Source organism: Pseudonocardia adelaidensis (assembly GCF_039543345.1).
Taxonomy (GTDB): Bacteria; Actinomycetota; Actinomycetes; order Mycobacteriales; family Pseudonocardiaceae; genus Pseudonocardia; species Pseudonocardia adelaidensis.
Genome location: NZ_BAABJO010000008.1, coordinates 56,200 through 112,865 on the forward strand (window position 1 = coordinate 56,200; position 56,666 = coordinate 112,865).

A 56,666-nucleotide genomic window follows, 5' to 3' on the forward strand; every position below is an offset into this window, starting at 1 on the left:
CGCCCGGGCGGCCCCTGGACGCCGCACCTGCTGCGGGCGGCGGACTTCACCGCGGCCGTGAAGGCCCTCGACCGGGTCGACGTGCTCTGCAGCCACGTGCCGCCCGCCGTCCCCGAGCTCGCGTTCGACGTCGTCACGCGCCGGGCCGAGGCGTCCTCGGCGGCGCTGCTGGACGTCGTGCACCGGGACCGCCCGAGGGCGGCGCTCTTCGGGCACGTCCACCAGCCGCTCGCCCCGCGGGTGCGCGTCGGGCGCACCGAGTGCGTCAACGTCGGGCACTTCCGCTCCACCGGCGCTCCGTACGTGCTCCGCTGGTGAACCCAGCTGTAACGTGCCCGCCATGGCCGACGCTACGACCTCCTCGATCACCATCACCGCGCCGCCGGAACGCGTGATGGCCGTGATCGCCGACTTCCCCGCCTACCCCGAGTGGGCCGAGCAGGTGAAGACGGTGGAGGTGCTGAGCAGCGACGGCGACGGGCGTGCCGAGCGGGTGCGCTTCACGATGGACGCCGGCCCGATCAAGGACTCCTACACCCTCGACTACACGTGGGCGCCCGACGGCCGTTCCGTGAGCTGGACGCTCGTGAAGGGGCAGATCCAGAAGGCGCAGAACGGCTCCTACACCCTGGCCGGCTCGGGCGGGGAGACCACGGTGACCTACTCGCTGGCCGTCGACCTGAACATCCCGATGATCGGCATGCTGCGCCGAAAGGCGGAGAAGGTGATCATCGATACGGCACTCAAGGGGCTGAAGCGGCGGGTCGAGAGCGCCCCGTGACGCGCACGCGCTGATCCCGCGATTACCCTTCCGCGTCGTGCGCGTCGTCCTGTTCACCGGCAAGGGAGGCGTCGGCAAGACCACCCTCGCCGCGGCCACCGCCGCCCTTCTCGCGCGCTCCGGCCGCAAGGTGCTCGTGGTCTCCACCGACCCCGCGCACTCGCTCGGCGACGCCTTCGAGGCCGAGCTGGGTGGCGACCCCACCGAGCTCGAGCCGGGCCTCTCCGCCGCGCACGTCGACACGCGGTCCCTGCTGGACGGCGCGTGGGCCCGGCTGCAGGAGCACCTCGGCACGCTGCTGGCGGGCGCGGGCGTCGACGAGCTGATGGCCGACGAGCTCACCGTGCTGCCCGGCGTCGAGGACCTGCTGGCCCTGGGCGAGGTGCGCCGCCTCGCCGAGAGCGGCCTGTGGGAGGTCGTGGTGGTCGACTGCGGGCCCACCGCGGAGACGCTGCGGCTGCTCGGCCTGCCCGAGGCGCTCTCGACGTACATCGAGCGGCTCTTCCCTCCCCACCGCAGGGCCGTCCGGGGCCTGATCAGCGGCCTCGCCGCAGGCCGGGAGGCGCAGCCCGCGTGGGACCGCGCCGTGAACGCGCTGGAGGCACTCGCCGCCGAGCTGCAGGGGCTGCGCCGGCTGCTCGCCGACCAGGACACCACGTCGATCCGGCTCGTGCTCACCCCGGAGCGGGTGGTGGCCGCCGAGACCCGCCGCACGCTCACCGCGCTGGCGCTGCACGGACTGCGCGTGGACGGGCTGGTCGCCAACCGGCTGGTGCCCGAGGCGCCGTCGTCGCTGCGCGGGCCTGCCGGGCGCTGGCTGCGCGAGCGGTACGCCGACCAGGGCGCCGTGCTCGCCGAGCTGAAGGCGCTGCCGGTGCCGCTGCGCGTCACGGAGCACACCGCGACCGAGCCGACCGGCCTGCCCGCGCTGCGGGAGCTCGCCCACGCCCTCTACGGCTCCGACGACCCCGCGGCTCCGCCGGACGCACCCGCCACCCCGCTGCTGCAGGTCAACCGCACGGCGGGGACCGGCACCGCACTGGACTCGGCGTTCGAGCTGGTCCTGCGGCTGCCCGGGGTCGCGGCCGGGCCGGTGGACCTCGTCCGCCTCGACGACGACCTCGCCGTCACCACCGGCGGCACCCGGCGGATGATCGCGCTGCCGTCCGTGCTGCGCCGGTGCGCCGTCACCGGCGCCTACGTGGCGGGTGACGACCTGCGCGTCGCGTTCGTCCCCGACCCCGCGGTCTGGCTCCGGTGACCGCGGCCGACGGCTGCGGCGCGCACGCGGGCATCGCGGAGGACCTGAAGGCGCTCCTGCGCACCGCGCTCGACCGGATCGACCCGGTGCTCGACCGGCTGCGTGAGGAGCAGGCCGCGGGCGGAGGGGACGCCGCGGAACCCCCCGCCGCACCGGACCCGTGCGCCTCGTGCCCGATCTGCGCTGTCATCGCCGCGCTGCGGGGGGAGCGGCCCGAGCTCGCCGTGCGGCTGGCCGAGCACGCCGCCGGGCTGGTAGCCGTGCTGCGGACCGCCCTCGACGACGGTGTGCCCGCACCCGCCCCGCCCCCGGACGTGGACGAGGACGCGGACCGGGACGGCCGGCCGCCCGCGCGCCGCGTGCAGCGGATCCCCGTGCAGCGGCGGACGCCATGACGGTGCTCACCATCGGTGTCGACGTCGGGGGGACCAGCGTCCGGGCCGGTGTCGTCGACGCCGAGGGGAACGTCCACGACACCGCGCGCACCCCGACCCCGCGCAGCGAGACCGCGCTGGAGGCCGCGCTGGCCGGCGTGATCGGGGAGCTCGCGGCGCGGCACCGCATCGGGGCGGTCGGGCTCGCGCTCGCCGGGTTCGTCACGCCCGACCGCCGGGGTGTCCGGTTCGCCCCGCACCTGTCCTGGCGGGACGCGCCGGTCGCGGACCGGATCGCGGACAAGATCGGCCTGCCGGTCGTCGTCGAGCACGACGCGAACGCCGCCGCGCTCGCCGAGCGGCACTTCGGCGCCGCGTCCGGGGCGGGCACCGTGGTGTTCGTCGCGCTCGGCACCGGCATCGGCTCGGCCCTGCTGATCGACGGCGAGCTCTACCGGGGCGCGTTCGGGGTGGCGCCCGAGCTGGGGCATCTGCGGGTCGTGCCGGACGGACGGCCGTGCCCGTGCGGGAAGAACGGGTGCTGGGAGCGCTACTGCAGCGGCACGGCCCTGGCCACCACGGCCGTCGAGCTGCTCGCCCGCGACCCGGGCCGCTCACCGCTGCTGCGCAGGCTCGTGGCGGGGGACCCGGGCCGCGTCACCGGGCAACGGGTGGCCGCCGCCGCCCGCGACGGCGACCCGGTGGCCTGCGCCGCCATGGACGATCTCGCCCGCTGGCTCGGCGAGGGGCTCGCGCTCGTCGCCGACGTGTTCGACCCGGAGCTGGTGGTGATCGGCGGGGGAGTGTCCGGGTCGGCACCGCTCTTCCTCGACGAGGCGCGCGAGCACTACGCCGCCACCGTGACGGGGGCGGGTCGCCGCCCGCTGGCCCGGATCCGCACCGCCCAGCTGGGTGAGGCGGCCGCCGTGGTGGGCGCAGCCCAGCTGGCGCGCGAGCTCGCGCACCGCGCCTGAGCGCCGTTCTCAGATCACCGCGCCGTCGTCGTCGCCGTCGTCGTCGCTGCGGTCCGGCGGGTCGGGCCACAGGCGCAGCACCAGCCACCCCAGGCCGGACGCGAGCCCGACCAGGCCGAGCGGGAGGCCGTAGGGGGAGGCGACGCCCAGCCACCCGGGCGCGACGACCAGCACGAGTCCCACGACGATCAGGGTGAGCCCGACGAGCGCGGGTGGCCCGAGCCGGGGCAGGGGCGGCGGCTCCGGCGGGATGAAGTGCTCGTCCTCCGGCAGCGGTGGGGGTGAGTAGGAGCGCGGTGGCATCGGGGGCGGGGGCTGCGCAGCGGGCGCCGGGTCGTCGAGGTCGGTGGGCGGGGCGGCTGCCTCCGGGGCGTCGTCGTCCGGCCACTCGGGAACGTCGCCCTCGTCGCGCCAGAGCGCCACGATCGCGTCGAACTCGTCGGGCGCCGCACCGTCGGGCTGCGGGCGCTCGTCGGGATCGCGGTCCACGCGGCCTCCTCCCTCGCTGCGCGACGGCTCGCCGGGAGCACCATCCTGACACGGCAGCACCCCGAAGAGGGAAGAGTTCGGCCGCCCGTTCTGCTCCGATACCGTCGTGCCCGTTGTCGGCGGCTCGCGCGGCTCCGTAGGCTGGCGCGGTCGAGCTGGAGGGGGCACGCCCAGGTGCTGTACTGGTGGTCCAAGTTCGTGCTCCTCGGCCCGTTGCTGCGGTTGTTCTTCCGGCCCTCGGTCGAGGGCCTCGAGCACGTGCCCACGAGTGGAGGGGCGATCCTGGCGAGCAACCACCTCGCCGTCGCCGACTCGTTCTTCCTGCCGTTGCTCGTTCCGCGGCGCATCACGTTCCTGGCCAAGCGCGAGTACTTCACCCAACCGGGCCTCGTCGGGTGGCTCAAGAAGATCTTCTTCACCGGGGTGGGCCAGGTGCCGATCGACCGCTCCGGGGGATCGGCGGCGCAGGCCGCGATGGACACCGCCGTCCGGTTGCTGCGCGAGGGCAACCTGCTCGGCATCTACCCCGAGGGCACCCGATCCCCGGACGGGCGGCTCTACAAGGGCAAGACCGGCGTGGCGCGCATGGCGCTCGAGGCGGACGTCCAGGTGGTCCCGGTCGCGATGATCGGCACCGACAAGGTCAACCCGATCGGGTCGCGGATCTGGCGGCCGCGCAAGGTGCGCGTCAAGATCGGCCCGCCCCTGGATTTCTCCCGCTACTCCGGCATGGCGGGCGACCGGTTCATCGAACGCTCGATGACCGACGAGATCATGTACGCCCTGATGGAGCTGTCCGGCCAGACCTACGTCGACCTCTACGCCGCCTCGGTCAAGGAGAAGGCGGCGCAGGCGGATGCATCCGCCGCCGCGGCCGGCCCGACGCCGATCCCCACCGAGGGCGAGGACGGGCGCGGCGCCAGCCGGGTCCCCGGCACGCGCGCCAGTTGAGGTGAGTAGGCCGCGCCACATCCGCGTCGCAGCGAGTAATACCGTGCTGGCGTGGCGCGATGGTCGGGTGTGGGAGAGCCGGACGACCCGTTGCGCGCCGACGACGCACTCGTCGGCGGCGAGCACGAGGACGTCCTCCTGGGTTCCGCCGCAGCGGACGAGGCCGAGCCGGACGTCCCGTACGCCGATTCCGCCCCCGCTGACGCCGACGAGTACCCGACGTCCGTCGCGGCCCTGGACGACCAGCCCACGATGGAGATGCCGGCCGTCGTGGTGGCCCCCGCACCCGAGCCGCGCGGCCGGTTCGCCGGGGTGGCCCCGTGGGCGGTGTTCGCGGTCGTCGCCGTGGTCGTGATCGCGGCGACGTCGACGTTGGCGTCGGTCCTGCAGGGCCCCACCGCCGAGCGCCAGAGCTTCACCGGGCTGCTCCAGGTACCGACCGCCACCGCCTCCGCGCCCCCGCCCGCACAGGCCGAGCCGCCGACGTCGGCCCCCGCGGCCGAGCCCACGCCGGAACCCGAACCGAAGCCGGAGCCCGCGGCCCGGCCCACGCAGCGGCCGCGGGCCACGCGCGCGCCGGCCGCGCCCCCGCCCGCCGCTGCCGTGAGGGCGCCCACCACGTCGGAGAAGAAGAAGGCGGAGCAGACCCCGCCGACGGCCGGGCCGGGCGCCGCCGCAGCAGCGGCGGAGAAGGGCGACGCCGCGGACGGTGCGGCCACCGGCAGCGCGGCCAAGACCAGCGCGAAGACCAGCGCGAAGAACACGGACGAGTCCGGCGACGACGGGGACTCCGGCGACTAGGCGCACGCCAGCCCGGCATCGTCAACTAACCTCTCGACGTGCGGTTCTTCTACGACTGCGAGTTCATCGAGGACGGGACGACGATCGACCTGGTGTCGATCGGCGTGGTCGGGGAGGACGGGCGCGAGTTCTACGCGGTGTCCACGGAGTTCGACCCCACCCGGGCCGGGCCGTGGGTGCGGGCCAACGTGCTGCCCAAGCTGCCGTCACCGGCCGACCCGGTGTGGCGGTCGCGTTCCCGGCTGCGCGCCGACCTGCTGGAGTTCCTGACCTCGGCGCCCGGTGACGTCGAGCTGTGGGCGTGGATCGCGGCGTACGACCACGTCGCGCTCTGCCAGCTGTGGGGGGCCATGCCGGCGCTGCCCCGCGCGCTGCCCCGCTTCACGCGGGAGCTGCGGCAGCGCTGGGAGGAGGCCGGACGGCCACCGCTGCCGCCGCCGACGCCCGACGCGCACGACGCGCTCGCCGACGCGAGGCTGAACCGCAGGCGGTGGGACGCGATCGAGGCGGCGGTGGCCGCCCGCTGAGCGGAGCGATCAGGCCGCGCTGAGCGGGCCGGGGCCACCGCCGCGATCGGTCACGGAACGGTCGGCCCTGGGACGTCAGACGTTGAAGATGCTCACGCCGCCGGGCCCCACCAGCAGGCCGACGATGATGAGCACGATGCCCCAGATCAGCTGTCGCCTGAGTATCGCGAAGATGCCGGCGACGACGAGGATCACTGCCAGGATCCACAACAGAGTAGCCATGACGCGTCTGTGCCCCGAACCGTGCTCCGGAATCGGGCCGAATGGGTGATCACGGCCACCTCCGGGTCCGTTTCGTCCCGTCGTGGCCCTGAGGCCTACTCTTGGACACCGTGAACTGGACGGTCGACGCACCGGTCGAGGTGCTGCCCGAGCTGCCCCCGCTCCCCTCCGACCTGCGGGCCCGGCTCGACGACGCACTGGGCCGCCCGGCCGCGCAGCAGCCGGAGTGGCCCGACGCCGACCACGTCGCCCACGTCCGCACCGTGCTCGAGAGCGTGCCGCCGGTCACCCTGCCACCGGAGGTGGACCGGCTGCGGGAGCGCCTCGCCGCGGTCGCCCGGGGCGAGGCGTTCCTGTTGCAGGGCGGCGACTGCGCGGAGACGTTCGTCGACAACACCGAGCCGCACATCCGGGCCACGATCCGCACGTTGCTGCAGATGGCAATCGTGCTGACGTACGGCGCATCGATGCCGGTCGTGAAGGTCGGGCGGATCGCCGGGCAGTACGCCAAGCCGCGCAGCGCTCCGGTCGACGCGCTGGGCCTGCCGTCCTACCGCGGCGACATCGTCAACTCGCTCGTGGCCACGCCGGAGGCCCGGGTGCCCGACCCGTCGCGGATGGTGCGCGCCTACGCCAACGCGGGCGCGGCGATGAACCTGGTGCGCGCGCTCACCGCCACCGGCATGGCCGACCTGACGATGGTGCACGACTGGAACAAGGACTTCGTGCGCAGCTCGCCCGCGGGGGAGCGGTTCGAGGACATCGCCACCGAGATCGAGCGCGCGGTGAACTTCATGCACGCCTGCGGGGTGGACGACCACAACCTGCACAGCGTGGAGTTCTACGCCAGCCACGAGGCGCTGCTCATCGACTACGAGCGCTCGCTGCTGCGCCTGGACACCACCCGCCCCGAGCCGCGGCTCTACGACCTCTCGGCGCACTTCCTGTGGATCGGGGAGCGCACCCGCCAACTCGACGGTGCCCACATCGCGTTCGCCGAGCTGCTGTCCAACCCGATCGGGCTCAAGATCGGCCCGACCACCACTCCCGAGCTGGCCGTCGAGTACGTCGAGCGGCTCGACCCGCACGGCACGCCCGGCCGGCTCACGCTCGTGAGCCGCATGGGCAACGGGCGCGTCCGCGACGTGCTGCCGGCGATCGTGGAGAAGGTCGAGGCGTCCGGGCACAAGGTCATCTGGCAGTGCGACCCGATGCACGGCAACACCCACGAGTCCACCACCGGCTACAAGACGCGCCACTTCGACCGCATCGTCGACGAGGTGCAGGGCTTCTTCGAGGTGCACCGCGCGCTGGGCAGCCACCCTGGCGGCATCCACGTCGAGGTCACCGGCGAGGACGTCACCGAGTGCCTCGGCGGCGCCCAGGAGATCTCCGACGCCGACCTGTCCGGCCGCTACGAGACCGCCTGCGACCCGCGGCTGAACACCCAGCAGTCCCTGGAGCTCGCCTTCCTCGTGGCGGAGATGCTGCGCGGCTGACGCCGAGCTGCGGTCAGACCGTGACGAGGGTGACCGTCGTGCCGCGCTCCACCGTCGTGCCCGGTGCCGGGCGCTGCTCCACCACCTGGCCGTCGCTGCGACCGAGGAACGGGATCGCACTGCGGCCCTCGGCGTCGAGGTCGAGCTCGCCGAGGATGTCGGAGGCGTCGTCGAAGTCCTTGCCGACGACGTCGGGCACCTCGACGGTGTCCGACTCACCGCTGCTCACCACGATCGTCACCGGCTCCCCGACCCGCAGCTCGGTGCCCGCCTCCGGGTCGGTCCGCAGCACGGCGCCCTCGGGCACGGAGTCGCTGTCGTCGGTGTCGCCCGCCTCGTGCACGGGAGTGAGGCCGGCGTCGCGCACCGCCCGCTCGGCGTCCGCGACCGGCGTGCCCGGCGCGATGTCCGGCACCGTCGGCCGTCCCGAGGACACCGTGATCCGCACGGTGCTGCCGCGCAGCAGCTCCACCTGCGGGGCCGGGTCGGTGGCGCTGACGAGGCCGTCGGCGACCTCGTCGTCGTAGGCCTCGGTGACGCGCGCGACGAGATCGGCGTCGGCGAGCAGCTGCTGCGCCGCCGTGGCCTCCAACCCCACGAGGCTCGGCACCGCCGTCCACCGCCCGCTGCCGAGCCACCAGGCAGCCACCCCGACGAGCAGCGCCAGCACGAGGACGATCACGGTGCCCACCACGAAGGTCCGGCGGCTGCGCCGGCGGGCGCGTACGTGCGGCGCCGGGCCGCCGTCGTCCGGGCGGGGGAGGGCGCGGGTGCCCCGCGGGCCAGGGCCGGGCAGGGCCGCGCTCATCGCCGTGCTCCCGGCGGCGGCCACCGCGGTGGCCGCGGTGGCGCCCGGGGCCATGCGCTGCGGTCCCGCCGGCACGGTGTCCTGCTCCTCGACGGGACGCGGGGGCGGCACCGGCGGTGGCACGCGTGGGACGTCCAGCCGCACGGCGACGCGGTGCAGCTCCGCGAGCATCGCCGCGGCGTCGGCGGGCCGGGCGGCCGGGTCGCGGCGGGTGGAGCGCAGCACGAGGTCGTCCAGCTCCGGCGGCACCTCGCCCGCGATCTCCGACGGGGGCGGCACGTCCGAGTTCACGTGCCGGTACGCCACCGAGATCGCGGAGTCGCCGCTGTACGGCGGCGCCCCGGTGAGCAGCTCGTAGAGCATGATCCCGGCCGCGTACACGTCGCTGCGGGCGTCGGCACTGCCGGTGGCGACCTGCTCGGGGGAGAGGTACGCGACCGTCCCCATGATCATGCCGGCCGTGCTGGCGCCCGCCTGCGCGCTCGCCGTGACCAGGCCGAAGTCGGCGACCTTGACCTCACCGGAGCGGCTGATCAGCACGTTCTCCGGCTTGACGTCGCGGTGCACGAGGCCGAGCCGGTGGGCCGCCGCGAGGCCGGAGAGCACCTGCTCCGCCACGGCGAACGCGGCAGGCACCCCGAGCGCGCCCCGCGCGCGCACGACGTCGCGCAGGGTGCCGCCCTCCACCAGCTCCATCACGAGGAACAGCAGCGGCCCATCACCACCCAGGCCGGTGCCGGCACCGCTGGGGACGGCGCCCTGGTCGTAGACGTCGACGACGTTCGGATGATCGATCCGCGCTGCCGAACGGGCCTCGCGCTCGATCCGGCCGCGGAACGCGGGGTCCCCGGCGAGCCGGGGATCCATCACCTTGATCGCGACCGGCCGGTCGAGCCGCGTGTCGGTGCCCCGGTACACGATGGACATCCCGCCACGGGCGAGCAGCGAGCCCACCCGGTAGCGCGCGTCGAGCAGCGCGGCAGGCGGGGCGTTCACGCGATGACGGTACCGTCGCGCCTTCCGCTTCTCCCACGCGGCGCGCCTGTGGCATCGTATCGCCCCGTGAACGAGGTTGTCGGGCTGTCGGCCGACATCGCGACCCTGCCCGTCGCGGAGGTCGCACAGCGGCTGGGCCAGCCCGTATCCCGGGTCCATCAGCTCGTACGGGACGGACACCTGCTGTCGTTCCGGCGCGAGGGAGACGTCGTCGTCCCGTCCGAGTTCATCGGTGACGACGGTGCGGTGATCAAGGGCCTGTCGGGCACGATCACCGTCCTGCGGGACGGGGGCTACGCAGACCCGGACATCCTGCGCTGGCTCTTCGCCGAGGACGACTCCCTGCCGGGCACGCCGGTCGCGTCCCTGCGCGCAGGCAGGCACCGGGAGGTCAAGCGCAGAGCGCAGGCGATGGCCTTCTGACGCGGGCCTGCCGGCTCACGCGCGGGTCGCGAGGGCGCGGAGCAGGCCGGGGACGGCCACGGCCACCCGTCTGCGGCGGGGCACCGAGACCCGCCGGTGCAGGATGTCGTAGTCGGCGGCCTCGATCTGGTCGAGGATCCCGCGGTAGAGGGTGAACGCGCACCCCACGCACGCGCGGGACACCGGCTCGAGCATCTCGATGCCCGGTGCGGCGCGCCGGTAGATCGCGCGGGTGTGCGCCACGAGGTGGGCCAGTGCCCGGCGCACGCGCGGGTCCGGCCGCCGGGTGCGCCGGCACCGGGCCAGCAGCTGCCGGTCCACACCGAACGCCGCGAGCTCCTCGGTGGGCAGGTAGAGGCGGCCGCGGTCGAGGTCCTCACCGACGTCGCGCAGGAAGTTGGTGAGCTGGAACGCCACACCGAGTGCCGCGGCCGGCTCCTCGGCCTCCTCCCGGGGGACGGTGGTGCCCAGGACGGGCAGCATCAGGAGGCCGATCACCGCGGCCGAGCCGTGCACGTACCGGCCGAGGTCGTCGAAGGTGGCGTACTCGGTGACCTCCGTGTCCATCCGCATCGACGCGAGGAAGTCGGCGAAGTGGGCGGGGTCGAGCTCGTACCGCCCGGCGGTGTCCGCCACGGCGGCCAGCACGGGGTGCTCGGACCCCGCGCCGGTCAGCGCGCGCTGCAGCTGCGCGCCGAGCCGGTCGAGCCGGGCCGCCTTCTCCGCGGCGGGGCGGGCGTCGCCGAGGTCGTCGACGATGTCGTCGGCGTACCGCGCGAACCCGTAGAGCGCGTGCACGGCGGGCCTGCGCGCGGCGGGGAGCAGCCGCGTGGCGAGGAAGTACGTCCGCCCGTGGTGGGCGTTGAGCTCCCGGCAGACGGTGTAGCCGGCCCGCAACGCCGGATCGGTGATCCCGGCGGCGTCGAGCTCAGCTCGTGCCGCGGTCGGCACCGTCGACGATGACCGAGCCCGCGGACGACGCTGCGGGGACGGGAGCCGGGGACGGTGTCCGGGCGCGCTGCAGGACGCGTGTGGACAGGCGCAGCGGGTCGGGCCGCACCAGCGACACGGCGGCGAGCACGGCGATCAGCCCCCACGCGATGAGGTAGGGCGGGTTGTAGAGCGCGTCCTCGCCGTTGGAGTAGTAGCAGATGGTGAGCATCACCGACACGAAGACGGTGATCTGCAGGCCGCGCACCGACCACGCGGCGGCCGCGACCAACGCCATGCCCCAGCTGACGTACCACGGGAGCATGGCGGGCGAGAGCACGGCGGTGGCCAGGAGCACCACGCCTGCCCGGCGCACGGCGTCCGGTCCGCCGTCGCGGGCCGCCCACCACTGCCGGACCGCGATGTAGACCAGCAGGATCCCGCCGAGCACCCGGGCGACGTTGACGAACGGCTGCTTGGGGACGTTGACGAGCGCGCTGAGCAGCGTGTGGGTGAACTCGCCCACCGCGGTGGGGATCGACATCCAGTTCACGATCATCGACGGGGCGCTCAGGGCGGGCAGCCAGCCGAGCCCGACGCCCGCGGCGACCGTGCAGGCGGCGAACACGACCACGAAGATCCCGCTGCCGGCCGCGATCGCCTTGGTGATGCGGGCCCGCTGCGAGCCGGACAGGTGCGCCGCCCAGACGAGCACGAGGAACGGCAGCGCGATCGCCGCGCTGGCCTTCACGGCCATGGCGCCCGTGACGAGCGCGATCCCGGCGATGTGGCCACCGCGCAGCGCGACCAGCGACCCCGCGGCGAGCAGCCCGACGACGAGCAGGTCGTTGTGGCCCCCGCCGACCAGGTGGATCACCATCACGGGGTTGGCGACGGCCACCCAGAGCGCCACCGGCACGCGGCCGCCGAGCCTGCGGGTGAGCTCGGGCAGCGCCCACACGAACAGCAGCAGGCCCGGCAGCAGCGCGAGCCGCATCAGCACGACACCGACGATGATCGTGTCGCCGGTGACCCACGCCACGGCCTTCGCGATGAGGATGAACAGCGGCCCGTACGGCGCGGGGGTGTCCTGCCAGAAGTAGTGGACGTTGTCGGTGAAGATCCCCGGCATCGCCTCGGGGCCCACCGCGTACGGGTCGAAGCCGTTCAGCGGCAGCGCGCCCTGGGCGAGGTAGCTGAACACGTCGCGGGTGAAGATCGGCGGCGCCAGCAGCAGGGGCGCCGTCCACACCGCGGCGGTCGTGAGCACCGCGCGGCCGCGCGCCCCGTTGGCGAGCACCTCGCGGCCGAGGCGGATCCAGGCCCACACCATCAGGCCCACGCCCGCGTACATCAGGGCGCCGGCGATGTCACGGCCGTGGCCGTACCGCCAGAAACCGATGGGCGAGTTCGTGAGCAGCGGGTCGTGGATCAGCACGCCGCCCGCGCCGAACCCGCCGACGAGGAGCATCAGCGAGGCGGCGAGGCCCAGCAGCAGCGGCCCGCGGGCCGGGTTGCCGAACCGATCGCGCCACGACCGCCGCACGGCGGGACCGGCTTCGACGGGGGGCGGCGCGTCGAGGATGTCGTGCGCGCCGTCCGGCGCGGCTGCGCGTTCCGCTGCCGTGTCGGGGAGCGTCGACCCGTCGACCGGTGATGGTGGCTTCATGACGCGATCCATGCTCGCACGACCCTTGTCAGCCCCCGGTGGGTACCCTGCGCGCCCGCGAGGATGGCCGGTGGACGGCACCCGTGATGCGCTGTGCGGCCAGCCGGCCGGAGATGAGCACCGGTGGGACGCCGACGCCCGGCGTGGTGCCGCAACCGGCGAGAACGGCGTTCTCCAGCCCGCGGACCAGGTTGCGCGGGCGGAACGGCCCGGTCTGCGCGAGCGTGTGGGCCGCCGAGAACGGGGTGCCTGCGGCATGCCCCGCCGCGGCCCAGTCGGCGGGCGTCACCAGCCGCGCCACGTCGAGGTCGCCCGCACCGTCGCGCGCCGCCAGGTCGATTCCGCGGCGGGCGAGCAACCCGAGCAGCTCGTCGCGGTAGGCGGGGCCGACGCGGGCCCAGTCGATCCGGCCCCGCGCGAGGTTGGGGCACGGCGCCAGCACGTACAGCAGGTCCGACCCGGCGGGCGCGAGCCCGGGATCGGTGGCGGTGGGCCGGGTGACCAGGAGCGACGGGTCGCTCATCAACCTGCCCTCGTCGATGACCTCCCGGAACGTCCGCTCCCACGCCGCCCCGAACGAGATCGTGTGGTGCGCGAGCTCCGGGTGGGTCCGGCGCAGGCCGGCGTGCAGCACGACGGCACTGGGTGACCAGCGCAGCGGCACCGGCCGACGCGGAGCGCGCCCGACGAGCCGGTGGACGGCGGGCAGGTCCGGGGTGAGCACCACGGCGTCGCACGCCAGCCGCTCCGCGTCGGCCCGCTCTCCACCGGTGCCGTCGCCGATGTGCCGGACCGCGGTGACCCGGCCGCCGCGCCGCTCCAGACCGGTAGCCGTGCGGCCGTAGTGGATCCGCGCGCCCGCCTCGACGGCGGCGTCGGCCAGCGCCTGGCCGACCCGCCGCATGCCGCCGCGGGGGAAGAACACCCCGGCCACCGTGTCCATGTACGCGATCACGCCGTACGCGCCGAGCGCGCGGTGCGGCGGTACGCCGGCGTACAGCGCCTGGAACGAGAAGATCCGCGCCAGCCGCTCGTCGGGCAGCATCCGGGCCACGCGCGGGCCGAGCCTGCCGAAGCCACCGAGCGCGGCGAGCCGGGCGAGGTCGGGGCCGAGCAGGCCCAGCGGGGAGTCGTGGTTCGCACCGATGAACCGGTCGATCTCCACCCGGTAGAGCCGGGTGAGCCACTCCCGCATCTGCTCGTACCCGGCGGCGGCCGCGGGGCCGCAGGTCGCGCGGACCTCCTCGGTCATCGCCGCGGCGTCGGTGTGCACGTCGATCGTGGAGCCGTCGGCGAAGCGCGCGCGGTAGGCGGGGGAGAGCGGCACGAGGTCGAGGCGCTCGTCGAGCTTCTCGCCGACGGCGGAGAACGCCTCCCCGAGCAGCTCGGGCATCGTGAGCACGGTCGGGCCCGTGTCGATGCGGTAGGTCCCGTGGCGCGAGCGCAGGTCGAGGCGCCCGGCCCGGCCGCCCGGGTGGCCGGAGCGCTCCAGCACCGTGACGCGCCTGCCCGCGCCGAGCAGGTGGAGCGCGGCCGAGAGTCCCGCGAGCCCGGCGCCGACGACCACGACGTGATCCGTGGGCCCCGGCACGCGCCTGCTCAACCTCGGGCCCTGCTCAACTGCGCCGCCGCGTGGCCGTGACCGCCAGCTCGGCGAGCTGCGACGCGGCCGGCTCGGTGACGTCCGCCGCCGACAGCGCGTCGAGCGCGGAGCCGGTGAGCGCGGCGATGCGCTGCTCGACCGCCTGCACGGCGCCGAGCTCGGTGAGCAGCCCGCGCACCCGCTCGACGCCGTCGTCGTCGAGCGCGGGGTCGCCGACGGCGTCCAGGATGGCCCGGCGGGCGTCGTGCTGCCCCCGCTGCTCGGCCCGCTCCACCGCGACGGCCACCAGCAGCGTGCGCTTGCCCTCGCGCAGGTCGTCACCGGCGGGCTTGCCCGTGACGTCGGGGTCGCCGAACACCCCGAGCAGGTCGTCGCGCAGCTGGAACGCGACGCCGATGTCGGCACCGAACCGGCGGTAGGCGCTCACGAGCTCGGGCGGCGCGTCGGCGATCGACGCGCCGAGGTGCAGCGGCCGCTCGACGGTGTACGCGGCGGTCTTGTAGCGGTCGATCTGCAGCGCGGCGCGCACGGACGTGTCGCCCGTGGACTGGTGCAGCACGTCGAGGTACTGCCCGCCGAGCACCTCGGTGCGCATCGCCCGCCACGCCGGCGCGGCGCGGCGCAGCGCGGCGGGCGACAGGCCCGCGGCGTGCAGCATGTCGTCGGCCCAGGCCAGGGCGAGGTCGCCGAGCAGGATCGCGGCGGCCGCGCCGAACCGGGCGGGCTGACCGCGCCAGCGCGCCGTGGCGTGCTTGCGCGCGAACTGGACGTGCACGGTCGGCCGGCCCCGCCGGGTGGCCGATGCGTCCATCAGGTCGTCGTGGATGAGCGCGCTGGCCTGGAGCAGCTCCAGCGCGCTGATGGCGCGCAGCACCGCGAGGGCCTCGGGCGCCTCGACGGGCCCTCCCGCACCCCGCCACCCCCACCACGCGAACGTCGGGCGGATCCGCTTGCCACCGCCCAGGACGAAGTCGGCGAGCGCCTCGGTGGCTTCCCCGAACACCGGGTCGATCGTGCCGGCATCGGCCGTGCGGCCGCGCAGGTAGGTGGTGAGCGCCGCCTCGATCGCGGCGGTGACCCCGGGGTCGTCGGGCTGCCTGCCGTCCCCGGGGTCGGACGGCGGGTGGTGCACGGCGCCCGCGCGGCTCACGGGGACCACCCCGCGGGTCGCGTTCGGGGGAGCCAGGATCGCATCGGGCGGGCCACGGGGGCGAGCGTAACCGCGGGTCACCGGGGCCGCGAGTCGTCGGATCCGCGGATGCCGGAGCGAAACGGCGGCGACGGGGCCGACGACTACGCTCCAGTGTGTGAAGGTCACCCAGCGGATCAGCGGCGACCGGCCCGTCTTCTCGGTGGAGTTCTTCCCGCCCAAGGACGAGCCGGGTGAGGCCGAGCTGTGGCGCGCCATCCGGCGCCTCGAGCCGCTGGACCCGGCGTTCGTGTCCGTCACCTACGGTGCCGGCGGCTCCAGCCGCGACCGCACGATCCGCACCACGGCGCGCATCGCCACCGACACCACGCTCGTGCCGATGGCGCATCTCACGGCGGTGTCGCACTCGGTGGCCGAGCTGCGGCAGGTGATCGGTGCGTACGCCGCGGCCGGCATCTCGAACGTGCTCGCGGTGCGCGGCGACCCGCCCGGCGACCCGCTCGGCGAGTGGGTGCCGCACCCGGAGGGCCTGACCTACGCCGACGACCTCGTGCGCCTGGTGCGCAGGCTCGGCGACTTCTGCGTGGGTGTGGCCGCGTTCCCGTACGGGCACCCGCGCTCCCCCGACCTCGACACCGACCTCGCCCGGCTCGTCGCCAAGGTGCGCGCGGGGGCCGACTTCGCGATCAGCCAGCTGTTCCTGGAGCCCGACGGCTTCCTGCGGCTGCGCGACCGGATGGCCGCAGCGGGCTGCGACGTCCCGCTCCTGCCCGGCATCATGCCGCTCACCACGGTGCGCACGCTGCGGCGCGGCCCGGAGCTGTCCGGGGCACCGCTGCCGTCCGCTCTCGTCGAGCGGATGGAGCGCTACGCCGACGACCCGGCCGGGTTCCGCGCCGAGGGCATGGACGTCACCGCGGAGATGTGCGCCCGCCTGCTCGCCGAGGGCGTGCGCGGGCTGCACTTCTACACGCTGAACCGCTCGCTCGCCACCGTGGAGCTGGTGCAGCGGCTGGGCCTCGGCGCGCGCCGCGCCGTTCCCGCGCTCACCTGATGCCCGCGTCGCTGCCGCTCCGCGCGGCGCGGCCGTCGACCGGTGGGTTGCGGGTGCGCCGGGCGACGAGCACCACCGTGGCCGACGCGAGCCCCACCATCGCCGCGAGGCCGAGCGTCCAGTTCACCGGCGACGGGGCCTGCGGGTCGGGGTAGGCCACCACGGCCGAGAAGTCGCCCACCTCGCCGGGCGTGAACGTCCACGCCACCTCGCTGGAGTCGGCGTCGCCGTTCGACTCGAGCACCTGGCCGGGGAAGTTCATCTTGAGCTGGAAGTCGGCGCGGTCGACCGCCACCGTCGTGAGGTCGACGGCCCCGCCCACCAGCACCCGGCTGCCCGCGCGGCGCATCTCGAACCGGACCTTGCTCCCCGCGGGCCCGACCGCCTGCGTGAGCTCCGCGGTCTGGGCGAACGTCAGCCCTTCGAACCTCAGCACGGAGCCCGCGTAGCCGTCCTGCCGGTACTCCGACACGTCGACGTCGGACGCCACGTCGGGCGGGAGCGCGATGGTCGGGCCGGGGTCGTCCGGCCCCTTCTCGGGAGTGGCCACGACGATCTGCCCGGTGACCGTGTCGTCGGGCTGCACCGCGAGCGCGGCCTGGACCCGCGCGCACCCGCTCAGCGCGAGCGCGGCGAGCAGCAGGCCCAGCAGCGGCAGGATCCGGGGGCGGGAGGAGGGCACGGGTGCATCGTGCCAAACCCGTGCCGCCGGGCCGAGGACCCCGCACCCGCACGACCGGGGCGTGTGTTCGGGCGCTCGCTCGGAGCAGTACGGATCCGTGGTGCGGGCCCGCGATCCGCGGGCGTGTGCTCAGCGGGGGAAGGGGAGGGTGCGTCCCAGCACCGCGAACGGGCGTGCGTCGCCGGTGAACCGGTGCCGGCGCAGGACGTCCTCGAAGCCGGCGCGCCGGTAGAGGCGCCACGCGCGGCCGGGGGCGTCGGTGCCGTACTCCGGCGTGGACAGCAGCACGCGCGCGTTCGGGACGTCGGCGAGCAGCGCGCGCAGCAACGACTCGCCGAGCCCGTGGCCCTGCGCGTCGGGGCGGACGTGCAGCTCGGTGAGCTCGAAGTAGTCCTCCAGCCAGCGCTGGGCCTCCGGGCCCGCGGTGGCGAGGCCGCGGCGCACCTCCTCGTACCACCACTGGCCCGGCCCGCCCGCGTAGCCGTAGCCGATGCCGAGCAGGGAACCCGCCGTGTCGAGCCAGCCGACCGCCCGCCACCCCGGCCTGCGGACGTGTTCGAGCCACAGCGTGCGCCGGTGGCGCGCGGTGCTCGGGGGATAGCCCATCGCGGAGACGTAGACGTGCAGCGCCTCGGTGAGCCGGTCGGCGAGGTCGTCCGGCCCGAGCCGCACGAGCTGGCGCGCCGGTGCCCTGGTCACCCGTCCATCACACCACGTCCGGGGTCACAGGCACACCACGGTGGCCCCGACTTGACGTGGAGGCCGCGGCGCGCTTCACTGGACATCGATCGAACATGTGTTCGATCTCGACGCCCCGGTGGGTGGGGTGGGGGAAGCGCCCCGCCGCCGGGTGCGGCGAACCGTGCCGGTCGGGAGGAGCGTATGCCGGTGAGTGAGGGTCTGCGATGAGTCCGTTGAGCCTGTTCGGATCGCGGCAGCCCACGCCGGTGCAGGTGCGGTGGCAGGACGGCGAGCCCGTCGAGTTCCAGCGCAGGCCGATGCGGCGCGGTCCCCGCTACCTGATCACCGACGTCCGCGAGCGGTGGATCGAAGAGTCGCCGTGGCCGTTCCCGTCGCCCATGCCGGTCGGGGGCGACCAGCTGCGCTGCTGGCGGGTGCTGGCCCGGTCGGCGGGTGAGCCGCAGGCACCGGCCCGGGAGTTCGTGCTGCGCATGCGCGCCGGCCCCGGCGTGTGGGACCTCGTGCGGGTTGCCGACTGAGGAACGTGGCCGCGAGGCCTGGAGGACGCGACGATGACCATCACCACCACGGCAGTCACCACCACGGCACGGGTGCCCGCACCGCGCGCACCCGGGCACACCGGTTCGACGGCCGCGCGGTCGGGCTGCCGCCCGGCCCCGGCACCCACGTCGCGCGCGGCGCTCGGTCTGCTGCGCCAGGCCGCCGACGGCCTCGCCGAGGCCCACGGCACCGAGGAGCCCCTGCTCCGCTACCCGGCCGCCTACCTCGCGGCGCTCCGGGCGGGGGCCGCGGTGCTCGCGGTCAGGGCGCGCCCCCAGCCCCGGCGCGGCGCCACCCGCAACGTCTGGGAGCTGCTGGCGGAGGTGGCGCCGGAGTTCGCCGAGTGGGCCGCCTTCTTCTCGTCCTGTTCCGACACCCGGGCGGCGGCCGAGGCGGGCATCGCCCGGCTCGTCGGGCAGCGCGACGCCGACGACATGCTGCGCCAGGCCGAGCAGTTCGTCGGCCTGGTCACGGCGTCGGTGCCGGTGCGCTGAGGCGGCCTGGGGCTCGCCGCACACATCGACCCGAGCCGGCACACGGTGCGGGGCATGTGTGCGGTGTGGACTGGATGTGTGCGGTGCGCCTGGAGGCGATCAGCGGGTGGTGGGGGGTGCGGTCACCGCATCGGCCGGGTCCCGCCGGCGGTCGCTGCGCAGCACCCGGCCCAGCAGGAGGGTGAACACCGCCGACGCCTCCCGCGCGCCCGGCGTGTCCCAGCGCTGGATGGGCATGCAGGCGCCCTGGGCCTGTTGGATGGCCGAGCGGTCGGGGAGCACCCCGGTGAGCACCAGCGGGCCGAACATCTCGCGCAGCTCGCTGATCCGGAACTCGTGCTCGGTGTTGCGCGGCCGCACCCGGTTGATCAGCACGCCGAGCGGCTGCAGGTCGGGGTTGCCCCGCTGCCGCTCGGTCTGCACGGCGTCGAAGGCGCGCTGCACCCCGGCCACCGCGAACATCGTCGGGTCCGTCACGAGCACGGCGCGGTGCGCCGCGGCGAGCGCGCTGCGGGTGAGCTGGCCCAGCGACGGCGGGCAGTCGATGATCACCAGCTGGTACGGGTCGTCGCCCTCGCCCGCCATGTGGTCGCCGAGCAGGCCGTCGGCGTGCACGAGCCGCTGCAGCGCCCGCCGCAGCTGGTCGAGCTGCTTGGGGCTCGGGTCGGGGTGGTTGTGCCGCTCGGTCTGCTCGGCGCCGACGAGCACGTCCAGCCCGTCGCCCCACCCGCTCCGGGCGATCGCGCCGTGCAGCACGGAGCGGCGGGGCTCGTCCAGCACATCGGCCACGGTGGCCGTGGTGGGCGCGGTGTCGAGTGCGATCGTGGAGTTGGCCTGCGGGTCCAGGTCCACCACCAGCGTGCGCACGTCGTGCTGCAGCGCCGCACCGGCAAGCCCGAGTGCGACGGTGGTCTTGCCGACCCCGCCCTTCAAGCTCAATGTGGCCACGACCAGCACGGCGATCAACCTACCTCCTTCAGGTGATGGCCAGTGCCCCGGCAAGGCGGGCACCGCGCGCGGTGGGATCCGCACTAGGCTGCCGCCGTGAGGCTCGCATGGTGAGTGGTCCGGCGGCCGAGGTGGCCGGCGTGGACGGTGGCCCGGTGCACCGCACCCTCGCGGCCGAGATCACCGGCGTGCTCGACCGCAGGCCGGGGCGCACTCCCCGCGTGCTCGACGTCGGTGGCGGCAGCGGCGCGTGGGCGGTGCCGCTCGCCCGCCTCGGATGCGCGGTCACCGTCGTCGACAACAGCCCGAACGCGCTCGCCGCCCTCCACCGAAGGGCCCGCGACGCGGGTGTGCACGAGCTCGTCACCCCGGTGCAGGGCGACGTGGACGCGCTCGCCGACGTCGCGCCGGCAGGCGGGGCGGACCTGGTGCTCGGGCACGGGCTGCTCGAGGTCGTCGACGACGCCGCGGCCGCGGCGTCGGCCCTCGCCACGGCCACGGCCGACGGGGGCGCGGTCTCCGTGCTCGTCACCGGCCGGTACGCGGCGGTGCTGGCGCGCACCCTCGCCGGCAGGCTCGCCGAGGCGCGGGCGCTGCTGGTCGACCCGGACGGGCGGCTCGGGCCCGGGGACGCGCTGCGCAGGCGCCTCGACGCCGGCGCCCTGCGTACGCTCCTGGAGTCCGCAGCCGCCCTGCGGGTCGAGATCCTGCAGGGCGACGGCGTGCTGGACGGCTGGGTCCCCGGCGCCGTCCGCGACGGGGGCCCCGCGGCCACCCGGGAGATCGCCGAGCTGGAGCACCTCGCGGCCGCCGCTCCGCCCCTGCTCGACGTCGCCACCCGCTTGCACGCGCTGGCCCGTCGCGTCTGACGTCGGCCGATGCGCACTCGGCGCAGCGGATGTGCCGTTCGTCGACGGCGCGTGGTCGATCACGAGGTGGTCACGGCGGGGACACGGGATCGTCGCGCCGAACGGACTCGATGTGATGGAGTAGGCACGCGCGGTGCCCGGTACGGTCCCTGATCCGCCCGCGGCTCTCGCACCTGCGGCGATGCCGATCGGGGGAGCGCGAGGGGGTCGTGATCACGGTGTGCGTCCGATGATCCGCGAAGATCGACCCGTCCGCTCGACGAGTCCGGGTAGTCGGCGGGCGTTCAGGCTCGTATCCTCATCATCAGACGCCCAGCCTGGGCGCTCGTCGCGTCGTTCCGGCACCATGGAATATGACCCGACAGGATGAACAGTGCCGGAGGTGAAGCCGTGCCCCTCTCCGAGCACGAGCAGCGGCTGCTCGAACAGATCGAGCGCGCTCTCTACGCCGAGGACCCCAAGTTCGCGTCGACGGTGCGCGGTGGGCGGTTGCGCAAGCCAACCCGCCGCCGTCGCCTCCAGGGCGTGGCCCTGTTCGTCGTGGGTCTCGTGCTGCTCGTTGTCGGCGTCGCCGTGCCCCAGCTGTGGCTGGGCAGCTTCCCGGTCTTGAGCGTGGTCGGGTTCCTCATGATGCTCGGAGGTGCCGTACTCGCAGTCACCTCGGTGGGCAAGAACGGCCAGGCCGCACCGGCGAAGAACGCCGAGCCGGACAAGAACCGCTTCACCGGCCGGATGGAAGAGCGCTTCCGCCGCCGCTTCGAGCAGGAGTAATCCGCAGCAGGCCTTCCGCGGACCCCACGCATCCCGGCTCGGTGTGCGTGGGGTTACTGCTGTTCGATGTGACTGGCTGGATTCCCGGTGGTGGTGTCCGGGGCGCTCAGCGTGACGTGACGGCCTCGGAGCGGCCGCCGCCGCTCGCCCGGGCCTCGGCCCGGCGATCCCGCGCCCGCTGCACCACCGATCGGGGGAGCAGCCGGCCCCGCAGCGAGAGGGCGCTGCCCGCCGCGATCCCCGCCGCCACGGCCCGCACCGGTTCGTCGAGCTCACCCGCACGGGGGTGGGTTCCGCCGTACCAGCTGGCCTCGACGGCGCCGATCACCTGGCGCAGCGCCTGCTGCGCGTCCGGCTCGAGGTGGTGTTCGCGCACCAGGCGGCGGGCGGCCGCGCGGACGGTGTCGCTGGGCGGGGTGTCGGCACCGCGGTCGGTCGACTCCGCCAGCAGCTCGTCCCAGCCCGCACCTGCCGCCTCGGGACCGCCACCTGCCACGGCGGCGAGGCGGCGCCTGCGATCGCGGATCCGCATCGCGGCCGGCACCAGCGCGATCACCACGGCCAGCAGTGCCGCGACGAAGGGCCACACCGGGATGTCCACGCCCGGCGACTCGACGGACGGCGCCGCGTCCGGCTGCGTCGGCTCGGGCGAGGCGGGCTCGGGGGCCTGGTCGTCGCCGGACAGCGGCTCCGGCGCGGGCGCCTCGTCGGCCGGGGCGCTCTCCTGGCTCGCCAGCTCGGCCTCGGCCTCCTCCACGTAGGGCGGGTCGATCCGGCGGCCGTCGGTGAGCGGGGTGGGGTCGAAGGCCGTCCAGCCGATGCCCGGGAACCACGCCTCCACCCACGCGTGCGCGTCCGACGTGCTGATCGTGCGGTGGTCGCCCTCGTCCACCCCGGCCGTGAACCCGATGGCGACCCGGGAGGGCACGCCGACCGTCCGCAGCATCACGGCCATCGCCGAGGCGAACTGCTCGCAGTAGCCGGTCTTGCCGGTGGTCAGGAACTCGACGAGGGCGTCGTCGCCCGAGCCGGGCGCGGTCTGGAGGCTGTAGGTGAACTGCGACCCGGGGCCTGCGAACCAGTTCTGGAGCGCGAACACCCGGTCGAACCCGGGCCCGGCGTTGCCGATGACCTCCTTCGCGATCTGGCCGACGCGCGGGTCGACACCGGTGGTGTCGAGGTACTCGAGGCCCACACCGTCGATGCCCTGGGCGGCGCGCAGCTGCTGCATCGACGGGGTCGGCAGGACCGCGCGCTGCCGCCACCCGTCCTCCTGCCGGGGGCGCCCGGTGTAGCCGGTGCCGCTGGCGGCGTCGTACAGCCACTGCGTCTCGGGGAGGTCGGCGACGTCGATCGGCTCGCCGTAGAGCGGGAGCCAGTAGTCGCGGAAGTTCAGGTTGGTGATGTCGACGTCGACGAAGTCGCCCGGCACGTCGGGCTGCTGCTGCACCGGCCCGGGGAGGGGGATGCCGGGCGCGGGGCGGGTGGCCTCCCAGCCCTTGTCCGGGACGTACTGCCGCAGGGTGAGCGCGCGCAGGTAGGTGGGGTGGGTGAGGCCGCGGACCTCGAACAGCTGTGCCGGCGTGCTCTGCTCGAGCTGCCCGCGCAGCGCGGCGAACGGGGTGAGGCCGATGGAGCCCGTCGGTCCGCTGCCCCCGCCGGAGGCGAACCGTCCGGCCGTGCCGATGAACGGCGTGACGAGGCCGATGCCGAGCGCCACGACGACGGCACCCGCGACGAGCGCGGTGCCGCCGGTGAGCTGGCTGTGCAAGCCGCCGGCGGCCACCAGGAGCAGGCCGAACCCGGCGGCCGCTCCGGCCATCGCCCACCACGGCAGGAGCTGGTCGGCCAGCGCCGCCGGCACCGCGAAGACCGCGAGCAGCGGCACGCCGGCGGCGGCCGGGGCCCGCGCGACCACCGCGGCCCCGTACACGCCCACCGTGAGCAGCCCGAACGCGGCCGTGACGAGGAAGAGGATCTCGGGGGTGGCGGCGACGGGTGCCGTGCTGGCGTCGATCTGCTGCCCGGCGCCGCCGAGGAGCGCGCCGAAGTGTCCCAGCGCGGCGGGCCCGGGCAGGAAGCCGAGCAGCGCGCCGTCGCCGAAGAAGATCGTGACGACGAGGAGCACCCCGACGCACTGGCCGAGCACGGTGACGATCGCGCCGAAGCGGTGCAGCAGCAGGCCGGCGGCGACCACGACCGCGACGGCCGCGAGCGCGTAGCCGATCCAGGAGACCCCCTGGACGACGGCCGTGACCGGGCCACCGGCGAGCAGTACCGCGAGCCCGGACGCGAGCGTCGCGAGCCACGGCACCCGCCGCACCGGGCCGGGCGGCTTCGGCGGGGCCGGTGGCGGCGGCTCCGGCGTGGCCGGCACCCCGCCGGCGGGGGCGGCCGGGGCGGCCGGACGACGGCGGGGAGCCTTCGTGGCCGCGGCCGCCGCGGGTGGCGGGGGCGCGGGATCGCGGTGCGGCGGCGGCGTGGTGGACCTCGTCACGGCCGCCCCACGAAGCCGGGCACGGCGCCGGCGACCAGCTGGTCCCACGCATCGGACGGGGTCATCCCCGCGGTGGCGACCGCGACGTGCCAGCCGGCGCGCCGCAGCGCGGACGCGCTCTCGGCCACGGTGCTGCGGCCGCCCGCCGGGTCCCAGGTGGCGGTGTCGCAGAGCACCGCGTGGCCCCCGCCGCGGTGGCGGGCGCACAGCGCGTCGACCTGGCCGGGGGCGACCGCACCCAGCAGGGCGAGCACCTCGTTGCCCGCGGTGAGCTCGGGGCCGCCGAGGTCGCCGCGGGCGGAGGGGCGCAGGCCCGCGAGCGCGTCGAGCAGCTGCTCGCGACCGGATGCGGAGCCGGGCGGCGTGAGCTCGACGCCGTCCTCGGTGACGAGGGTGACGGGCTCGCCGCGGGCGAAGAGGTGCATGCACACGCTGGCCGCGAGGCTGACGGTGAACTCGAGGCTCGAGTCGGCGCCCCGCCCGCGGTGGGCGGAGTCCCGGCGGTCCAGCAGCAGGGTCATCCCGCCGCGCCACGGCCGCTCCTCGAGCCGCACCATCAGGTCGCCGTGCCGCGCGGAGCTGCGCCAGTGCACCCGGCGCAGCTCGTCGCCCTGCCGGTAGGGCCGGATCAGCACGTCGGTGGCACCCTGGCCCTGGTGGTTGAGCGCGGCGCCCGCGGTGCCCTCGCCCACACCCATGGCGGGTGGCACGCCGCGCAGCGGGACGACGCGGGGGAGTACGACCAGCCGCTGCGGCTCCGCGAGCTCCTGGTCGAACTCGGCGAGCCCGAGTGGATCGGTGGCGGTGCCGGTGAGCGGGCCGACCCGGTGCACGCCGCGCAGCACCGGCCGCAGGGGATAGGTCAGGGTGGCGGTGCCACGGCTGGAGAGCCGGTGCACCGTGAACCGCGGTGGGGCGTCGGCCTGCGGCCCCGCGGCGTCGGGCGCGGCGTCGGCCAGCCGCAGCGCACCGAGCAGCGGGCCGCCCGCGAGCCGGAGCTCGACGTCGACGCCTGCGCCGACCGGCACCCGCGGCGGCTCGAGCGTGCGCTCTGCCCGGACCGTGCGGCGGGTGCGGGACGCGAGCAGCAGCGCGAGCAGCGGCAGCACCGCCACGAACACGCCGACGCGCAGGAGGTCGCGCTCGTCCAGGATGACTGCGCACACGGAGGTGGCGCCGCCGCCCGCCAGCAGGCAGCGCCCGCGGGTGGTGAGGCCGGAGATGCGGCCGCCGGGGCCCACCCCTCACCCGCCCCTGGGCGCCGGTACCGGGTGGCGGCCGAGCAGGCTGCGGACGATGTCGACGGCGCTGCGGCGGGAGGCCAGCGCGTCGGGCGTGAGCAGCAGCCGGTGGGCCAGCACCGGGACCGCAACGGCCTGCACGTCGTCGGGCACCACGAAGCCGCGGCCGGCGAGCGCGGCCTGTGCGCGCGCCGCCCGCACCAGCTGCAGGGTGGCCCGGGGGGACGCGCCCAGCCGCACGTCCGGGATGCGGCGGGTGGTGCCGACCAGCTCCACGCAGTACTGGCGCACCTCGGGGCCGACGCGCACGCGGCGGACGGCGTCGACCACCGCCCGGACGCGGCGGGCGTCGGTGACCGGGCGCAGGACGTCGAGCGGGTCCGCGGCGCTGTGCTCGTCGACCATCGCGAGCTCGGCCGCGAGATCGGGGTAGCCGACGCTGACGCGCGCGGTGAAGCGGTCGCGCTGGGCCTCGGGGAGCGGGTAGGTGCCGTCCATCTCCACGGGGTTCTGCGTGGCCACGACCATGAACGGGCTGGCGAGCGCGTAGGTGGCGCCGTCGACGGTGACCTGGTGCTCCGCCATGCACTCCAGGAGCGCCGACTGCGTCTTCGGGGAGGCGCGGTTGATCTCGTCGGCGATCACGATGTTGGCGAAGACGGGGCCGGGGCGGAACTCGAACTCGGTGGTCTGCCGGTTGAAGACCGACAGGCCGGTGATGTCGCCCGGCAGCAGGTCGGGCGTGAACTGCACGCGGCTCACCGAGCAGTCGATCGACCGGGCGAGCGCCTTCGCGAGCGACGTCTTGCCGACGCCCGGGACGTCCTCGACGAGCAGGTGACCTTCGGCGAGCAGCGTGACCATGGCGACGCGCACCACGTCGGGCTTGCCGACGATCACCCGCTGGATGTTGCCGGCGATCCGGCCGCACAGGTCCGCCACGTCACCGAGCCCGGGACCCATGTCGCCGTCCAGCCCGGGACGGCTGCTCGTCGCGGTCACGAGTGCTCCTCCGGAGACCTCGCCAGCTCGGCCACGTGCCCTCCTCCGTGGTCTTCTCACGCGCCCCCTGGGGCGAGACGCGCGTCCAGTCTGTCAAACAGCTGCTCGCGCCTCCCCTCGATGGGTGCCGCAGAGCTTCCCCACTCTGCCCCACCTCGTCCGTCCGTGCGCTCTCCGTGCGCCGTACGGAGGGCGGGGAGCGAGCAGCAGCAGGGTGAATCGGTGCCTCGACACGCGCCGCCGCTCACCGTCCGTGGTCGTCAGTTGTCGCGCGAGCGGGTGGTCCCCCACCTTCCCCCACCTCGTCTGACCAGGTGTTTTCCGTCTTCTTTCCCGAGCGGTGAGCGGTTGTCGGAGTTGACGGTGGGGCGAAGTGGGGTAATGTGGTGATCGCTGGGGCACAACGGGCCGCAGGTGGAGGTGGGGCCGGTGTTCCTCGGCACCTACACCCCGAAGCTGGACGACAAGGGGCGGCTCACGTTGCCCGCGAAATTCCGCGACGAGCTGCGAGGCGGGCTGATGATCACGAAGGGGCAGGACCACTGCCTGTACGTGTTCACGCGCGACGCCTTCACGGAGCTCGCGCAGAAGGTCGCGTCGGCGCCGCTGACGAGCGAGTCGGCCCGCGTCTTCCAGCGCAACCTCTTCTCCGGCACCGACGAGCAGAACCCCGACTCCCAGGGCCGCATCGCCATCACCCCCGAGCTGCGCCGCTACGCGGGGCTGACGAAGGACTGCGTGGTGATCGGCGCGTTCACGCGCGCCGAGATCTGGGACGCCGAGGCCTGGCAGCGGTACCAGGACCAGAACGAGGACACCTACGCGAAGGCGCAGGAGGAGGTGCTCCCCGGACTGATCTGAGCACGAGGACACACGAGGCGAACGTGGGTGACATCGACCCGACGGTGCCCCCACCCGGTAGCCCTGGCGCACCTTCCCCGGTGCCAGGTCTGCCGGGTGGAGGCATCGGTGGATCGTACGGGCCAGCGTGAACGGGCCGCTGTGGGCGGACCGGCCGAACGACGCGGGGGCGCGGGGGCGGCGACACGGGGCAGGGAGGTGTGCGGTGGGGCAGCACGACCACGAGGGCGGGCCAGCTGGGGCCAGGCACGTCCCCGTGGCCCTGCCCCGGGTCGCCGAACTGCTGCGGCCCGCGCTCGCCGACCGGCCCGCGGTGCTCGTCGACGCCACCCTCGGGCTCGGCGGGCACGCCGCCGCGCTACTGGCCGAGCACCCCCGGCTCACGCTGGTGGGGCTCGACCGGGACCCGGATGCGCTCGCCATGGCCGGGCGCAGGCTCGCCGCTCACGCCGACCGGGTCCACCTCGTGCACGCCGTGTACGACCGCATCGCCGACGTCATCGGGGAACTGGGGCTTCCCCGGGTCGACGGCGTGCTGTTCGACCTCGGCGTCTCGTCCCTGCAGCTCGACGCCGACGAGCGCGGCTTCTCCTACTCGCGCGACGCCGACCTCGACATGCGGATGGACCCCACCACGGGCCCCACCGCCGCCGAGGTCCTCAACTCCTACCCGGTGCCGCAGCTCACCAGGGTGCTGCGCGAGTACGGGGAGGAGCGATTCGCCGGCCGGATCGCGGCCGCCGTCGCCCGCAGGCGGGCGAAGGCGCCGCTGCGGCGCAGCTCCGAGCTCGTCGAACTGCTCTACGAGGTGGTGCCCGCGGCGTCGCGGCGCACCGGCGGCCACCCGGCGAAGCGCACGTTCCAGGCGCTGCGCATCGAGGTCAACGGCGAGCTGGACGCGCTGCGTGCCGCCCTGCCCGCCGCGGTCGACGCGCTCGCCGTCGGGGGCCGGATCGTCGTGCTCGCCTACCACTCGCTGGAGGACCGCATGGTGAAGCGGGAGCTCGCGGCGCGGGCGTCGTCCCGTACGCCGGTGGACCTGCCGGTCGAGCTGCCCGGGCACGGGCCCGAGCTGCGCCTGCTCACCCGCGGGGCCGAGCAGGCGAGCGCGGAGGAGATCAGCGAGAACCCGCGGGCGGCCCCGGTCCGCCTGCGTGCCGCCGAACGCATCCGGGAGGCGGCGTGACGGACCAGCAGGAAGTGGTGGTGTCATGAGTGCTCCAGTCACCGAGCGCGGGCGCACCGCCGTCCGTGGCCGCACGGCGGCCATCCCGGCTCAGCGGGGCCTCGCGGGCGCCGTCGCCGCCGCCCTCGCGCCCTCCGTCGAGCCGGCAGCGGGCGCGCGGCGGCCGGCCACGCAGAAGGCGTCCACGCGTGCCGACCAGCGGGCGCGGCGCGGCGCGGGGGCGCGCCCGGCGAAGGCCGTGGCCACCGCGGGACGGCCGCAGTTCGTGCTCCTGATCATGGTGCTGCTCGCGGTCGGGCTGGTGGCCACGCTGTGGCTGTCGACCGCGGCCGCCGCCGACTCGTACCGGCTCCAGGACGCCACCGCCGACGCACGCGTGCTCAGCGAGCAGGCGGAGCGGCTGAAGCAGGACGTCGCCGTGCTCGAGTCGGCGCCCGAGCTGGCCCGGCGCGCCGGCGAGCTGGGCATGGTCCCCGTGCGGGACCCCGCGCGACTCGTGGTGGCCGTGGACGGCGCGGTCGACGTGGTCGGGCAACCGCGCGCCGCGGTCGCCCCGCCGCCGCCACCCCCGCCCGCGCCGCCCGCGGGCGCGCAACCGCCCGCGCCCGGCACCGAGGGGGCCGCGCCGGAGGGCACGACTCCGGAGGGCGCTCACCCGGACGGCGCTAACCCGGACGGCGCTAACCCGGACGGCGCTGCCCCGGAGGATGCGGCGCCGGAAGACGCGACACCGGAGGACGCGACAGAGGGCGACAGCACGCCCGGCGGCACGGCGTCGGACGGCTCGGCACGGCTCGCCGCCTCGGACACGGAGGAGGGCTCTCCCGGGGTCGACGGCGACGCGCCGGCAGAGGGTGCCCGTGGCGACGGGTCCGGGCAGCACGGGGTCGGTGCCGGCGGTGGCGCGGTCGAGCGGGCCGCCGAGGCCCGCGCGGGCGACGGCGCGACGGGCGCCGGCTGATGCCGTCGGCCCCGCCCCGGCCCCGGGCCGCCGGAGCGGCGGCCCGCCAGCAGTCCTCGCCGCGGCCTCCCGCGCCTCGCAGGCCGCCGGACCAGGCGGTGCTGACAGCGCGCAGGCTCCGGATCGGCCGCGTGCTGCTCGTGGTGGTGCTGGCGGTCGCGACGCTCAAGCTCGTGGTCGTCCAGACCGTGGAGGCCGGCGAGCTGCGCGAGGCCTCGCAGCGCCAGTCGACGACGAACATCCGGCTACCCGCCGAGCGCGGCGCGATCACGGACCGCACGGGCGAGCCGCTCGCGTTCAGCGTGGACGCGCGTGCCCTCGTCACGAACCCGCGGATGATCGCCCAGACCCGGGGGCCCGACACCCCGCGCTACGCGGCGGAGATGGCGGCCGCGATCGCGCAGGCCACCGGGCAGGACCAGGCCGAGCTGCTCGGCCTGCTCACCAGCGACCGCGGGTACGTCGTGCTCGCGAAGCTCGTCACGCCCGACGTCGCGCGCGCACTGCGGGACCGGTTCCCCGAGATCGCGGAGGAGCGGCGCGAGGACCGGAAGTACCCCGGGGGCACGCTCGCCGCGAACGTGATCGGCGCCGCCACCTGGAACGCCGACGAGCGCAAGCTCACCGGCCGCGTGGGCCTCGAGAGCTCCCAGGACAACCTGCTCGCCGGTTTCGAAGGGCTGCGCGTCGTCGACACTGCGGAGGACTCGAACGCCGTCATCCCGGGGAGCACCCGCTTCGAGCGGGCCGCAGTGCAGGGCTCGGACCTGCAGCTCACCATCGACTCCGACCTGCAGTACACCGTGCAGCAGGCGCTCGCCGACTACGTGCAGCGCACGGGCGCGGACGCGACGTCGTCGGCCGTGGTGCTCGACGCGCACACCGCCGAGGTGCTCGCGATGGCGAACGGCCAGACGTTCGACCCGCGGGACCTGTCGGCGGCGGCGCCGGCGCAGCTGGGCAACACCGCCGTCCAGGACACGTTCGAGCCGGGCTCGGTGAACAAGGTCGTCACGATGGCCGCGGCGCTGGAGGACGGGATCGCCACGCCGAACGACGTCCTCACGGTGCCGGGCAGCATCCGCGTCGCCGACCGCACGATCCGCGACGCGTGGGACCACGGGACCGAGCAGTTCACGCTCACCGGTGTGCTGGCGAAGTCGTCGAACGTCGGCACGATCATGACGGCGCAGCGGGTGGGGGAGGAGCGGTTCGCCGACATGCTCGCCCGCTTCGGCCTCGGCCAGCGCACGGGTGTCGGCCTGCCGGGCGAGGAGCCGGGCCAGGTGCCGCCGCGGGCGTCGTGGTCCGGGTCGACGTTCGGGAACCTGCCGATCGGCCAGGGGCTCACGGTCACGACGTTGCAGATGGCCGGGATGCTGCAGACGGTCGCGAACGACGGGCTGCGCGTGCCGCCCCGGATCGTCGCGAGCACGACGGGCCCGGACGGCGTGCGGGTGCCCCCGCCGGCACCCGAGCCCGTGCGGGTGGTGTCGCCCCAGACCGCCGCGACCTTGCGCACGATGCTCACCGCCGTCACCCAGGACGCCCACGGCCAGCGCGGCACCGGTTACCAGGCGGCCGTGCCGGGCTACGTCGTGGCCGGGAAGACCGGCACCGCGCAGCAGGTGGACCCGCGGTGCGGCTGCTACTCCCGGCAGCTGCACTGGATCACCTTCGCCGGGATGCTGCCGGCCGAGAACCCGCGCTACGTCATCGCGATCATGCTCGACGCGCCGAAGACCGGCACGAGCGCGGCGCCGCTGTTCCACGACATCGCCACCTACATCGCCCAGCGCGAGCGGCTGCCGGTGAGCGACCAGCCGCCGCCGGTGCAGACCCTGCAGCTGCCGTAGCGTGCGGCCCTGAGCAGGGAGGGCGTCATGGAGCGGTTCGTCCGGGACGGAGAGGTCACGCTCTGCGTGGAGGGCTTCGGATCGCCCGACGACCCGCCTCTGCTGCTCATCTGCGGCAACTCGGGCTCCATGGACTGGTGGGACGACGAGCTGTGCGCGCGGTTCGCCGCGGGCGGGCGGCACGTGGTGCGCTACGACTCGCGCGACACCGGCCGGTCGACGCAGTGGCCCGCCGGGAAGCCGGGCTACACCGGCGCGGACCTCCGCGACGACGCCGTGCGGGTGCTCGACGGCCTCGGCATCGCCGCGGCGCACGTGCTCGGCATCTCGTCAGGCGGGGCGATCGCCCAGCAGGTCGCCGTGGAGCACCCGGAACGCGTCCGCACGCTCACGCTGGTCTCCACGTCGTTCGGCGGCCCGGCGAGCGTGCCGTGGGACGACCTGCCCCCGTCCACGGAGGCGGTCGCGGCGTCGTTCGCGCAGCCGGCGCCCGAGCCCGACTGGACCGACCGCGAGGCGGTGGTCGACCACGTCGTCTCGGGGGAGCGGCTGTTCGCCGGCACGCTGGCGGTGGACGAGGAGCGGCTGGCCGCGCTCGTCCGCCGGGCCTTCGAGCGCACCCCGGACATGGCGGCCGCGTGGAAGAACCACTGGATCGCCGAGCCCGGGCCGCCGATCCGGGCCGGGATCGCGTCGATCACCGCGCCGACGCTGGTGCTGCACGGCACGGCCGACCCGCTCCTCCCGTACGGGCACGGGGAGGCGCTCGCGAAGGAGATCCCCGGCGCCCGGCTGGTCCCCCTGCGGGGAATGGGCCACCAGATGCCGCCACCGCAGGTGTGGGACGTCCTGGTGGCCGAGGTGCTCGAGCACACCGCCGACAAATGACTCGCTGCGCGCGCCGTGCGGTCCCCACCGTGCCCGTGGACCTCGCGAAGATCACACTCCGGGCGCGTTCGTACCGACGGACGCGCACGCTGGGCCGTCCGGCGCGCGGACGGGTGACGCGCGGGCGGTGCGCGCAGGGGTGCCGCGTGGCCCGCCGGTAGCCTTCCCCGACGTGTCGCCCGCGCGCGAAGCTCCTCCTGCCCCGGCCGGCGCACCGCCGCGGCCGCGGGAGGTGCGCCCGGTGCCGCTCGACGTCCTCGGCGCCGCCATCGGGGTGGCCGCGAGCGGCCCGGCGACCGTCACCGGCGTCACGCTGCGGGCGTCCGACGCGCGGCACGGCGACCTGTTCGCCGCCCTCCCCGGCACCCGTGCGCACGGCGCCGACTACGCCGCGGTCGCCGTCGCCGGGGGTGCGGTGGCCGTGCTCACCGACCCCGCGGGCGCCCGGCGGCCCGCGCTCGCAGGCGTCCCGCTGCTGGTGCACCCGCACCCGCGCGAGGTGCTCGGGGCGCTGGCGGCGCTCGTGCACGGCGACCCGACGGCGCACCTGCGCGTGCTCGGCGTCACCGGCACCAGCGGCAAGACCACCACGGCCCACCTGCTCGAGGCAGGGCTCGCGGCCGCGGGGCGCGCCACCGGGCTCCTCGGCACCGTCGGCACCCACATCCGCGGCAGCCGCCTGCCCGCGGCGCTCACCACGCCGGAGGCGCCCGACCTGCAGGCGCTGTTCGCGGTGATGGCCGAGGACGGCGTCACCGACGTGGCGATGGAGGTCTCGAGCCACGCGCTCGCCATGGGCCGCGTGGCGGGTACGCGCTTCGCGGTGGCCGCCTTCACCAACCTGTCGCAGGACCACCTGGACTTCCACCGCGACATGGAGGACTACTTCGAGGCCAAGGCCGCGCTCTTCGACGGCCGGGCGGAGCACGCGGTCGTGTGCGTCGACGACGAGTGGGGGCGACGGCTGGCCGCCCGCACACCGGGCGCCGTCACCGTGTCCACCGGGGGGCCCGCGGCGTGGCGCGGGGTCGACGTGCACACCGGCCCCGACGGCACCCAGAGCTTCACCGCCGTGGCGCCCGACGGCGCGCAGCTGCCGGTGCGGCTGCAGCTGCCCGGCGCGTTCAACGTGGCCAACGCCGTGGTCGCGCTGGCGTGCCTCGACGCGGCCGGGGTCCCCGCCGCGGTGGCCGCCGAGGGCTTCGCCGGGGTGGCCGTGCCGGGGCGGATGCAGCGCATCGAGCAGGGGCAGCCGTTCCTCGCGATCGTCGACTACGCCCACAAGCCCGGCGCGGTGGCCGCGCTGCTCGACGCGCTGCGCCCGCAGGTGCCGGGCAGGCTGATCGTCGTGCTGGGCTGCGGCGGCGACCGCGACCGCGGCAAGCGCCCGGTGATGGGTGCGGCCGCCGCTGCCCGCGCGGAGCTGCTCATCGTCACCGACGACAACCCGCGCACCGAGGACCCGGCCGGGATCCGCGCCGAGATGCTCGCCGGCGCGCGGGCCGAGCCGGGCGCCGGTGACCTGATGGAGATCGGCGACCGCCGCGCCGCGATCGCCGCCGCCGTGGCGTCCGCGAAACCGGGGGACGCCGTCGTCGTTGCCGGTAAGGGGCACGAGACGGGCCAGGAGGTGGCCGGGGTCAAACACCCCTTCGACGACGCCGCCGAGGTGGCGGCGGCCCTCGGCGCCGCGCTGCAGGGCACGCGGTAGCGAGCCTCGTGCCCACGGATGATCGGATATGCCCAATGAGCGAGCTTGCGTGCGAATCACAGTCACAGCGCCCGCGCGCTGCGTCACCCGAAGCGCCGCCTGAGCGATGAGCAGGACGAGAGCATGATCGAGATGCGGCTGGCCGACGTCGCCGCCGTCACCGGTGGGCGCCTCCACCGGGCCTCGGGGGACGAGCGGGTCACCGCCGTCGAGTTCGACTCGCGCGCGATCGGGCCCGGCGGCCTGTTCGTCGCCCTGCCCGGCGAGCGGGTCGACGGCCACTCCTACGCCCCGGCCGCGGTGGCCGCCGGGGCCGCGGGCGTGCTGGCCGGGCGCGAGGTCGACGCGCCCGCCGTCATCGCGGCGCCGGTGGCCCGGCAGGCGGGCACCTACCTCGACGAGACCGACCACGACGGTGCGGGCGCCGCGGTGCTCGCCGCGCTCGCGGCGCTCGCCGGGCACGTGGTGCGGGCCCTGCCGGCCACCACCGTCGTCGGCGTCACCGGCAGTTCCGGCAAGACCTCCACGAAGGACCTGCTCGCCGCCGTGCTCGCCCCGCTCGGGCCGACCGTCGCCCCGCCCGGGTCGTTCAACAACGAGCTCGGCCTGCCCTGGACGGCGTTGCGCGCCGACCCGGGCACCCGCCACCTGGTGCTGGAGTTCTCCGCCCGCGGCGCGGGGCACATCGCGCGGCTGGCCGCCGTGGCCCCGCCCAGGATCGGGGTGGTGCTCAACGTCGGACGCGCGCACGTCGGCGAGTTCGGCTCCGTCGAGGCGATCGCGCGGGCCAAGGGCGAGCTCGTGGAGGCCTTGCCCGCGGACGGGGTCGCCGTCCTGAACGCCGACGACCCGCTGGTCGCCGCGATGGCGAGCCGCACGGCGGCCCGGGTGGTGACCGTCGGGCGGGGGGATGCGCAGATCCGCGCCGAGGGCGTGCGCCTCGACGGTGGACGGGCCCGCTTCACCCTCGTCACCGCCTCCGGGCGCGCGCCCGTGGCGCTGCGGCTCGTGGGCGAGCACCACGTGGGCAACGCGCTCGCCGCCGCGGCGGTCGCGCTGGAGCTCGGGGGCACGGCAGACGGCGTCGCCGCCGCCCTCAGCGCCGCCGAGCCGGCGTCGAGGTGGCGGATGGAGGTCACCGACCGCGCCGACGGGCTCACCGTCGTGAACGACGCCTACAACTCCAACCCCGAGTCGATGCGGGCCGCGCTGACCGCGCTCGCCGCGCTCGGGGAGGGCAACCGGCGAACATGGGCCGTGCTGGGCCGGATGGCCGAGCAGGGTGACGGCGCCGCCGCCGCCCACGCCGAGGTCGCGGCGCTGGCCAGGGAGCTGGGCATCGACCGGCTCGTCGCCGTCGGCACCGCCGACTACCCGGGAGCCCGGCGCACCGCCGACGTCGACGAGGCCGTCGGCCTCCTACGGGCCGAGGCCGGGCCGGGTGACGTCGTGCTGGTGAAGGCGTCCCGGACGGCCGGGCTGGAACGGGTGGCCGATGCGCTGCTGCGCGCGCCGGGACCGGTGCCCCGGTGAGAGGAGTCTTCATCGCCGCGGGCGTCGCGCTCGCGGTCTCGATCCTGATGACCCCCTACCTCATCCGGTTCTTCGCGCGGCAGGGGTTCGGGCAGGAGATCCGGGCCGAGGGCCCGCAGAGCCACCAGGCGAAGCGCGGCACGCCCACCATGGGCGGCGTCGCGATCCTCACCGCGATCTGGCTGGGCTACCTGCTCTCGCACCTGCTCACGGGGGAGCCGATGACCGCGTCGGCACTGCTCGTGCTGTTCCTCACCACGGCACTGGGCATCGTCGGGTTCCTCGACGACTTCATCGGGCTCCGCCGCGCCCGCAACCTGGGCCTCAACAAGACCGCCAAGACCGTGGGCCAGGTGCTCACCGCCACGATCTTCGGGATCCTCGCGCTGCGGTTCGCCAATGCCGACGGCCTCGCCCCGGCGTCGGACAGCCTCTCGTTCGTGCGCGACATCACGGTGCTGTCGTTCGGCGCCATCGGCTTCGTCCTGCTCGCCAACCTCATCATCGCCGGCTGGTCGAACGCGGTGAACTTCACCGACGGGCTCGACGGGCTCGCGGCCGGCACCGGCGCCATCGTGCTGGCGACCTACACGATCATCGGGTTCTGGCAGTTCCGCAACAACTGCGCGATCGCGAGCGCAGCAGGCTGCTACCAGGTGCGCGACCCGCTCGACGTCGCACTCGTCGCGGCCGCGGCGATGGGCGGCTGCATCGGGTTCCTCTGGTGGAACGCCGCGCCGGCCCGCATCTTCATGGGCGACACCGGCTCGCTCGCCATCGGCGGGCTGATCGCCGGGCTGTCGATCGTCACGCGCACCGAGCTGCTGCTCGTGGTGATCGGCGGCGTGTTCGTGGTGGAGGTGCTGTCGGTGGCCGTGCAGATCGCGGTGTTCCGCACGACCCGCCGCCGCGTGTTCCGGATGGCGCCCTTCCACCACCACTTCGAGCTCGCCGGGTGGGCCGAGACCACCGTGATCATCCGGTTCTGGCTGCTCGCCGCGATGTGCGCCGCGCTCGGCCTGGGCCTGTTCTACCAGGAGTGGCTCACGGCAGCGGGCGGCGGCTGACCCGGGGGGTCGTGAGTGGATACGAGGGCTGTAGCACTCTTGTCCACTCACGGCATGAGTTGCCACGGCCTTCTCGATCGTCGATGACCCTGGGGTGTGACCGCGTGATGACTCCCGAGGACCTGTCCGGTGCACCGGTGCTCGTGGCCGGGGCCGGGGTGTCGGGGCTCGCGGCCGCGGCGGCGCTCGTCGAGGTCGGGGCGCGGGTCACCGTCACCGACGCCCGGCCCGCGGCGCTGGCCGATCTCCCCCCGGGCGCGGAGCCCGGTGACGACCCGGACGGCGTGCCGGCCGGCACCGCGCTCGTCGTCACCTCGCCGGGCCGCCGCCCGGACCACCCCCTCGTCGCCGCGGCCGCCGCGGCGGGCGCGCCGCTGGTGGGGGAGCCGGAGCTCGCCTGGTGGCTCGGCCGGGCCATGCAGCGTCCGCCGGTGTGGCTCGCGGTCACCGGCACCAACGGCAAGACCACCACCACCGGCATGCTGGCGGCGATGCTGCGTGCCGCCGGCCGCGACGCCGTGGCGTGCGGCAACATCGGCTACCCCGTCGTCGAGGCGGTGCGCGTGGGCCACGAGGTGCTCGCCGTGGAGCTCTCCAGCTTCCAGCTGCACTGGTCGCCGTCGATCCGGCCACTCGCCGGGTGCGTGCTCAACGTGGCCGACGACCACCTCGACTGGCACGGCTCGCTCGCCGCCTACGCCGCCGCGAAGGCCAGGGCGCTGCGGGCGGACGTCGCCGTCGCGGGGGTGGACGATCCCGCGGCCGCCGCGCTGCTCGCCGCGGCGCCCGCGCCGCGGCGGATCGGCGTCACCCTCGCCGAACCGGCACCCGACCAGCTGGGGGTCGTCGACGGCGTGCTCGTGGACCGCGCGTTCGACGGCGGCCCGCTCGTCGAGGCCGCCGTGGTGCACCCGGCGGGTGCGCCGGGCATCACCGACGCGCTCGCCGCCGCCGCCCTCGCCCGGGCCGTGGGCGTCGGCCCGGACGCCGTCCACGCGGGCCTGGACGACTTCCGGCCCGGCCCGCACCGCGGCGGCGTGGTCGCCACCGTCGGCGGGGTCCGCTACGTCGACGACTCCAAGGCCACCAACCCGCACGCCGCCGCGGCGTCGCTCGCGGCGCAGGCCCCCGCTCCGATCGTCTGGATCGTCGGCGGGCTGCTGAAGGGCGCCTCCGTCGACGACCTGGTCGCGCGGCACGCCCGCGGGCTGCGGGCCGCGGTCGTGATCGGCAGCGAACGCGCCGAGATCATCGCCGCGCTCGCGCGACACGCGCCCGATCTCCCCGTCGCCGAGGTCGTGCCGGGCGACGATGCGACTATGTCGGATGCCAACCCGCCGGACGCCGGATCGGACGCAGCGACGTCGACGACGGTCATGACGAGCGCCGTCCGGCGGGCAGCCGCCCTGGCCAGGCCCGGCGACGTCGTCCTGCTCGCCCCGGCCGCGGCATCGATGGACCAGTTCGCCGACTACGCGGAGCGCGGCCTGAGGTTCGCGGAGGCGGCCACCGCGCTGGGGACGACGCCCGGGACGGCGCCGTGAAGGTGCCGTCGCCCCGCGGCGGGGAGCGGGACCGGGTGCGCGCGGCGTCGAAGGGCGCGGCGAAGGGTGCGGCAGTGAAGGGTGCGGCGCCGAAGGGTGCGGCGTCCAAGGGTGCGGCGTCCAAGGGTGCGGCGTCCAAGGGCGCGGCGTCCAAAGGTGCGGCGTCCGGCGGCGGCACGGCGCGGGGCGGTGGGGCGAGGACCGCGGTGGCCCGCGGGATCGGCGTGCGCCCGAACACGCTGTGGCTCGCGATCGGCCGCACGGCCGCCGCGCTCGGTCAGTGGCTGCGCCGCCCGCTCACCTCGCTGCACCTCGCGCTGGGCGTGTTCGGCCTGCTCACGCTGTTCGGGCTGGTCATGGTGCTGTCGGCGTCGTCGGTGGAGTCGCTCACCGCGGACGGTTCGTCGTACTCGGTGTTCACCCGGCAGCTGATGTTCTGCGTGCCCGGCCTGCTGATGTTCTGGCTCGGGCTGCGCGTCTCCCCGCGCAGGTTGCGCTCGCTCGCGCCCGCCGCGCTCGTCGTCGGCGCGCTGGCGCTGGTGGCGGTGCTGTTCGTCGGCCAGACCCGCAACGGGTCGCGGGCCTGGTTCGGGGTCGGGTCGTTCTCCGTGCAGCCGTCCGAGGCGGTGAAGGTCGCGCTCACGCTGTGGGGCGCCCACGTGCTCGTCGCCCGCCGTGCCGTGATGCACCGCTGGAAGTACGCGCTCTCGCCGGTCGTGCCGGTCACGGTCGTGCTGCTGACGCTGCTGGTCCTGCAGCCCGACCTGGGCATGACGATCTCGCTCGGCGTGGTGCTCGTCGCGCTGCTCTACTTCGGTGGCGCGCCGATGCGGCTGATCCTCGCGATGTCCGCGGGCGCCGCGGGCGGGGCCGTCGCGCTCGCGCTCACCGCCGAGTACCGGATGAGCCGGATCACGGCCTTCCTCTCGCCGTCGAGCGCCGACCCGCAGCAGGCCGGCTTCCAGGCGCGGCAGGCGCTCTACTCGCTCGCCGACGGCGGGCTGTTCGGGCAGGGCCTCGGCCAGGGCCGCGCCAAGTGGAGCTACCTGCCCAACGCCCACAACGACTTCATCTTCGCGATCGTGGCCGAGGAGCTGGGCTTCATCGGCGCGTTCGCGGTGCTGGCGCTCTTCGCCACGCTGGCGTACACCGGCTTCCGGATCGCCGCGCGCAGCGCCGACCCGTGGCTGCGGCTCGTGGTGGCGACGTCCACGACGTGGCTCGTGACCCAGGCCGCCATCAACATCGGGTACGTCGTGGGGCTGCTGCCGGTGACCGGGCTGCAGCTCCCCCTGATCTCCTCGGGAGGCACGTCCCTCGTGGTCACGATGTTCGTCTTCGGGGTGCTCGCCAACGCGGCGCGGCACGAGCCCGAGGCCATCGCGGCGGTCAAGCAGCACGGGGAGGGCAAGATCGCCCGGCTGCTCAGGCTGCCGCCGCCGCAGCCGTACCGGGCGCCGGTCCAGCGCGGGCGGTTGCGATGACCGGGCCGTCCATCGTCGTGGCAGGCGGGGGGAGCGGGGGGCACATCGAGCCCGCGCTCGCCTTCGCCGACGCGGTGCGCGCGCTGCGCCGGGACGCGCGCATCACCGCGCTGGGCACCGAGAAGGGCCTGGACACCACGCTGATCCCGGCCCGCGGCTACCCGCTCGAGCTGATCCCCCCGGTGCCGCTGCCGCGCAAGCCCACGGCCGACCTGCTGCGGTTGCCGGGCCGGGTCCGCGGTGCGGTCGCGCGGGTGCGCGAGGTGCTCACCGGCGTCGGCGCCCAGGTGGTGGTGGGCTTCGGCGGCTACGTCGCGCTGCCCGCCTACCTCGGTGCCCGCGGCCGCGTGCCGATCGTCGTGCACGAGGCGAACGCCCGCGCCGGCCTGGCCAACAAGGTCGGTGCCCGGTTCGCCGACATCGTCGCGGTGGCGGTGCCCGGCACCGGGCTGCCCGGTGAGCGCGTGGTGGGGATGCCGCTGCGGCGCTCCATCACCGGGCTGGACCGGCAGGCGCTGCGCGCGCAGGCCCGGCAGTTCTTCGGGCTGCCGCCGCAGGGGCCGGTGCTGCTCGTGTTCGGCGGTTCGCTCGGCGCGCGCACGCTCAACACCGCCGTGGCGGCCGCGCTGCCCGAGCTGCTGCGGGCCGGCATCGCCGTGCTGCACGCGCACGGCAAGGCCGGAGAGCCCGCGCCGCCGGCGCGCGGGTACCTCGGCGTGCCCTACATCGAGCGGATGGACCTCGCCTACGCCGCCGCCGACGCCGTGCTCTGCCGGGCGGGCGCCACGACCGTCGCGGAGGTGTCGGCGGTCGGCCTGCCCGCCGTCTACGTACCGCTGCCGCACGGCAACGGCGAACAGTCGCTCAACGCCCGGCCCGTGGTCGCCGCCGGCGGGGGCGTGCTCGTGGACGATGCCGACCTCACGGGGGAGCGGGTGGTCACCGAGCTCGTGCCGCTCCTGCGCGACCCCCGGCGGCTGGCCGCCGCCGGAGCCGCCGCCCGCTCGTCCGGGCACGCCGACGCCGCCGACACGCTCGCCCGCGTGGTGCTGGAGCTGGTCGGGGCGTCACCGGAGCCGGCGACGGAGGTGCTGCCACCGTGGAGGGACCGATGAGCATCGAGCTCGAGAAGCGCGTGCACCTGATCGGGATCGGCGGTGCCGGGATGAGCGGCATCGCGCGGATCCTCGTGGCCAGGGGCGCGGTGGTGTCCGGCTCGGATGCGAAGGACTCCCGCACCGTGCTGGCACTGCGCGCGCTCGGCGCCGACGTCGCCGTCGGCCACGACGCGGCGCACCTGCCGGAGCCGCCCGCCACCGTGGTGGTCTCCTCCGCGATCCGGGAGAGCAACCCGGAGCTCGCGGCGGCCCGCGAGCGCGGCATCCCGGTGGTGCACCGGGCGCAGGCGCTCGCCGCGCTCACCGCGGGGCGGCGCCTCGCCGCCGTCACCGGCACGGCCGGCAAGACGTCCACCACGTCGATGCTCACGGTCGCGCTGCAGCACTGCGGGTTCGACCCGTCGTTCGCGATCGGCGGCGACCTCGCCGCGTCCGGTTCGGGCGCGCACGAGGGCAGCGGCGACGTGTTCGTCGTGGAGGCAGACGAGAGCGACGCCTCGTTCCTCGCGTTCTCGCCCGCGGTGGCCGTGGTGACGAACGTGGAAGCCGACCACCTCGACCACTACGGCAGCGCCGAGGCCTACGTCGCGGCGTTCGACGAGTTCCTGGCCCGGATCGTGCCCGGTGGAACGCTCGTGACCTGCGTGGACGACCCCGGCGCCGCCGCGCTCGCCGACCGCGCCTGCGCGCGCGGCATCCGGGTGCGCCGCTACGGGCGTGCCGACGGCGCCGACGCGGCGCTCGTCGACTTCCGCCCCGACGGCACCGGCGCGCGGGTCGTGCTGCGCCACGACGGCCGCGAGCACCACCTGCGGCTCGCCGTGCCCGGCGAGCACATGGCGCTCAACGCGCTCGGCGCGCTGCTCGCCGGGGTGGAGCTCGGAGCGGAGGTCGGCGCGCTGCTCGCCGGGCTCGCCGCCTTCGACGGCGTGCGGCGGCGGTTCGAGTTCCGCGGCCGGGCCGCGGGCGTCGCGGTCTACGACGACTACGCCCACCACCCGAGCAAGGTGGCCGCTCAGCTGCGGGCCGCTCGCCAGGTGGTGGACGGGCACGGCCGCGTGGTGGTGGCGTTCCAGCCGCACCTCTACTCCCGCACGCGCGACTTCGCCGCCGAGTTCGGCGCCGCGCTCGGGCTCGCCGACGAGGTCGTCGTGCTGGACGTGTACGGCGCGCGGGAGGACCCGCAGCCCGGGGTGAGCGGGGCCCTGATCGCCGACGCGGTGCCGCTCCCGGCGGAACGCGTGCGGTTCGTGCCCCGCTGGGAGGACGTGCCCACCGTCGTGGCGGACATCGCCGCCCCGGGCGACCTCGTCGTCACGATGGGCGCCGGTGACGTCACCGTGCTGGCGCCGGAGATCCTGGTCGAGCTGGAGCGGCGGGCCCCGTGATGGGGCGACCGGGTCGTGCGCGCCGGGGTGACCGCGCGCTCGCCGAGCGGCCGGTCGCCCGCCCACCCCGTGATCCCGAGCGGATCCCGCCGCGCCCGGTGTCGCGGGAGCGCTACCGTCGCCGGCGCCTCGCCGCCCTGCTGATCGGGACGGTGCTGCTCGTCGGCCTCGCCTTCGGCGCCCGAGTGCTGGTGTACGACGCAGGCCTGTTCGACGTCGAGGCCGTGCAGGTCACCGGCACGGCCACCGTGCCGGAGGCGGACGTGCTCGCCGCGGCCGCCGTGCCGACGGGGGTCCCGCTCGCCGCGATCGACACGGACGCCGTTGCCACGCGGGTGGCGGCGTTGCCGCCGGTCGAGTCGGTGTCCGTCGGGAGGTCGTGGCCGCACACGGTCACCGTCGTCGTGACGGAACGGGTGCCCGTCGCGACCGTCTCGACGGCGCAGGGCCCCGCGCTCGTCGACCGCTCCGGGGTGGTCTACCGGGGTGCGCCGGCCGAGGGCCTGCCCCGGCTGACCACGACGCCGCGCTCCGGCGACCCGGCGACGCTCGCCGCCGTGGCCGTGCTCGCCTCCCTGCCCGACGCCCTGCGCGCGCAGGTCGAGACCGCGGGGGCCAGCGTCGTCGCTCCGGGCGCGCCCGGCCAGGTCACGCTGAGCCTCGCGGACGGGAAGGAGGTCCGCTGGGGCACCCCGGACCGGGACGGGGAGAAGGCCGCCGCCCTCGGCGCGCTGCTCACGCAGCCCGGCACCGTCTACGACGTCACGAGCCCCGACCTGCCGACGATCCGTCGCTGATCGGGTGTCGTCGGATCGCCCGCTATGGTGACGACCGGCCCCCGCGCGCCCGTTCTCGCGGGCCGGAGGGGAAGATCAGCATTGAAGATCAACCCCTTTGGGGGCTGGCGCGCCAGCGGCGCGCCTGCTGGACCGAGACCGGGACGAGACCTAGCGTTCTCCCCCGATGGCCCGGACCCCCGGGGACGGACCCGAGCTTGACTGGAAGGTGCGCCCGTATGACGCCCCCGCACAACTACCTGGCCGTGATAAAGGTCGTCGGCATCGGTGGCGGCGGCGTCAACGCCGTCAACCGCATGATCGAGGTCGGCCTGAAGGGTGTCGAGTTCATCGCGGTGAACACGGACGCCCAGGCCCTGCTGATGTCGGACGCCGACGTCAAGCTCGACATCGGTCGTGAGCTCACCCGAGGCCTCGGCGCCGGCGCCAACCCCGAGGTCGGCCGCAAGGCCGCCGAGGACCACCGCGAGGAGATCGAGGAGGTCCTCAAGGGGGCCGACATGGTCTTCGTCACGGCGGGCGAGGGCGGCGGCACCGGCACGGGCGGCGCGCCCGTGGTCGCGTCGATCGCCCGCAAGCTCGGTGCCCTCACGATCGGCGTCGTCACGCGGCCGTTCACCTTCGAGGGGCGCCGCCGCGCGGGGCAGGCCGAGGAGGGCATCACCTCCCTGCGCAACGAGTGCGACACGCTCATCGTGATCCCCAACGACCGGCTGCTGCAGCTCGGCGACGTGGGCGTCTCGCTGATGGACGCCTTCCGCTCGGCCGACGAGGTGCTCCTCTCCGGTGTGCAGGGCATCACGAACCTGATCACCACGCCCGGTCTGATCAACCTCGACTTCGCGGACGTCAAGTCCGTCATGTCCGGCGCGGGCAGTGCGCTGATGGGCATCGGGTCCTCCCGAGGGGAGGGCAGGGCCGTGCAGGCAGCGGGCAAGGCGATCAACTCGCCGTTGCTCGAGGCGTCGATGGACGGCGCGCAGGGCGTGCTGCTGTCCATCGCGGGTGGCTCCGACCTCGGTCTGTTCGAGATCAACGAGGCCGCTTCGCTGGTGCAGGAGGCCGCACACCCCGAGGCCAACATCATCTTCGGTACGGTCATCGACGACTCGCTGGGCGACGAGGTCCGGGTCACCGTCATCGCCGCGGGCTTCGAGGCGGGTGGGCCCACGCACAAGAAGCTCGAACCCACCGCGTTCAAGTCGCAGGAGAAGCAGCAGCCCTCCGGGGTGATCGCTTCGGGGGTGAGCGGCACGACGTCGCCGGCAGGCGGGAACGGCAGTGCGCCGGCCGGCACCGGGGCGCAGCCCGCCGCCACCGCGCCGAGCGCGCCCGCGCCCCCGCCCACGGCGGCGACCGCGCCGTCGAGCGGTGCCCCGGTCGGCAACGGCGGCACCACCGGGAACGGAACGGCCACCGGGAACGGCACCGGGGTCGCCGCCGCGCAGACCGCGCCGTACACGAGCCCGCGGGTGCCCGTCGCGCCGAGCCAGCCCGCCGCCCCGAGCACGCCGAACCAGGCCGGCACCCTGCCGCCCGCTGCCCCGCCCGCCGCGGGACCCGGCGGTGCGTACACCTCCGCCCAGCGCCCGTCCGACCAGCGCCGGGAGACGGCGTTCGACTCGGTGCCGGAGCCCCAGCGCCCGCATGTGGCCGAACGCTCCACGGCCCCCCTCTACACCCAGCCGGTGGACGTCGCGGACCTCGACGACGACGTGGACGTGCCGCCGTTCATGAAGAGGTGAGCCCTCGCGTCCGGCGGGTGGTGAGCACCCGGGCGGGCGGCCGCTCCCGCGGCGACTTCGCCTCGTTCAACCTGTCCGCGCTGGTCGGGGACGACCCGGAGGCCGTGGCCGCCAACCGGGCCCGGCTGCGGCGCGAGCTCGGGGTGCCCGTCGTGTTCCTCGAGCAGGTGCACGGCACCCGGGTGGCCACGATCGACGCCGTGCCCGGGCCCGACGCGCCGGACGTGCCCGCCACCGACGCCGCCGTCACCGCCCTGCCGGGGGTGGGCATCGCGGTGCTCGCGGCCGACTGCGTGCCGGTGCTGCTGGCCGACCCGGTCGCGGGGGTCGTCGGGGCCGCCCACGCCGGGCGCGTCGGCGCGGCGGCCGGGGTACTGCCGGCCACCATCGCCGCCATGGAGGCGCTCGGAGCGCGGCGCGCCGCGCTCGAGGTGCTGCTCGGCCCCGCGATCTGCGGCGGCTGCTACGAGGTGCCCGAGACCATGCGCGCCGAGGTCGACGCGCGGCTGCCCGGCAGCGCGGTGCGCACGCGGCGCGGCACGCCCGGGCTGGACCTGCGCGCCGGGCTCTACCACCAGCTCACCGAGCTCGGCGTCGCGCGCATCGGCGGCGACCCGCGCTGCACGAGGGAGACCCCTGAGCTGTACAGCCACCGCCGCGATCCGCGCAGCGGCCGCCAGGCCGCGATCACGTGGCTCGACCCGCGGTGAGCTTCGTGCACGGCGCTGGACGAACGGCACCCTCGTCCGATAGAGCGGTACAGATGTGCCGTTCGTACAACCAGGGGCGTTGCTCGTGAGCGCTGACCGGCGGGACGAGCTCGCGGGGCGGCTCGCCGCGCTGCGCTCGCGGATCTCCCGCGCCTGCGTCGCGGCGGGGCGGGAGCCCGACTCCGTGGAGCTCCTCGCCGTGACGAAGACGGTGCCGGCCTCGGATGTCGCGGTGCTGCTCGACCTCGGGCTGACCGCCTTCGGCGAGAACCGCGTGCAGGAGGCCGAGAAGAAGGTCGCCGCAGTCGCGGAACTGCGCCCGGACGCGCATCCGCGATGGCACCTCGTCGGGAGCCTGCAGCGGAACAAGGCCAGGTCCGTGGTGCGCTGGGCCGATCGGGTGGAGTCGGTGGATTCCACCCGCCTCGCGGACGCGTTGGACATGGCCGCACGGCGCGAACAAGAGACCGGTGGGCGCACCGATCGGTTACCGATTCTGCTGCAGTACAGCGTCGACGGTGACCCACTGCGAGGAGGCGTGCCCCGAGCGGGTCTCCTGCGCCTCGCCGAACACGTCGCCACGTGCGCCGGGCTGCGGCTCGCCGGACTGATGGCGGTGGCCCCGCTCGGCGCCGACCCGGACGCCGCGTTCGCGGACGTCGCCGCGGCCGGCTCCGAGCTGCGCGAGCGGTTTCCGCAGGCCACGGTCCTCTCGGCCGGCATGAGCGGCGATCTGGAGGCCGCGATCAGGCATGGATCGGGCGTGGTGCGTGTCGGAACGGCCCTTGTGGGGGAACGACCGTTAACCTCGCGGTGATCGTCGGTCGCCGGTGCAGCGGCCGGCCGTCGGGGCAGTCGATGATGGGAGCGCGGATGGGCGCGATGTACCGGCTCAAGGCCTACTTCGGCATGGTGCCCGCCGAGGAGCTGGGCGAGTACTCCGACGATGCGCTCGCCGACCGGTACCCGGAGCCCCGGCGCGAGCGCTCGGCGCGCGACTACGCCAACGAGCGCTGGGACGACCGCTTCGCCTACGAGGACGACTCCGAGCACGCCCGGCGCGACCGCTACGACGACGAGTGGGACCGCCGCCCGGCGCGTCCCGTCGTGGCCGAGCGCGCGGTGGCCCGCGGCGTCGGATCTCCGGTGCGCGGGGCCCTCGCCATGGATCCTGACCTGCAGGAACCGCTCCGGTCGGTGCCGCAGGTGCCGGCGACGGTGCCCGAGCAGCGCGACCGCGCCGCCACCGGGGCCGCCGCGCTCGCCCGTATCACCACGCTGCAGCCCCGCAGCTACCGGGACGCGCGCACGATCGGCGAGCGGTACCGCAGCGGGGTCCCGGTGATCATGAACCTCACCGAGCTCGAGGCCGCGGAGGCCAAGCGGCTCGTCGACTTCGCGGCCGGCCTCGTGTTCGCCCTGCACGGCGGCTTCGACAAGGTCACGAGCCGGGTCTTCCTGCTGACCCCGGCCGACGTCGAGGTGTCGGCGGACGACGCGCGGATGCTCGCGCAGCGCAGCGTCTCCGGTGGGGCGACCGCCGACCCCGACCGCGGCTTCCGCGGGGAGTGAGGACCGGTCCCGGTTAGGATCGGCGATGTGCCGCTCGCCATCCAGTTCGTCCTCTACTACCTGCTGTTCTTCTTCTGGCTCCTGCTCGTGGGCCGGATCGTGGTGGAGCTCGTGCGCAGTTTCGCGCGCCAGTGGGTGCCGGCGGGGCCCAGCGCCGTCGCTCTCGAGCTGATCTTCACTGCAACCGACCCGCCCGTGAAGTTGTTGCGGAGAGTGATCCCCGTCCTCCGGATCGGCGGCGTTGGACTGGACCTGTCGATTATGGTTCTACTGCTGGTGGTGTTCATACTGATGAACGTTGCCCAGCCGACGCCGTTGTGAGCCCCAGTCACACGGTGCCGCCGCCGAGGACTGCATGAGGTGATCCGATGCCGCTGACGCCCGCCGACGTCCACAACGTCGCGTTCAGCAAGCCCCCGATCGGGAAGCGGGGGTACAACGAGGACGAGGTCGACGCGTTCCTGGACCTGGTCGAGGCCGAGCTGGCTCGCCTGATCGAGGAGAACGAGGACCTGCGCGAGCAGGTCTCGCAACTCGAGCAGCGCCTCGGGAACGCGCAGGCCGACCTGGAGGAGGCCCGGTCGCGGCCTGCTGCTGCGGTGTCTCCACCGACGCAGCAGATCCAGCGGCAGGAGCCGCCGCTGCGCCCGGCCGAGCCACAGCGCCCGGCGTTCGCCGACGCCGCCGAGGGTGGCGACAGCCACGTCCAGGTCGCGAAGGTCCTGAGCATGGCCCAGGAGATGGCCGAGCGGCTCACCGCCGAGGCCAAGTCCGAGGCCGACGCGATGCTCGCCGACGCGCGCACCAAGTCCGAGCAGCTGCTGTCGGAGGCCCGCGCCAAGTCCGACGGCCTCGTCAACGACGCCCGTGCCCGGGCCGAGACGATGCTCAACGACGCGCGTACCAGGGCCGAGACCCTGGAGCGCAACTCGCGTGACAAGGCCGCCACGCTGGTCGGCGACGCCGAGCGCAAGCAAGCCGAGATCATCGGCACCATCACGCGCGACAAGTCCGTGCTCGAGAAGAAGATCGACGAGCTGCGCACGTTCGAGCGCGAGTACCGCACCCGGCTCAAGACCTACCTGGAGTCGCAGCTGCGCGACCTCGGGGAGCGCGGGTCCGCGGCGCCTTCCGACAGCCGGTCCAGCTCGAACGGCGGATACGCCGCCTCCACCGGCTACGGCCAGCGCGCCGACGCTGGGAGCTGACCTCGACCGACCCGGGTGGTGCGGCCGAGGTGCCGCACTTCCGCAAGACGGAGTGAGACGTGCTGCTGCTGGTCCTGATCCTCGTTCTGATCGCCTTCGGCCTCCTCGTGGTGGCGCTGCTGTCCGGCAGCGTCCTGTGGGCCTGGGTGTCCGTCGGCGTCAGCGTCGCCGCCGCGGCGGTGTTGCTGATCGACTGGCTGCAGCGGAGGAGCGCGGTACGGGCCGGTGCCGAGGCTGCCGCCGCCCAGACCGCGGCGGAGCCGCCGCGCGTCCGCACGCCCGATCCGGAGCCGGTCACCGAGGTGCTCCCGGTCATCCCGCGGTCCGCCGACGCTCCTGGCCGCACCGGTGGGGCAACGACCGGTGAGCGGTTCGACGACACGTCGGACACCACGAAGACCGTCGTGATGCCCGTGGTGCAACCGTCCGCCTCTGCGGAGCGACCGCCCGGCGCTTCCCGCGAAAACACCGCGTCGAGCGGTGATTCGTCACCCACCGTGACCAAATCGGGGGTTCCGACTACCGCCGCCACCCCTTCGACGGGCACGGACGAGAAGGGCCCCGCCACGGACGACGGGCCGCCCACCACGGCCGCGCCCAGCGCGGCCGGGTCCACGTCCGGCGAGGGTGGGCAGGGCTCGTCGTCGACGCCGCCCACGGAGGCCGTCCGCAACGGCCGGGCCGGCGACGCCGCCGACTCGAGCCCCACCACCGCGGCGCGCGCGCCGGAGGGCCCCGCCGAGGGCGCCGGCACCGAGAGCGCGCAGGCCGCCGCCGAGGAGCCCGCCGCGGACGAGGCCGCCGACCCGGCCTCCGACGGCGCGGGCACGGGTGTCGAGACGGCGGCGGCAGCGGAGAAGCCTGCGGAGAAGCCCGCCGAGACGCTGCCGGGTGCACCGGAGCAGCAGCAGGGCGCCGCCGCCGGGGCGGCCACCGCGAACGGCTCGGCCACCGGGTCCGAGGCCCCACCACCCGCGGCCGACGGGGAGCCGCCGGAGGAGCAGCGCGATCCCGCGGCCGCCGCGGTCGTCGCCGGGCTGGAGACCGAGGTGCTGGTCATCGACGAGCAGCCGCGCTACCACGTGGCGCCCTGCCGCGCGCTCACCGGGAAGGCCACGATCCCGCTGCCCGTCCGCGAGGCCGTCGAGCTGGGCTTCACCCCGTGCGGCTGGTGTGCCCCGGTCCGCACCCTCGCCGCCCAGGAGCCCGCAACCCGCTAGCCGGCGGATGTGGGCCTCGGGGCCGGATCGGTGCGGGGGTGGGCGCGACGCGGCTGTCCGCACACGGCGCCTCGATCGGGTGTCGATCGCATCCCGTCCCGAGATGAGCGGGCTCGCCCACGCGAGACGAACCGCACCGCCGCCGACCGGCAGTGGTCCCGTTCCCGACGGGGATCGCCGGAATCGGGACCAACGCTCAGATGGAGGGCGTTGCCGGATCGTCCGGTCGATCACGATCAAGGGCGCCGCGGACCCCCGCACATGGTCACGTCGACCCCACACGTCCCGGCCGGCCACCCGAGACCCATGGCGTCGACGTGATCATGAAGCGAGCGCTGGAGGCGGTGTCGCTCCCCGCGGGGCCCGGCGGAATATGCCGTGGCGGCCTGGCGCTACTCTGATGGCACAGGCACCGATCCGGCCATCACCGGGGAGCCTCCGGAAGAAACGCCCTCGCCGGGCGGAGTAGAACCGGACGGGAGCGGCCCGTCACAGCCGTCCGAACGAGAGGCCGTTCCGTCCCGGGGCGGCAAGCGGGGTGGTACCGCGGCGCTCGCGCGAGCGTCGTCCCCGTGCCGGCAGCACCACGAGCCACGCACGAGGAGCACCACCAGCCATGAGCGACCGTTACCCGTCGGTTCCCGCGCACCCGTCGTTCCCCGCGCTCGAGCGGGAGGTCCTGGACGCCTGGGAGCGCGACGACACGTTCCGCGCCTCGGTCGACGCCCGGCCCACCGGCGAGAACGGCAGCAACGAGTTCGTCTTCTACGACGGGCCGCCGTTCGCCAACGGGCTGCCGCACTACGGCCACCTGCTCACCGGGTACGTCAAGGACGTCGTCCCGCGCTACCAGACGATGCGCGGCAAGCACGTCGAGCGCCGGTTCGGCTGGGACACCCACGGCCTGCCCGCCGAGGTGGAGGCCGAGCACCAGCTGGGGCTCAAGAGCAAGGCCGAGATCGACGAGATGGGCGTTGCCGCCTTCAACGCGGCCTGCCGCGCGTCCGTGCTGCGCTACACGGGGGAGTGGCGCGAGTACGTCACCCGTCAGGCCCGGTGGGTCGACTTCGACAACGACTACAAGACGCTCGACCTGGACTACATGGAAAGCGTCATGTGGGCCTTCAAGACCCTGTGGGACAAGGGCCTGGTCTACCAGGGCTTCCGCGTCCTCTGGTACTGCTGGCACGACGGCACGCCGCTGTCGGCCACCGAGACCAAGATGGACGACGTCTACCTGGACCGCCAGGACCCCGCCGTCACCGTGGGCCTGCGGCTGCACGCGCCCGGGTCGGACCTCGACCGCGCGCTCGCGCTGGTGTGGACCACCACGCCGTGGACGCTCCCGTCGAACCTGGCGATGGCGGTGCACCCCGACGTCGAGTACGCGCTCGTGGCGGTGAACGGGGAGCGGTACGTGCTCGCCTCCGCCCGGCTGGGGGCCTACGCCCGCGAGCTCGGCGAGGAGCCGGACGTCATGCGGACCTTCCGCGGCTCCGAGCTGCTCGGCCTGTCCTACACGCCGCCGTTCGACTTCTTCACCGGCTGGGAGAACGCCCACCGCGTGCTCGCCGCCGACTACGTCACCACCGACGACGGCACGGGGCTCGTCCACATCGCGCCCGCCTTCGGCGAGGAGGACAAGGTCGTCACCGACGCGGCCGGGATCCCGGTGGTCGTGCCGGTCGACAGCAAGGGCGAGTTCGACGAGCGCGTGCCCCCGTACGCGGGCATGCAGGTGTTCGACGCGAACCCGCACATCATCGCCGACCTGAAGCGGGGCGCCCCGTACGCGAAGGGCGTGCTGCTGCGCCACGAGACCTACGACCACCCGTACCCGCACTGCTGGCGCTGCGGCAACCCGCTGATCCAGCGCGCGGTGGACTCGTGGTTCGTGAAGGTCACGGCGTTCCGGGACCGAATGGTGGAGCTGAACAAGCAGATCACCTGGGTGCCCGCGCACGTCAAGGACGGCCAGTTCGGCAAGTGGCTGGAGAACGCCATCGACTGGTCGATCTCCCGCAACCGGTACTGGGGCTCCCCGATCCCGGTGTGGGTGAGCGACGACCCGAACTACCCGCGCACCGATGTCTACGGCTCGCTCGACGAGCTGGAGCGCGACTTCGGCGTGCGGCCGACGGACCTGCACCGCCCGTACATCGACGATCTGACCCGGCCCAACCCGGACGACCCCACCGGGAGGTCCACCATGCGCCGGGTGCCCGAGGTGCTCGACTGCTGGTTCGAGTCGGGCTCGATGCCGTTCGCCCAGGTGCACTACCCGTTCGAGAACGCCGAGTGGTTCGAGGACCACTACCCGGGCGACTTCATCGTCGAGTACAACGGGCAGACCCGCGGCTGGTTCTACACGCTGCACGTGCTGGCCACGGCGTTGTTCGACCGGCCGTCGTTCCGCTCCTGCGTGGCGCACGGGATCGTGCTGGGCGACGACGGGCTGAAGATGTCCAAGTCGCGCAAGAACTACCCGGACGTCAACGAGGTCTTCGAGCGCGACGGCTCCGACGCCATGCGGTGGTTCCTCATGGCGAGCCCGATCCTGCGCGGCGGGAACCTGGTCGTCACCGAGCAGGGCATCCGGGAGGGCGTCCGCCAGGCGATCCTGCCGCTGTGGAACACCTGGTACTTCCTGTCGCTCTACGCCGGGCGCCGCGGCGTGCGGCGCACCGACTCGCCGCACGTGCTCGACCGGTACGTGCTCGCCCGCACCGCGGCCCTCGTCGACGAGCTCACCGCGGCCCTCGACGTCTACGACATCGCGGGCGCGTGCGAGCGGGTGCGCGACCACGCCGAGACCCTCACCAACTGGTACGTGCGGCGTTCGCGCGATCGGTTCTGGGAGGGCGACCAGGACGCGATCGACACCTTGCACACCGTGCTGGAGGTGACCTGCCGGGTGGCCGCACCGCTGCTGCCACTCACCACGGAGCGGATCTGGCAGGGCCTCACCGGTGAGCGGTCGGTGCACCTGGCCGACTGGCCGTCGAGCGGGGAGCTGCCCCACGACGCCGCCCTGGTGACGGCGATGGAGCGCGTGCGGCAGGTCGCGTCGGCCGCGCTGTCGCTGCGCAAGGCGCGGGGGTTGCGGGTGCGGCTGCCGCTGGCCCGGCTCACGGTGGCCGCCACCGACGCCGAGTCGCTCGCTCCGTTCGCCGACATCCTGCGCGACGAGGTGAACGTCAAGGACGTCGCGCTGACCACCGACGTCGCCGCCCACGGGCGGTTCGACGTGGCGGTCAACGCCCGTGCCTGCGGGCCGCGGCTCGGTGGGGACACGCAGAAGGTGATCCGCGCCGTGAAGTCGGGGGCGTGGGCCCGCAACGAGAAGGGCACCGTCACCGCGGCCGGGATCGAGCTCCTCGACGGCGAGTTCACCGAGAAGCTCGTGGCGGCCGACCCGGACTCGACCGCCGCGCTCCCGGGATCCACCGGGCTCGTCGTGCTCGACACCGCGATCACGTCGGAGCTCGCCGCCGAGGGCACCGCGCGCGACGTCGTGCGGGTGGTGCAGCAGGCCCGCCGCGACGCAGGCCTCGACGTCGCCGACCGGATCGGCCTCACCCTCGACGGCCCGGCCGGTGTGCTCGACGCCGTGCGCGCGCACGAGGCGTTCGTCGCGGGGGAGGTGCTCGCGGAGTCCGTCTCCTACGGCGCCGCGCCCGAGCCGACCCTGCGCGGCACCGTCGCCGCCCCCGACGGCACGAGTGCCGAGCTCGCGGCGCTGGTCGCCCGCGTCTGACCCGCGGGGGCGTGCGGATCAGCGTGCGGGTCCGGCCAGGGGCGCGCCGGGACGAGGTCGGCGGAACCTGGGCGGGCCCGCGCGGCCCGGCGCTCGTCGTGGCCGTACGGGCCCGTGCGGTGGCGGGCGCGGCGAACGCGGCCGTGACGGCGGCGCTCGCCGCCGCGTTCGGGGTGCGCCGTGGCGACGTCGAGATCGTCACCGGGGCGCGCGGGCGGGACAAGGTCGTCGCGGTGCGTGGCGATCCGACGGTGCTCGCTGCCCGGTTGGTCGAACTCATGACCTGATCGGGCTGCCCGAAGGGACGCAGGGAGGCATACTCGTGGCTCATGGGGGGACCGGCGGCCACACGGTGGGCGGAGCTCCAGGAGGGTCGCGGGATCCCGCCGGAGATCCTCGCCCGGGCGCCCGCCGACCCGTGGCACCACGAGGTCACCTTGTTCACGCCCCCGGTCGAGCCCCTCGACACGCCCTCGCGCCAGGCGGCGCAGGCGCTGCTCCCCGATGCGGGCAGCGTGCTGGACGTCGGTTGCGGCGGCGGCGCGGCGTCGTTCGCGCTCGCCGACCGGGCAGGCCACCTCACCGGCGTCGACCAGCAGCAGGACATGCTCGACGCGTTCGCGGCGGAGGCCGGGGCGCGCGGCCTGCCGCACCGCACCGTGCTGGGCCGGTGGCCCGGTGCCGCGGCCGCCGCGGGCACCGCCGACGTGGTGGTCTGCCACCACGTGCTGCACAACGTGGTGGACCTCGTGCCGTTCCTCGAGGCGCTCACCGCGGCGGCCCGGCGCGGCGTCGTCGTCGAGATGATGGCGCAGCACCCGATGGCCTGGCTCGATCCGCTCTGGGTGCGGTTCCACGGACTGCGCCGGCCTGCGCCCGCCACCACCGACGACGCCGTCGCGGTGCTGCGCGAGATCGGCGTCGAGCCGGTCGTGCAGCGCTGGGAGCGTGCGGTGCCGCCCCGGCAGGACCCGGTGTGGGTCACGCGCAGGCTGTGCCTGCAGGAGGAAGCCGTGCCCGAGGTGGCCGGCGCGCTGGAGCGGCTGCGGCGCCCGCGCACGGCGGCCACGCTGTCCTGGCGCGCGGGCTGACCCGGCTCCCCGTCAGCGGGAGGGGCGGACGGTGACGTCGCCGGTGTCGCCGTCGACGCGCAGGCTGCGCGTGGAGGCCGAGTCGAGCGGCACGAGCACGCGTTCCTCGCCGGACCGGGTGTGGGCGTCGACGCGATAGGTCGTGCCGGCCGGCACCGCCAGGTCGACCTCCCCGACGTCCGATCTGATGTCGACCGACTGCGGGGGCATCACCAGCTGCAGTCGGACGTCGCCCGTGTCGGACTCGGCCCGGAGCACCTCGGTGCGCAGGGACTCGCCCCTGATCTCACCCGTGCGCGAGCGCAGGTCGAGCGGGCCGGCGAGCTCGACGGCGGTGATGTCGCCGGTGATCCGCTCGATCCTCAGCGCCCCGGAGAGGCGGCTCGCGACGACGTCGCCCTCGACGCCGTCGACCACCACCTCGAACGCGGGCGGCACCTGGACGTCGTGGCGGATGTCGCAGCGGACCGCGAGGAACTCGCGGCACCCGGCGTCCAGCCGGACGCCCGCCGGCGTGACCTCCTGCACGATCTCGGGCCGGCCCAGCCCGTGCCGGACGACCGTGTGCACGTGGACCTGCCCGTCCGGGCTCGGGCCGATCGTGACGTCCCCGTCGGCGTCGACCACGACCCGGTCGGTGGCGGGGGTGAACGCGTTCGTGCGTTCGACGGTGCGGGTCATGACCTCGGACAGCAGGCCGAACGCCCCGGTGCCGCAGACCAGCGCGACCATGAGCACGGCGGCGGCCACCACGACGGGGTTCGCCTTCGCCTTCGCGGGCGCGGTCACGATCATTCCTCCAGGTACTTGAGCACGGCGAGCACGCGCCGGTGGTCGGTGGCCGCCGCGGGGAGCGCGAGCTTGCCGAAGATCCCGCTGATGTGCTTCTCGACCGCGCCCTCGCTGACCACGAGCTCGGCGGCGATGCCGGCGTTGGAGCGGCCCTCGGCCATCAGGGCGAGGACGTCGCGCTCGCGCGGGGTGAGCGCAGCGAGCGGCGCGGCCCGCCGGGAGCGGGCGAAGATCTGCGAGACCACCTCGGGGTCGAGGGCGGTGCCGCCGCCGCGGACGCGGTGCAGCGCCTCGACGAACGTCTCGACGTCGGCCACCCGGTCCTTCAGCAGGTAGCCCACACCCCGGGTGTCGCCGGCGAACAGCTCCGTGGCGTAGCGCTCCTCGACGTACTGCGACAGCACGAGCACGGCCACCTCGGGCCAGCGGGACCGGATCACCAGCGCCGCCCGCAGCCCCTCGTCGGAGTGGGTGGGTGGCATGCGGACGTCGGCGACGACGACGTCGGGCTGCCGCTCGGCGACCGACCGCAGGAGCGACTCGCCGTCGCCGACGGCGTCGACGACCTCGAAGCCCGCCTCGACGAGCAGCCGGGACAGGCCCTCGCGCAGCAGCACCGAGTCCTCGGCGACGGTGACGCGCGCTGACGTCATCGCTCCAGGGGTCATCGGACGAGCCCCGCGGGGCCCGTCGGGAGTTCGACGGCGAGGACGGTGGGCCCGCCGACGGGGGAGTCGACGCGCAGCTGGCCGTCGACGCCGGACACGCGGTCGGCGAGGCCGCGCAGCCCGGTGCCGCGGTCGGGGTCGGCGCCGCCGACGCCGTCGTCGGTGACGGTGATCCAGACCGGTCCGCCGCGCTCCCGCCGCACCGTGACCGTCGCGCTCGCGGCGCCCGAGTGCCGGGCGACGTTGGTGAGCGCCTCGGCCACCACGAAGTAGCCGATCGCCTCGACGGTGGAACTGGGCCGCTCCTCGAGCTCCACGGTGAGCTGGACCGGCACCGGGCAGCGCACGGCGATCGCGGAGAGCGCGGCGTCGAGCCCCCGGTCGGTGAGCACCGGCGGGTGCAGGCCGCGGATGAGACCCCGCAGCTCGGTGACGGCGTCCTTCGCCTGCTGGTGGGCGTCGTCGAGCAGCTCGCCGACGGCAGCCGGGTCCTGCTTGTACCTGGCCTTGGCCCGGCCCAGCGTCATCCCCAGCGCGACGAGCCGCTGCTGGGTGCCGTCGTGCAGGTCGCGCTCCAGCCTGCGCCGCTCGGCCTCACCCGCGTCGACGACCCGGGCGCGGCTGCGCTCCAGCTCGTCCACCCGCCGGGCGAGCACCTCCGGCACCGGCCCGAGCAGGGTGCGGGCGAAGGCGGTGTCGGCGGCCGCGAGCGCGCGCAGCACGGTGGGGGCGGCCAGCAGCAGGACGAGGCCGAGGCCGGCCAGGAGCGCCCGCCCGCCCCCGGTGTCGACGAAGGGGATCCCGTACGCGGTGGTGCCGTCGGCCGGGTCCGCGAGTCCGAGCAGCGGCGTGGCCAGCAGCGCCACCGCACCGGACAGCAGCACGTACGTGATCCCGCAGGTGACCACGCCGACCGGCGCGGCGAGCAGCTGGTGGACCGCGCGGCGGCGCACGCCGGGGTCGCGCAGCAGGACGCCGCCGTAGCGCAGCGGGTGGCGCTGGAACGCCGGCAGCGGCTGGGCGCCGATGTCGACGCCGAGCAGGATGCGGTAGCGGGCGCGCTCGAGGCGGGCCGTACCCGCGCTCACCCACGCGGTGACGATCCACACCGGCACCCCGAGCAGCGCGAGCGGGAGCAGCACGACGCTGAAGAACAGCCCCATGCCCAGCACGAACGCACCGGCCGTGCCGACCGCGGCGTCGAGCAGCAGATGGGCGGCCGCGAGCCAGGTGGCCGGGGCCACCAGCGCC

At 75.1% G+C, this 56,666-nt stretch carries 54 protein-coding genes (2 of these 54 only partly in view); 38 read left to right on the plus strand and 16 right to left on the minus strand.

All coding sequences use genetic code 11. The annotated features are described in order from the left end of the window. The 5 genes in view from ABEA81_RS12320 to ABEA81_RS12340 are tightly spaced (at most 37 nt apart) and all read left to right on the plus strand, a layout consistent with a single transcriptional unit that may run on beyond the window. A protein-coding gene (locus tag ABEA81_RS12320; protein ID WP_345605117.1) for a metallophosphoesterase family protein crosses the window boundary here: on the plus strand, window positions 1-318 show its end. The gene continues 471 nt to the left of window position 1, outside the view; 318 of the gene's 789 nt are visible here — the last part of the coding sequence; its start codon lies beyond the left edge, outside the window; it ends in the stop codon at window positions 316-318. A 22-nt stretch (window positions 319-340) separates the two neighbouring features. Further along, complete coding sequence (locus tag ABEA81_RS12325) at window positions 341-781, plus strand: SRPBCC family protein (protein ID WP_345605118.1); 441 nt, start codon at window positions 341-343, stop codon at window positions 779-781. A 37-nt stretch (window positions 782-818) separates the two neighbouring features. Further along, window positions 819-2,042, plus strand: coding sequence for an ArsA family ATPase (locus tag ABEA81_RS12330; RefSeq protein ID WP_345605119.1), 1,224 nt, complete (start codon window positions 819-821; stop codon window positions 2,040-2,042). Beyond that, window positions 2,039-2,437: a hypothetical protein gene (locus ABEA81_RS12335; RefSeq protein WP_345605120.1), complete on the plus strand. Its 399-nt coding sequence runs from the start codon at window positions 2,039-2,041 to the stop codon at window positions 2,435-2,437. The genes ABEA81_RS12330 and ABEA81_RS12335 overlap by 4 nt, the downstream gene beginning before the upstream one ends. Further along, complete coding sequence (locus tag ABEA81_RS12340) at window positions 2,434-3,390, plus strand: ROK family glucokinase (RefSeq protein ID WP_345605121.1); 957 nt, start codon at window positions 2,434-2,436, stop codon at window positions 3,388-3,390. Before ABEA81_RS12335 ends, ABEA81_RS12340 begins: the two co-directional genes overlap by 4 nt. A gap of 9 nt (window positions 3,391-3,399) precedes the next feature. Here ABEA81_RS12340 and ABEA81_RS12345 read toward each other — a convergent pair whose 3' ends face one another. Further along, window positions 3,400-3,879: a DUF308 domain-containing protein gene (locus ABEA81_RS12345; RefSeq protein ID WP_345605122.1), complete on the minus strand. Its 480-nt coding sequence runs from the start codon at window positions 3,877-3,879 to the stop codon at window positions 3,400-3,402. A gap of 174 nt (window positions 3,880-4,053) precedes the next feature. Between ABEA81_RS12345 and ABEA81_RS12350 the strand changes: the two genes are divergently transcribed. Genes ABEA81_RS12350 through ABEA81_RS12360 form a run of 3 tightly spaced genes read left to right on the plus strand, consistent with a single transcriptional unit; the run spans window position 4,054 to window position 6,158 of the window. After that, the gene (locus ABEA81_RS12350; protein ID WP_345605123.1) at window positions 4,054-4,830 is read left to right on the plus strand and encodes a lysophospholipid acyltransferase family protein; all 777 of its coding nucleotides are present in this window, start codon (window positions 4,054-4,056) and stop codon (window positions 4,828-4,830) included. A gap of 51 nt (window positions 4,831-4,881) precedes the next feature. Continuing rightward, entirely contained in the window at window positions 4,882-5,631 is a 750-nt protein-coding gene (locus ABEA81_RS12355) for a hypothetical protein (protein ID WP_345605124.1), read from the plus strand. 38 nt (window positions 5,632-5,669) lie between these two features. Further along, window positions 5,670-6,158, plus strand: coding sequence for a polyadenylate-specific 3'-exoribonuclease AS (locus tag ABEA81_RS12360; RefSeq protein ID WP_345605125.1), 489 nt, complete (start codon window positions 5,670-5,672; stop codon window positions 6,156-6,158). 75 nt (window positions 6,159-6,233) lie between these two features. Here the strand turns inward: ABEA81_RS12360 and ABEA81_RS12365 are convergent, their stop codons facing one another. Then, window positions 6,234-6,380, minus strand: a complete 147-nt coding sequence (locus ABEA81_RS12365) for a GPGG-motif small membrane protein (protein ID WP_345605126.1) — start codon at window positions 6,378-6,380, stop codon at window positions 6,234-6,236. Between the two features lie 110 nt (window positions 6,381-6,490). Between ABEA81_RS12365 and ABEA81_RS12370 the strand changes: the two genes are divergently transcribed. Continuing rightward, on the plus strand, window positions 6,491-7,879 hold the full coding sequence (locus tag ABEA81_RS12370) for a class II 3-deoxy-7-phosphoheptulonate synthase (protein WP_345605127.1): 1,389 nt from the start codon (window positions 6,491-6,493) through the stop codon (window positions 7,877-7,879). A gap of 13 nt (window positions 7,880-7,892) precedes the next feature. On the opposite strand, the gene pknB is transcribed toward ABEA81_RS12370, so the two are convergent. Next, on the minus strand, window positions 7,893-9,683 hold the full coding sequence (gene pknB / locus ABEA81_RS12375; protein ID WP_345605128.1) for a Stk1 family PASTA domain-containing Ser/Thr kinase: 1,791 nt from the start codon (window positions 9,681-9,683) through the stop codon (window positions 7,893-7,895). A gap of 66 nt (window positions 9,684-9,749) precedes the next feature. Here pknB and ABEA81_RS12380 point away from each other — a divergent pair, with 66 nt between their 5' ends. After that, the gene (locus ABEA81_RS12380; protein ID WP_425570530.1) at window positions 9,750-10,106 is read left to right on the plus strand and encodes an Rv2175c family DNA-binding protein; all 357 of its coding nucleotides are present in this window, start codon (window positions 9,750-9,752) and stop codon (window positions 10,104-10,106) included. A gap of 15 nt (window positions 10,107-10,121) precedes the next feature. Here ABEA81_RS12380 and ABEA81_RS12385 read toward each other — a convergent pair whose 3' ends face one another. From ABEA81_RS12385 to ABEA81_RS12400, 4 genes are read right to left on the minus strand one after another with little or no spacing between them, the layout of a single operon-like run. Continuing rightward, window positions 10,122-11,057, minus strand: coding sequence for a phytoene/squalene synthase family protein (locus ABEA81_RS12385; protein ID WP_345605130.1), 936 nt, complete (start codon window positions 11,055-11,057; stop codon window positions 10,122-10,124). Further along, the gene (gene mptB / locus ABEA81_RS12390; protein ID WP_345605131.1) at window positions 11,035-12,705 is read right to left on the minus strand and encodes a polyprenol phosphomannose-dependent alpha 1,6 mannosyltransferase MptB; all 1,671 of its coding nucleotides are present in this window, start codon (window positions 12,703-12,705) and stop codon (window positions 11,035-11,037) included. The genes ABEA81_RS12385 and mptB overlap by 23 nt, the downstream gene beginning before the upstream one ends. Window positions 12,706-12,733: 28 nt before the next feature. Continuing rightward, window positions 12,734-14,296 (minus strand): phytoene desaturase family protein, encoded by a 1,563-nt coding sequence (crtI, locus tag ABEA81_RS12395; RefSeq protein ID WP_345605132.1) that lies wholly within the window; start codon window positions 14,294-14,296, stop codon window positions 12,734-12,736. A 25-nt stretch (window positions 14,297-14,321) separates the two neighbouring features. Further along, a complete protein-coding gene (locus tag ABEA81_RS12400; RefSeq protein ID WP_425570531.1) occupies window positions 14,322-15,458 on the minus strand; it encodes a polyprenyl synthetase family protein in 1,137 nt (378 codons plus the stop codon). 157 nt (window positions 15,459-15,615) lie between these two features. Here ABEA81_RS12400 and metF point away from each other — a divergent pair, with 157 nt between their 5' ends. Next, window positions 15,616-16,512, plus strand: a complete 897-nt coding sequence (gene metF, locus ABEA81_RS12405) for a methylenetetrahydrofolate reductase [NAD(P)H] (RefSeq protein WP_345605133.1) — start codon at window positions 15,616-15,618, stop codon at window positions 16,510-16,512. On the opposite strand, the gene ABEA81_RS12410 is transcribed toward metF, so the two are convergent. Together ABEA81_RS12410 and ABEA81_RS12415 are read right to left on the minus strand one after the other, a co-directional pair. Continuing rightward, window positions 16,505-17,194 carry an LppM family (lipo)protein gene (locus ABEA81_RS12410; protein WP_345605134.1) on the minus strand — a complete coding sequence of 230 codons (690 nt, stop codon included), beginning with the start codon at window positions 17,192-17,194 and terminating at the stop codon, window positions 16,505-16,507. The genes metF and ABEA81_RS12410 overlap by 8 nt on opposite strands. Window positions 17,195-17,323: 129 nt before the next feature. Beyond that, window positions 17,324-17,893 carry a GNAT family N-acetyltransferase gene (locus ABEA81_RS12415; protein ID WP_345605135.1) on the minus strand — a complete coding sequence of 190 codons (570 nt, stop codon included), beginning with the start codon at window positions 17,891-17,893 and terminating at the stop codon, window positions 17,324-17,326. A gap of 206 nt (window positions 17,894-18,099) precedes the next feature. Here ABEA81_RS12415 and ABEA81_RS12420 point away from each other — a divergent pair, with 206 nt between their 5' ends. Next, window positions 18,100-18,414: a hypothetical protein gene (locus ABEA81_RS12420; protein WP_345605136.1), complete on the plus strand. Its 315-nt coding sequence runs from the start codon at window positions 18,100-18,102 to the stop codon at window positions 18,412-18,414. Between the two features lie 33 nt (window positions 18,415-18,447). Beyond that, on the plus strand, window positions 18,448-18,930 hold the full coding sequence (locus ABEA81_RS12425) for an SAV_6107 family HEPN domain-containing protein (RefSeq protein ID WP_345605137.1): 483 nt from the start codon (window positions 18,448-18,450) through the stop codon (window positions 18,928-18,930). 99 nt (window positions 18,931-19,029) lie between these two features. Here the strand turns inward: ABEA81_RS12425 and ABEA81_RS12430 are convergent, their stop codons facing one another. Continuing rightward, entirely contained in the window at window positions 19,030-19,887 is an 858-nt protein-coding gene (locus tag ABEA81_RS12430; protein WP_345605357.1) for a ParA family protein, read from the minus strand. 98 nt (window positions 19,888-19,985) lie between these two features. Here ABEA81_RS12430 and ABEA81_RS12435 point away from each other — a divergent pair, with 98 nt between their 5' ends. Continuing rightward, the gene (locus ABEA81_RS12435; protein ID WP_345605138.1) at window positions 19,986-20,747 is read left to right on the plus strand and encodes a class I SAM-dependent methyltransferase; all 762 of its coding nucleotides are present in this window, start codon (window positions 19,986-19,988) and stop codon (window positions 20,745-20,747) included. 390 nt (window positions 20,748-21,137) lie between these two features. After that, window positions 21,138-21,518, plus strand: coding sequence for a DUF3040 domain-containing protein (locus tag ABEA81_RS12440; protein WP_345605139.1), 381 nt, complete (start codon window positions 21,138-21,140; stop codon window positions 21,516-21,518). Window positions 21,519-21,624: 106 nt separating this feature from the next. On the opposite strand, the gene ABEA81_RS12445 is transcribed toward ABEA81_RS12440, so the two are convergent. From ABEA81_RS12445 to ABEA81_RS12455, 3 genes are read right to left on the minus strand one after another with little or no spacing between them, the layout of a single operon-like run. Next, a complete protein-coding gene (locus ABEA81_RS12445; protein WP_345605140.1) occupies window positions 21,625-24,015 on the minus strand; it encodes a transglutaminase TgpA family protein in 2,391 nt (796 codons plus the stop codon). Further along, window positions 24,012-25,256 (minus strand): DUF58 domain-containing protein, encoded by a 1,245-nt coding sequence (locus ABEA81_RS12450; protein ID WP_345605141.1) that lies wholly within the window; start codon window positions 25,254-25,256, stop codon window positions 24,012-24,014. The genes ABEA81_RS12445 and ABEA81_RS12450 overlap by 4 nt, the downstream gene beginning before the upstream one ends. A 3-nt stretch (window positions 25,257-25,259) precedes the next feature. Then, window positions 25,260-26,219: an AAA family ATPase gene (locus ABEA81_RS12455; RefSeq protein WP_345605358.1), complete on the minus strand. Its 960-nt coding sequence runs from the start codon at window positions 26,217-26,219 to the stop codon at window positions 25,260-25,262. Between the two features lie 468 nt (window positions 26,220-26,687). Between ABEA81_RS12455 and mraZ the strand changes: the two genes are divergently transcribed. The 23 genes from mraZ (at window position 26,688) to ABEA81_RS12570 (ending at window position 53,955) form a co-directional block, all read left to right on the plus strand. Then, window positions 26,688-27,119, plus strand: coding sequence for a division/cell wall cluster transcriptional repressor MraZ (mraZ, locus tag ABEA81_RS12460; RefSeq protein WP_345605142.1), 432 nt, complete (start codon window positions 26,688-26,690; stop codon window positions 27,117-27,119). 205 nt (window positions 27,120-27,324) lie between these two features. Next, window positions 27,325-28,305 carry a 16S rRNA (cytosine(1402)-N(4))-methyltransferase RsmH gene (gene rsmH, locus ABEA81_RS12465; RefSeq protein WP_345605143.1) on the plus strand — a complete coding sequence of 327 codons (981 nt, stop codon included), beginning with the start codon at window positions 27,325-27,327 and terminating at the stop codon, window positions 28,303-28,305. Window positions 28,306-28,330: 25 nt separating this feature from the next. After that, window positions 28,331-29,266: a hypothetical protein gene (locus ABEA81_RS12470; RefSeq protein ID WP_345605145.1), complete on the plus strand. Its 936-nt coding sequence runs from the start codon at window positions 28,331-28,333 to the stop codon at window positions 29,264-29,266. Window positions 29,267-29,364: 98 nt separating this feature from the next. Then, window positions 29,365-31,122 carry a peptidoglycan D,D-transpeptidase FtsI family protein gene (locus tag ABEA81_RS12475; protein ID WP_345605146.1) on the plus strand — a complete coding sequence of 586 codons (1,758 nt, stop codon included), beginning with the start codon at window positions 29,365-29,367 and terminating at the stop codon, window positions 31,120-31,122. Between the two features lie 27 nt (window positions 31,123-31,149). Continuing rightward, window positions 31,150-32,010 (plus strand): alpha/beta fold hydrolase, encoded by an 861-nt coding sequence (locus ABEA81_RS12480; RefSeq protein WP_345605147.1) that lies wholly within the window; start codon window positions 31,150-31,152, stop codon window positions 32,008-32,010. A gap of 232 nt (window positions 32,011-32,242) precedes the next feature. Then, window positions 32,243-33,721, plus strand: a complete 1,479-nt coding sequence (locus ABEA81_RS12485) for a UDP-N-acetylmuramoyl-L-alanyl-D-glutamate--2,6-diaminopimelate ligase (protein WP_425570540.1) — start codon at window positions 32,243-32,245, stop codon at window positions 33,719-33,721. Window positions 33,722-33,844: 123 nt separating this feature from the next. Then, a complete protein-coding gene (locus ABEA81_RS12490; RefSeq protein ID WP_345605149.1) occupies window positions 33,845-35,254 on the plus strand; it encodes a UDP-N-acetylmuramoyl-tripeptide--D-alanyl-D-alanine ligase in 1,410 nt (469 codons plus the stop codon). Between the two features lie 47 nt (window positions 35,255-35,301). Then, window positions 35,302-36,321 carry a phospho-N-acetylmuramoyl-pentapeptide-transferase gene (gene mraY, locus ABEA81_RS12495; RefSeq protein WP_425570541.1) on the plus strand — a complete coding sequence of 340 codons (1,020 nt, stop codon included), beginning with the start codon at window positions 35,302-35,304 and terminating at the stop codon, window positions 36,319-36,321. A 107-nt stretch (window positions 36,322-36,428) separates the two neighbouring features. Further along, window positions 36,429-37,865 carry a UDP-N-acetylmuramoyl-L-alanine--D-glutamate ligase gene (murD, locus tag ABEA81_RS12500; protein ID WP_345605360.1) on the plus strand — a complete coding sequence of 479 codons (1,437 nt, stop codon included), beginning with the start codon at window positions 36,429-36,431 and terminating at the stop codon, window positions 37,863-37,865. Further along, the gene (gene ftsW / locus ABEA81_RS12505) at window positions 37,862-39,349 is read left to right on the plus strand and encodes a putative lipid II flippase FtsW (RefSeq protein ID WP_345605151.1); all 1,488 of its coding nucleotides are present in this window, start codon (window positions 37,862-37,864) and stop codon (window positions 39,347-39,349) included. Before murD ends, ftsW begins: the two co-directional genes overlap by 4 nt. Then, complete coding sequence (gene murG / locus ABEA81_RS12510; RefSeq protein WP_345605152.1) at window positions 39,346-40,464, plus strand: undecaprenyldiphospho-muramoylpentapeptide beta-N-acetylglucosaminyltransferase; 1,119 nt, start codon at window positions 39,346-39,348, stop codon at window positions 40,462-40,464. Before ftsW ends, murG begins: the two co-directional genes overlap by 4 nt. Then, a complete protein-coding gene (gene murC, locus ABEA81_RS12515) occupies window positions 40,461-41,855 on the plus strand; it encodes a UDP-N-acetylmuramate--L-alanine ligase (RefSeq protein ID WP_345605153.1) in 1,395 nt (464 codons plus the stop codon). The genes murG and murC overlap by 4 nt, the downstream gene beginning before the upstream one ends. Next, window positions 41,855-42,652, plus strand: a complete 798-nt coding sequence (locus tag ABEA81_RS12520) for a cell division protein FtsQ/DivIB (RefSeq protein WP_345605361.1) — start codon at window positions 41,855-41,857, stop codon at window positions 42,650-42,652. The genes murC and ABEA81_RS12520 overlap by 1 nt, the downstream gene beginning before the upstream one ends. 218 nt (window positions 42,653-42,870) lie before the next feature. Beyond that, a complete protein-coding gene (gene ftsZ / locus ABEA81_RS12525) occupies window positions 42,871-44,397 on the plus strand; it encodes a cell division protein FtsZ (protein ID WP_345605155.1) in 1,527 nt (508 codons plus the stop codon). Next, the gene (gene pgeF / locus ABEA81_RS12530; protein ID WP_345605156.1) at window positions 44,394-45,107 is read left to right on the plus strand and encodes a peptidoglycan editing factor PgeF; all 714 of its coding nucleotides are present in this window, start codon (window positions 44,394-44,396) and stop codon (window positions 45,105-45,107) included. The genes ftsZ and pgeF overlap by 4 nt, the downstream gene beginning before the upstream one ends. An 85-nt stretch (window positions 45,108-45,192) precedes the next feature. Further along, the gene (locus ABEA81_RS12535; RefSeq protein WP_345605157.1) at window positions 45,193-45,924 is read left to right on the plus strand and encodes a YggS family pyridoxal phosphate-dependent enzyme; all 732 of its coding nucleotides are present in this window, start codon (window positions 45,193-45,195) and stop codon (window positions 45,922-45,924) included. 56 nt (window positions 45,925-45,980) lie between these two features. Then, window positions 45,981-46,679, plus strand: coding sequence for a cell division protein SepF (locus ABEA81_RS12540; protein ID WP_345605158.1), 699 nt, complete (start codon window positions 45,981-45,983; stop codon window positions 46,677-46,679). A 27-nt stretch (window positions 46,680-46,706) separates the two neighbouring features. Beyond that, a complete protein-coding gene (locus ABEA81_RS12545; RefSeq protein WP_345605159.1) occupies window positions 46,707-47,000 on the plus strand; it encodes a YggT family protein in 294 nt (97 codons plus the stop codon). Between the two features lie 47 nt (window positions 47,001-47,047). Further along, window positions 47,048-47,887 (plus strand): DivIVA-like cell division protein Wag31, encoded by an 840-nt coding sequence (wag31, locus tag ABEA81_RS12550; RefSeq protein WP_345605160.1) that lies wholly within the window; start codon window positions 47,048-47,050, stop codon window positions 47,885-47,887. 59 nt (window positions 47,888-47,946) lie between these two features. After that, window positions 47,947-49,107, plus strand: coding sequence for a hypothetical protein (locus ABEA81_RS12555; RefSeq protein ID WP_345605161.1), 1,161 nt, complete (start codon window positions 47,947-47,949; stop codon window positions 49,105-49,107). A gap of 616 nt (window positions 49,108-49,723) precedes the next feature. Beyond that, a complete protein-coding gene (gene ileS / locus ABEA81_RS12560) occupies window positions 49,724-52,864 on the plus strand; it encodes an isoleucine--tRNA ligase (RefSeq protein WP_345605162.1) in 3,141 nt (1,046 codons plus the stop codon). 11 nt (window positions 52,865-52,875) lie between these two features. Further along, window positions 52,876-53,151, plus strand: coding sequence for a DUF167 family protein (locus ABEA81_RS12565; protein ID WP_345605163.1), 276 nt, complete (start codon window positions 52,876-52,878; stop codon window positions 53,149-53,151). 42 nt (window positions 53,152-53,193) lie between these two features. Further along, window positions 53,194-53,955: a class I SAM-dependent methyltransferase gene (locus ABEA81_RS12570; protein ID WP_345605164.1), complete on the plus strand. Its 762-nt coding sequence runs from the start codon at window positions 53,194-53,196 to the stop codon at window positions 53,953-53,955. A 12-nt stretch (window positions 53,956-53,967) separates the two neighbouring features. Here the strand turns inward: ABEA81_RS12570 and ABEA81_RS12575 are convergent, their stop codons facing one another. The 3 genes in view from ABEA81_RS12575 to ABEA81_RS12585 are tightly spaced (at most 11 nt apart) and all read right to left on the minus strand, a layout consistent with a single transcriptional unit that may run on beyond the window. Beyond that, on the minus strand, window positions 53,968-54,744 hold the full coding sequence (locus ABEA81_RS12575; protein WP_345605165.1) for a DUF4097 family beta strand repeat-containing protein: 777 nt from the start codon (window positions 54,742-54,744) through the stop codon (window positions 53,968-53,970). A gap of 2 nt (window positions 54,745-54,746) precedes the next feature. Continuing rightward, on the minus strand, window positions 54,747-55,400 hold the full coding sequence (locus ABEA81_RS12580; protein WP_345605166.1) for a response regulator transcription factor: 654 nt from the start codon (window positions 55,398-55,400) through the stop codon (window positions 54,747-54,749). A gap of 11 nt (window positions 55,401-55,411) precedes the next feature. Next, window positions 55,412-56,666 carry the 3' portion of a sensor histidine kinase gene (locus ABEA81_RS12585; RefSeq protein ID WP_345605167.1) on the minus strand. The gene runs 65 nt beyond the window's last position, so the window shows 1,255 of its 1,320 coding nt (coding positions 66-1,320); its start codon lies beyond the right edge, outside the window; it ends in the stop codon at window positions 55,412-55,414.

Excerpts from the sequence above, each read along its gene's own strand:
- ABEA81_RS12325 (WP_345605118.1), top strand. The coding sequence starts at position 341 with ATGGCCGACGCTACGACCTCCTCGATCACCATCACCGCGCCGCCGGAA.
- ABEA81_RS12340 (WP_345605121.1), top strand. The coding sequence starts at position 2,434 with ATGACGGTGCTCACCATCGGTGTCGACGTCGGGGGGACCAGCGTCCGG.
- ABEA81_RS12365 (WP_345605126.1), bottom strand. The coding sequence starts at position 6,380 with ATGGCTACTCTGTTGTGGATCCTGGCAGTGATCCTCGTCGTCGCCGGC.
- mptB (WP_345605131.1), bottom strand. The coding sequence starts at position 12,705 with ATGAAGCCACCATCACCGGTCGACGGGTCGACGCTCCCCGACACGGCA.
- ABEA81_RS12420 (WP_345605136.1), top strand. The coding sequence starts at position 18,100 with ATGAGTCCGTTGAGCCTGTTCGGATCGCGGCAGCCCACGCCGGTGCAG.
- ABEA81_RS12425 (WP_345605137.1), top strand. The coding sequence starts at position 18,448 with ATGACCATCACCACCACGGCAGTCACCACCACGGCACGGGTGCCCGCA.
- ABEA81_RS12435 (WP_345605138.1), top strand. The coding sequence starts at position 19,986 with ATGGTGAGTGGTCCGGCGGCCGAGGTGGCCGGCGTGGACGGTGGCCCG.
- ABEA81_RS12455 (WP_345605358.1), bottom strand. The coding sequence starts at position 26,219 with ATGGGTCCCGGGCTCGGTGACGTGGCGGACCTGTGCGGCCGGATCGCC.
- ABEA81_RS12470 (WP_345605145.1), top strand. The coding sequence starts at position 28,331 with ATGAGTGCTCCAGTCACCGAGCGCGGGCGCACCGCCGTCCGTGGCCGC.
- ABEA81_RS12480 (WP_345605147.1), top strand. The coding sequence starts at position 31,150 with ATGGAGCGGTTCGTCCGGGACGGAGAGGTCACGCTCTGCGTGGAGGGC.
- ABEA81_RS12490 (WP_345605149.1), top strand. The coding sequence starts at position 33,845 with ATGATCGAGATGCGGCTGGCCGACGTCGCCGCCGTCACCGGTGGGCGC.
- mraY (WP_425570541.1), top strand. The coding sequence starts at position 35,302 with ATGACCCCCTACCTCATCCGGTTCTTCGCGCGGCAGGGGTTCGGGCAG.
- murD (WP_345605360.1), top strand. The coding sequence starts at position 36,429 with ATGACTCCCGAGGACCTGTCCGGTGCACCGGTGCTCGTGGCCGGGGCC.
- murG (WP_345605152.1), top strand. The coding sequence starts at position 39,346 with ATGACCGGGCCGTCCATCGTCGTGGCAGGCGGGGGGAGCGGGGGGCAC.
- murC (WP_345605153.1), top strand. The coding sequence starts at position 40,461 with ATGAGCATCGAGCTCGAGAAGCGCGTGCACCTGATCGGGATCGGCGGT.
- ABEA81_RS12520 (WP_345605361.1), top strand. The coding sequence starts at position 41,855 with ATGGGGCGACCGGGTCGTGCGCGCCGGGGTGACCGCGCGCTCGCCGAG.
- ftsZ (WP_345605155.1), top strand. The coding sequence starts at position 42,871 with ATGACGCCCCCGCACAACTACCTGGCCGTGATAAAGGTCGTCGGCATC.
- ABEA81_RS12540 (WP_345605158.1), top strand. The coding sequence starts at position 45,981 with ATGGGCGCGATGTACCGGCTCAAGGCCTACTTCGGCATGGTGCCCGCC.
- wag31 (WP_345605160.1), top strand. The coding sequence starts at position 47,048 with ATGCCGCTGACGCCCGCCGACGTCCACAACGTCGCGTTCAGCAAGCCC.
- ileS (WP_345605162.1), top strand. The coding sequence starts at position 49,724 with ATGAGCGACCGTTACCCGTCGGTTCCCGCGCACCCGTCGTTCCCCGCG.
- ABEA81_RS12570 (WP_345605164.1), top strand. The coding sequence starts at position 53,194 with ATGGGGGGACCGGCGGCCACACGGTGGGCGGAGCTCCAGGAGGGTCGC.
- ABEA81_RS12580 (WP_345605166.1), bottom strand. The coding sequence starts at position 55,400 with ATGACGTCAGCGCGCGTCACCGTCGCCGAGGACTCGGTGCTGCTGCGC.